Source organism: Gloeocapsopsis crepidinum LEGE 06123 (assembly GCF_015207655.1).
Lineage (GTDB): Bacteria > Cyanobacteriota > Cyanobacteriia > Cyanobacteriales > Chroococcidiopsidaceae > Gloeocapsopsis > Gloeocapsopsis crepidinum.
Window position 1 is genome coordinate 1 of the sequence record NZ_JADEWN010000027.1, and the last position, 57,671, is coordinate 57,671.

Consider the following 57,671-nt stretch of genomic DNA (forward strand, 5'->3'; position numbering starts at 1 on the left):
ACGGGTTCAACTTCAACCAGTCAGTGATTGACTCGCAAGGTCGCGTGATTGGAACATGGGCAGACGTGCTCAACCGCGCTAACTTGGGCATGGAAGTGATGCACGAGCGCAACGCTCACAACTTCCCGCTTGACTTGGCTTCCGGTGAAGTGACTCCAGTTGCTCTTACCGCTCCTAGCATCAACGGTTAATCCTTCATTTGAAGCTTAACTAAAATTAAAGCGCCTCTTTCATCGGGGCGCTTTTTCAGCATTTGGTATTTGATCTGATTAACCTGTGACAACGGTCGACATAAGTTAAGATGCTATAGAAAATCAGAACCAGCTTTTGATCCTGATCTCTGAATCGTAGGTCTGCGCGATCGCGTGTCTTTTGATCCTTGACCCCTGCTATATTTGAGCAATAGCTTTTAATTCTTCTTGCAGCATTTTCTGATAGACCTGAGGTAAATGCTGTGTCATGACATTGTCTTCAATACCGTAGCCTAAGCTTGTCCAAGTAGGAGAAAGTAGCCTGAGTACGCGATCTATGTTTCCTTGGCGAAGTAATGCTGCAATGTCAGTTCCCCAAGCTTGGCGATCGCTTAACCAAGCGTAAACAACAGCATCTTGAAATTCTGGCTGGAAACTATACGATCGCCAAAACATCAAGCCTGGTGGTTGAGGATGATATTGCTGTGCCTTTTCTTTCCAGGTTGTATTGAGCATTTGATAGCGTCCAGCTGCAGTAGAACAGTTGCCTTGATTTGGACCTGTAACAATCGTGATACACTTCTCTGGATGACTGCTCAAATCTTCAACGTGCTGACCGCCATAAAGAATTGTGTAGGGCTGGGGATGATTAGATTCGCTTGCTGATATTGTACGCATCAAAGCACGAAGGTAAGGATCGCCGCCATCCATGACTAATGGCGGAAGATAGCCTGTGGTGAAATCAATTTTAGGCGATCGCCTCACTTCTGGCTGTCGATGATGTACTAAATAACCTAGTGCCAAAACAGCAGTACTGCTTGCAATCAAACGTTTCCAAGACTTACGCATTTGCACAAAAAATCAACGACAAAAAATGAGAGGGCAGTAAAAACTGCCCTTATATTAAAGTCAGAGGAAGATCGCTTGCTGTATGTTCCTCTTTGACAAAATCGCTTTAACCAACACTCGCAAAGAGTTCTTGAAAGCTTTTTGCTGAGGCTTCTGGCTTAGCGACAACTTCCACAACTTTATTTTTTGATTCAGGATTAAACAGCGCCTCAACGCATACCTGTGCTACTTTGGTGCGTGGAATACTACCATCAAACAACGTATCCGCAGCAGACATGACAATTGGATTAGAGTTATCGTCATTTTTCAAACCGCCTGGTCGGACGATAGTATAGGTAAGACCACTTTTTTGTAGATACTCCTCCGCCTGCTTTTTCCACACTAAGATTAGCCAGAACAGATTTAGAGGATGAAACAGTTGAGAAGTACACAAGGAAGAAACAAAAACAAAATGCTCTATGCCATTAGCCTTAGCAATATCTACTAAATTCTTTGTTCCTTCGTAGTCTACTTTGTAAGGTCCAGTGGGGTCAAAACTAGGTTTAGCGCCCGTTGCACATAGTAATACAGTGCTGTCTCCTACCGCAGCACGAAGACTATCTGGCTGCAAGACATCACCGACTACTAACTCAGCCTCAGCCGGTAAAATCGCTTTAGCTGACTCTACATTCCGAACCAAGGCGCGCACAGGAATGTTTCTTTTGACTAATTCTTGGACAATTCTGCGACCTGTCTCGCCTGTTGCCCCTGCTACAAATGCTTTCATTTTAAAGCTTATGCTGAATAAACGAACAATTTTTCGAGGAGTTTAACTAACTCTCGATCTCAATTGTAGTTTTGATGAACCTTGAGATAAGCTGCACAATGGCAGAGAAACTCTAAGCCCGACTTGGGAATCCTAAATACATAAGTCAAATTACAAAGGATGCGTTTATGCTGTCGAGCAATGGTGAATATAAATCTACTAGAAATGGGCAAGTGCATTGGGATGCACAATCAACGCTAGCAGAAAGTGACTATTCACATACTGATTCACCAACACGCTTTCATGGAAAGTTTACTGACTGCATGGAAATGTATGCCTCTGCTGATGCAGTCGCAAACTACCTCAATGCTCACCAAGGCTGGTTTTGCCGCTGCGCTCAGCCAATGAAGGTAGATTTTGTCAAGGAAAATGCATATGCATTGACGATTGGTCGTATTGGCTCGTTTGGCTATGAAGTAGAACCTAAGGTTGGCTTAGAACTTTTGCCCCCAAATGAAGGCATTTATCGCATTCAGACAATTCCAGTTCCGAACTACACTGCCCCTGGTTATGATGTAGACTTCCAAGCAATGATGGAACTTGTAGAAGCAGCCCCCGCACCCAATACAAAAACAATGACACGCGTTGAATGGGAGCTAGATTTGGCAGTTGCAGTTCATTTCCCGAAATTTGTTCAACGTTTACCAAAATCGCTCGTTCAAAATACAGGCGATCGCCTACTAAACAACATCGTCAAACAAGTGTCGCGTCGTCTAACCTATAAGGTTCAAGAAGACTTTCATAAGTCGCTGGGTTTACCTGTGCCAACAAAATCAAAAAGGGCAACTTGAAGTGAAACATAAATTGTTTTGGTTGGTAATTGGCGAAGCCGCCGCACGCCACCCGTGGTTTCCTAAGCAGAACGGCGGTAAAGGGTAAACGCTGTATATTACCCTTCACCATGTACGATTAGTTACATCAGCTCTATTTAATTTATGTTTAGAACTAAGGATTTGAGACTTTCACATCGAAGGCAGCAAGTTTCTACTTATCGCTTGCTGAGGATGTTTTGGATGATTTGTATGCCACTGACTGCTTGCCAACTAAATAAAGCGAGTAAAGCAGAATTTAAGACAATGTGGGTGTAACGTGCCCAGTTCTGACCTTTTTGCATAAATGGTGAGAGGCTGGCAGAAACTGCAATCATCCCTGTCATGCCTAATCCTACTAATAAGTGAGGTCCAAGAAATAGCTTTTGATTGTTGATGTAGGTAACACCCATCGCTGCTAGCGTACCTATCACCATGAGTGCTAAGATGACCGAACCAATTTGGTAGTGTTTAACGTTGTATCTACCTTTAATCAACTCTTTTTTAACTTCACCCTCGGCGTAGCGTGTCCGTCTTACTTGTACACCTAAATACAGCGCATAAAATGAAGCCGCAAGTAAGCCCCACATCAAAACAGGGTGGATGAAATTTAGCCAGAATTTAACTTCTTGTGAAAGTTCCATTGCGTTCTCATCTGTTAATAAACTTGATAAAACTTAGCATAAGTTGTTTTAGAAATTTGACCAATGAGTAATTTATCCCAATGCAGTAGTGAGAACTGGTAATCGGTACTTAGATAGAGTATTTTGCTACTACCTGGTCTGCAATCTAGTGGTGTTTCATCGCTCATCTATTCAAAAGTTGCATTTAGCGATACACTAACAATGCCTTCGATGAGATGATGCTTGAACATGACTGCAACAAAAGACATCTCATTAATCAAGGCGGCTAAAAGTGGTGACATTCAACAAGTCCATGCACTCCTGAGTGCGGGTGCAAGTGTGAATGCTAGTGATGCCGATGGTACAACCGCCTTGATGTTTGCTGCTCAGCGCGGCTATAACGAAATTGTACGACTGCTACTCGTTAATGGGGCTGATGTAAATCGCCCAAGAAAGCTTTACAGTTTAACGCCACTGATGTTAGCTGCAGCGGCAAATCAACTGGATATTGTGAAAACGTTGCTAGCGCATGGTGCGGATGTCAATGCGATTAATGAAGATGGTAGCACTGCATTGATGATCGCTGCGCTCAAAGGTTATGCAAACATAGTACGTGTATTACTAAATGCTGGCGCTAAGGCTGTTATCCGCGATCAAGATGATGATACTGCCCTCAAGCTTGCTGTGCAGCAACAGCACGTTGATGTAGTTCAAGTGCTACTAGCTTCTAGAACACTCGATGTTAATCTCCAAGACGAGCAAGGTGAGACAATATTAATACAAGCTGTCGATCTGGGTGCAACTGAGGTAGTACAAGTACTGCTAGACGCAGGAGCAGATCCAAATTTGAATATTGAGGGAGGTAGTCCGTTAGCAGCCGCAGCCGCAGGAGGTTATATGGCGATCGCTTCAGCGTTACTTAATGCTGGCGCTGAAATTAATGCTCAAGATCAAGACGGAGAAACGCCACTCCATTTAGCAGCTGTTGAAGGACATACAGAAGTTGTCCAGCTTTTGCTGAGTCGGGGTGCTGATGTAGAAGCTAGAAATTGTCTAGGTGATACGCCTTTAATGGTTGCAGTGTTACACGGACATAGCTCAATTGTTCGTGAATTGTTACAAATATGCACATCAGATAAAGCTCTACTCAATATCACAACCTTAGGTGAAACGCCGCTAACACTTGCTGCGACTCAAGGACATACCGAGACAGTACAGCTATTACTCAACCACGGTGCTGATCCCAATTTACCTGCTGATGATGGAAAAACCGCATTGATGAAAGCCGCTGATCGAAATCACATTGAGGTCATTGAGTGTTTACTGAAATCTGGAGCGCAAGTCAATCTCCAAGACAAATATCATGCAACTGCCTTGATGTGGGCAGCCCACCGAGGTTTTACTGATGCAGTAGCAATACTGCTCAAAGCAGGCGCAGATGTCACATTAAAAAATACCGCAGGCTACACTGCTTTAATGCTTGCAGAATTTAATGGATATAAAAATGTTGTGCGATCGCTTAAAACAGCAGGTGCTCAAGAATAGCGATCGCCTTTGTTGTAGGACTAACAACAAGAGAGTTTGGCACGGTTTTTGCACTAATGATATTTAGATAACGAAAATCGCAAATATCATAGAAAATCAAAAATGAGTACGCACACAAAAATTCTATCTTCTCAAAAAACGGGAGTGTTTATTATTCTTACAGGCTTAATCGCAGGTGGCTTAACTTTAGGAACGAAAACTACAACAATTGCTAAGCCTCGGCAAAGTGAAACAGGATGACAGCAATTCCAAAAATCACAATTCGGCGAGCGCGTAACAACTGCGATATACCTAAATCTTGATGATGTTCGCCTAAAAATTTAGGTAATTGAATATACAGGACAACATTGTCTTGTTGCTTCAATAAAGAGAAACTTTAGCGTTAATAGCGCTTATTAGGTATAAAGATAAAAGCTTGCATAGCTATTAGTTAGAGATAATGCGTTTTGTACAAACACTTATTTATACTTTAACTATTTACCATAACTTTTCAAGACCTTATTTACCTATTCTTAACTTAAGAGCAATCTAATATAGCAGTAAAAATATCTATAATTTCTGTAAAAACTCAGTGACAGACTATAATGCGTTACTTTAAAAAACAGCCTATAATCTTAGCATTTATCATAATTATTTTTGTAGTATTAACTACACTTAAATCTTTAGCTGCAACTGAAATTAAATGGACTACGGTTGCACCTTCTCCGGTGGGAACTGGAGAGGCAATGAGTGCAGTAGTCGGTGGTAAATTATATCAATTGGGCGGATATACTTCTAATTGGAGACCAACAAATCGCGCGGATGCATACGATCCAGCAACAAATACCTGGAAGCGACTTGCAGATATACCAGTAAGAATTACGCACGCAGGAGTTGCAGCTGACCCAGGAAATATTTACTTAGCAGGTGGGTATGTTGGTAAGCCTGAAGGTGGACAATTATTTGCGACAAGAAAAGTTTTACGCTACAACATTGCAACGAATACTTGGTCTGAAATGCCACCATTACCACAAGCTAGAGGAAGCGGTGGATTTAGTAATTTGAAAGGGGAATTGCACTTCTTCGGTGGAGCAGATCTTAATAGAATTGACCGTGGCAATCATTGGGTACTAAAGCTTAACAATCTCGCTGCTAATTGGCAACCAGCAGCGCCTTTACCCAATCCACGATCGCACTTAGGAGATGCAATTGTCAACGGCAAGATTTATGCGATCGGCGGGCAGCATAGTTATGATGACTACTTAACGACACAAAATACCGTCCATGCTTGGAATCCTGCAACTCAGCAGTGGACGAAAGTTGCTAATCTACCGCAAGGTCGTAGTCATATTGGGGCTGCAACTTTTGTCGTTAATGGAGAAATATATTTAGTTGGTGGCGAAGTTAAACACGAGATGGCAGTTAATAAGGTAACAGTGTACAATCCTAAAACTAATTCATGGCGTGAGTTAACGCCATTACCTACTAAACGCCACTCAGGAGTTAGTGGTTTTATTAACGGTAATATTTACTATTCTTCAGGCGCTCCAGCTTTCAACAAAACAGTGTACCGAGGTAGATTTCAGCTTGTAAATTAGGAAAATTCCTTCAAGAATGTTGCATTTGCACAAAAGCATCTAATAACACGTCAGGAATTGGTCTAGGGCGCATTGTCATTGAGTCTACCCATACCCATAAGGCTTCAGCTGTTACTAATAAGTGATCGTTGCCATGTTTGCGAATTTCATAGCGTCGAATCGCACGCGTACCGCGCATTTCTTGCAACCAAGTACGAACTTCTAGAGTGTCACCAGCGATCGCCGGACGAAGGTAATCAATCTCAATCCGGCGCATCACAAACACACCACCGAGTTGACGATAAACATCTAAAGAAAAACCAAGATGTTCTAAATGTTCAATCGCGGATTGTTCAAGGTAATGTTGATAGACTGAGTTATTGACATGACCCAGAGCATCCATTTCATAATGGCGTACCCGTAATTGTGTTGTAAATGGTTGCATACTTTATTACTCTTCACTATACGCTTCCATTGGTAAACACGAGCAGACGAAATTGCGATCGCCATAAGCATTATCAATGCGTCCAACGGTAGTCCAGAATTTGTGTTCGCGAGTTTGTGGTGTAGGATAAGCGGCTTGTTCGCGTGAATAAGGATGTTGCCAATCGGAAGCGATCAAAGTATCGGCAGTATGCGGGGCATTTTTCAAAACATTATCATGCATATCTACCTTACCTGCCTCAATTTCCGCGATTTCTTGGCGAATTTGAATCATTGCCTCACAAAAACGATCCAATTCTGCTTTTGATTCACTTTCTGTTGGTTCTACCATCATTGTGCCAGCAACAGGCCAAGAAACTGTTGGTGCGTGGAAGCCGTAATCCATCAAACGCTTGGCAATGTCGTCTACCTCAATTCCGGCAGATTTCTTGAGCGATCGCAAATCTAAAATACACTCGTGCGCAACTAATCCTGATTTGCCCTTATATAACACTGGGTAGTAAGGTTCTAAGCGATGGGCAATGTAATTAGCATTGAGAATCGCGACCTTAGTTGCTTGCGTTAATCCTGCTGCACCCATCAGCGTAATATACATCCAGGAAATCGGTAAAATACTGGCACTACCCCAAGGCGCAGCAGCAATCGCCCCGATACTTTGTTCGTCACCAATCTCCACCACCGCATGACCTGGTAAAAACGCAACAAGATGCGCTGCGACACCAATTGGTCCCATTCCTGGACCACCACCACCATGCGGAATGCAGAAAGTTTTGTGTAAGTTCAAGTGACACACATCCGCACCATAATCGCCAGGACGACAAATTCCGACTTGGGCGTTCATATTTGCCCCATCCATGTAAACTTGTCCGCCGTGGGCGTGGATAATCGCGCAAATATCCTTAATTTGTGCTTCAAAAACACCATGTGTTGAAGGATATGTCACCATTAAAGCCGCAAGTTCGTGACTGTGTTTTTCAGCTTTTGCTTGCAGATCGTTAATGTCAATATTGCCTTGTTTGTCACAAGCGATCGCCACGACTTTCATCCCCGCCATCACTGCACTTGCGGGATTTGTCCCGTGGGCTGATTCTGGAATCAGACAAACATTTCGATGGGCTTCACCGCGACTTTCGTGATATTGACGGATGACAAGTAACCCCGCATATTCTCCTTGCGCGCCCGCATTTGGTTGTAGGGAAATTCCGGCAAAACCTGTGATTTCAGCTAAAGCTTGTTCGAGTTGTGCAAATAAGATTTGATACCCTCTGGTTTGGGACAATGGTGCGAATGGATGAATTTTGCAAAATTCCCACCACGAGATTGGTAACATTTCGGTAGTCGCATTCAACTTCATCGTGCATGATCCTAAAGGAATCATCGATGTTGTCAGCGATAGATCCTTAGCTTGCAATCGGTAAATATACCGCAGCATCTCGGTTTCAGCATGGTAGCTGTTAAATACAGGATGCGTTAGATAGCGACTAGTGCGACTAAACGGTTTGATACTCTCAAATGCCGATTGAGGAGTTGCTAATTCTTCTAGCGTAAAAGACACTTCACTTCCAGCAAAAATTTGCCATAAATCATAGAGTTCAGCTTCTGTTGTTGTTTCATCTAAGCTAATCGCGACCGCACTTTCATTAATAGTTCGTAGATTGATTTGCTGAGCTAAAGCTGCTTCAATGATTTCTGCGACACGTTCTGGTTCAAGGTTTACCCGCAGTGTATCAAAGTAGTGTTCTGAACTAACGGTATAGCCTAAATGCTTCAGACCTTCAGCCAAAAGGGCTGTTAGCTGATGAACTCGTTGGGCGATATTTTTCAAGCCTTGCGATCCGTGATAAACCGCGTACATTGATGCCATAACCGCTAATAACACTTGGGCGGTACAAATGTTACTAGTTGCTTTTTCCCGACGAATATGCTGTTCTCTAGTTTGTAGTGCAAGACGTAGCGCTGGCTTACCATGAATATCTTTTGAAACACCAACAATTCGTCCTGGTACTTGTCGCTTGTATTGCTCTTTTGTTGCAAAATAAGCTGCATGAGGACCGCCGTAGCCAAGGGGAACGCCAAAACGCTGAGTACTCCCAATCGCGATATCAGCCCCAAATTCTCCAGGCGGCGTCAGTAAACACAGGCTTAAAAGATCGGCTGCAACTGTGATTAAAGCCCCTACTGTATGGGCTTGTTCGACAAAACTACGATAATCGTAAATTATCCCGTCACTCGCTGGATATTGTAGCAACGCACCAAAGACAGAATCATCCCAAGTAAACGTTTGATGGTCGCCGACAACAATTTTAATTCCTAGCGGTACAGCGCGAGTTTCAACAACTGCGATCGTTTGCGGATGGCAATCTTGGGAAACGAAAAAGGTATTTGCTTTTTGCTTACACAGCCCATAACTCATCGCCATCGCTTCGGCTGCTGCTGTTGCTTCATCAAGGAGTGAGGCATTGGCAATTTCCAAACTTGTTAGATCAATAATCATTGTCTGGAAATTCAGTAGTGCTTCTAGTCGTCCTTGCGAAATCTCTGGTTGATAGGGAGTATAGGCAGTGTACCAGCCTGGATTTTCTAGAATATTGCGTTGAATGACAGGTGGGGTAATGCAGTCGTGATACCCCATGCCAATAAATGAGCGAAATACTTGATTTTTCGAGGCGATTTCTTTTAGTTTAGCTAAGGCTGCGTATTCACTCTGCGCTGGTTCTAGCTGAAGCGATCTATTGAGTCGAATTGCCTGCGGTACAGTTTGGTCGATTAAAGCATCAAGCGTTGCCAAACCCAATTCGTCAAGCATTTGTTGAATTTCTTCCGGCTTAGAACCAATGTGCCTTTGTGCGAAAGAAAAAGATTCTTGTGCTTCTTCTACCAGCTGCTGACGAATTGAACCAGTACTAGAGCTATAAGCTACCACAGACTGCTCTCCAGACACGACTTCTTCTTCATATTCTGCAACATTATTTTAAATAACGAGAACTAGGGACAGGATAATTATGCAATTTCATGACTTTTTCATACCTCAATCTTTCAATCCCTAGCCTGATTTAATCTCTAACTACTCACCCTCTACTTGTGCCTGATACTCATCCGCAGACATCGTATCATCAAGTTCACTAGGGTCAGTTATTTTTACTTTTAACAACCAACTTTCGCCATAGGGGTCATCGGCTAACTGTTCAGGTGCCTCTACTATGGCATCGTTACACTCTACTACTGTACCGCTTACTGCGGCGTACAAGTTCTCCACAGCCTTCACCGACTCAATTGTGCCAAAGCTTTCTCCTTTCGTGATGGCATCACCAACTTCTGGCAATTCTAGAAACACAATGTCACCTAGTTGATCTACAGCAAAGGCGCTAATCCCAATTGTGGCGATATCGCCATCTAACCGTACGTACTCGTGAGAATCTTGATATTTTAAATCGCTGGGATATTCCAGTGCCATATGTAACCTCAACAATAAAAAGTTTTGATACTTAGTACTTTCTACAGCATGCATCATCAAGCTGTAGAGTGAGCATTTTAGTGCTAGCGCTCATTATTTCATAAAAATCTGGGACGATTTTAAGTTAATAGCCGCGTTTTTGAACGATAGAATGGACGTTTAACAACGATCGCTGGATATAGTTTCCCGCGAATCTCAACGTCTAGCTGCTGTCCTAATTGACTCAAAGAAGTAGGAACATACGCCAAAGCAACTGGATAACCCAATGTAGGCGAGAGTGTACCGCTTGTGATTTCGCCCACAACTTTCGAGTGCGATAGCACTTGATAGCCATGACGCGCTATGTTTCTACCTTCAAGACACAACCCGACTAGTTTGCGTTGAACTCCATGTGCTTTTTGTTGGGCAAGAACTTCACGCCCAATAAAGTCCTCTTTCGTGTCTAAATGAACTAGCCAGCCCATGCCAGCTTCTAGAGGTGTGGTTGTTTCATCAATATCTTGTCCGTAAAGCGCCATTGCAGCTTCGAGTCGCAGCGTATCACGCGCACCAAGCCCGCAGGGAATGACACCAGCATCGTAGAGCGATCGCCACAATTTTATCCCTATCTCTGAATCAACCATCACTTCAAATCCATCTTCTCCAGTGTACCCAGTTCGCGCCATAAACCCAGGTTGACCGAGAACTGTTGCTTCAAGATGACCAAAAGCTCTAATCTCAGATAAGTCTTCTTGAACAAATTGTTGTAGAGTGGCAGCAGTTTGAGGTCCTTGCACAGCAATTAAAACTTTTTCTGAAGAGACATCGTGCAACTGTACTTGCTCTGAATCAACGTTTTGCCAAATCCATGCTTTGTCTTTATTGGTAGTTGCAGCATTGACAATCATCACGCCCCGCTGTTCTCCTGCATCTTCCCCTTGGTAGTAAAAAATAATATCGTCAATAATTCCAGCTTGGGAGTTTAACAAGACAGTGTATTGCGCTTGACCTGGTTGCAGGCGTTTCAAATCCGAAGGGACTAAACGCTGTAATTGAGAAATTAACTGCTTCCCGCGCAAGATGAATTTACCCATATGGGAAATATCAAACATTCCTGCTGCAGTTCTCACCGCTTGATGTTCTTTACTAATACCAACAAACTGCACCGGCATTTCCCAACCACCAAAGCTAGTTAGTCGGGCTTTAAGTTCGAGTGCAAGTTGATACAGAGGCGTTTGAGCTAACGGTAGCACTTCTGAAATTAACTCTTCTTGACTAGCCACAGACAACCCATTAAGTTACTAAATATCTTATTATCTCGAACTTGGCAGGCAAGACGCCTACCTCCCAGCTAATCATATTAATTTAGTGAACTCCTTAAGCACCAGACGACTTCTTAATTGATACACCAGTATTTAGCCAAACGCCACATAAAATCATTGCCCCACCCAATACAGCTAGCGGCGAAAGTAATTGCCCAACCAGGAAAATAGCAAAAATTGCCCCACATACTGGTTCAATCATGGCGACTAGGGTTGCCACACGTGCCGGAATCTTACGTACTCCCCATAAAAATAAACCAAAGGGAACAACAGTTCCTAGTAAAACAATATATGCAACTGCAGCTAAATCCATAGCACTCAACTCAAGAATTTTTTGCCAGGGAGTGAACGGTACACTCAGAAAACTACCGACTCCCATCCCCAGTCCTAATACTGTTAACGGGTGTGCGTGCATTCCCATTCCGAGATAGGAAAAAGTAGCGAATAAAAAAGCCGAAGCTATGCCATAAGCTATTCCCAATCCTCCTGCAAGCCCTTGGGGACCTACTACTAAAAAATACGCTCCCACAACTGCAAATCCCAATCCAAATAATTTCGGTCGAGACAAACTCTCTCCACGAACCAAAGCGTATAAAGTTAGTAATACTGGAGCCATATACTGTAAAAATAGCCCAGTTGCCACACTTGATAAATGAATTGCTAAATAATAGCTAACTTGAGTCAGGGTTAATGCTAATCCGATCGCAAAAAGGCGCGGTAACTCTTTATGACTTGGCGGCAAGCGCCATATGAAGGGCAAAAGAACTAAAAAACTCCCGAAAAAGCGTAACGGAACCAGAATTGCAGGTTCTAGTGTTCCTCCCATTAAACGCCCAGCTAACGCCCCAGCAAAGCCCCATAGCAGTGCAGCACACAATACTTGAATCATTTAATTGCAGATACCCTTATTGCCATTGATGCGATTGAGGTAAAGCGATTCCTACTGTAACGTATGAGAGATAGACTTATTTTCTCGTTGCAACCCCTTAATTTACATGAAGTAGCAGCTAGACAACTATCAGCACAATTAGCAATGAGCTACTATCTGTTAGCTCTTAACTTTAATTAAGTTAATCTTTATTTATTTTTCTTAAAATAGAAGTATTGGTTTGAAAATAACTTGAGATCTACTTCATGTCTGCATCAAACATCCAATCACGCGAATTGACAGCAAATCAACAGGTATCTGATTCAACATCTTGGAAGATTAAGTTACTGTATGATGGCGAGTGCCCATTGTGTTTGCGCGAAGTCAACTTTTTGAGGAAACAAGATGCTGGTCGCGGGCTTGTAGCATTTGTAGATATTGCAGATGAAAATTATACCCCTGAAGCACATGGCGGTGTAGATTTTGAAACTGCGATGGGGCGGATTCATGCAGTAATGCCTGATGGCAAAGCTATCCAGAATGTAGAAGTTTTTCGCCGAGTTTACGAAACTTTAGGGATGGGATGGGTTTACGCTATTACCAAGTTACCCATCATTGGTGCTTTTGCCGATATGCTCTATGGCATTTGGGCTGACTGGCGGTTGCGACTTACTGGAAGACCAGACTTAGCAACAATTGTTGCCGATCGCCAAAAGCAGTTAGAATGCAAAACACAAGGGCGCTGCCAGATTAAATGAATTATTTTGATGCCCGACAATACGCGCCTGCAACTCTTCGCAATCGAGAACCAATTCTCAAGGTTCTACTCGAAGTTTTGCCACCGACAGGCACAGTGTTAGAAGTCTCTAGTGGAACCGGAGAACACGCTGTTTTTTTTGCACCGCAAATTTATCCACGTAAGTGGCTGCCGTCCGATCCTAATCCAGTAGCACGAGCTAGTATCATGGCATGGAGCAAACATGCTCCTGCCGAAAATTTATATCCAGCGATCGCTCTCGATGCTTGCGATCCAGTTTGGACGGTTGAACAACAATCACGAGAAATTGTTGCGATCGTCAACATTAATATGATCCACATTGCGCCTTGGTCGGCTTGCTTAGGATTACTTGCAGGTGCAAAGCGAATTCTTTCCTCTGGTGGTATTTTGTATCTCTACGGACCTTTTAAACAAGGCGGTCAACATACAGCAGAGAGTAATGTTGCCTTTGATGCAAGTTTGCGCGTTCAAAATCCAGAGTGGGGCGTCCGGAATTTAGAAGATGTCGTAGAAGTAGCCGCAGCAGAAAATCTTTCGTTGATCAAAACTGTCTCTATGCCAGCCAATAATCTTTCCATAATTTTTCGGAAGATGTAATGTAAAATTGCGATCGCTCTGAGTGAGACTAACGCTTTAGCAATGAGAAATCCTATCATAACCATGTTAGATTTCTATGGCACTAAGACTCGTCAGAATGGACGGGATCAAGTATTATCAAATTAATTTCAACTTCATATTTACTTAATCATTTGCGATTTGCCTACACACCATCAGGTTTAGTTAGTGCGATCGTCATTTGAGATGAAACACGATCGCTGCGAGCGATCGCGGTTAAATCCGCTGTGTTACCCAATCAAGTATCGATGAGGTGCTGTTAAAGGAGCGCTACTATGCTGCATTTGAAGAGATTTTTAGATCAGCAAGTGGTGTTTTTGTGTCTTAATCTCAGCTTGATAGGATATCAATGCAGCAACCCAAAATAATCTCTTGTTTAGCAAAAACATTCAAAAATAATTACAACCACCCCTTACCCAAACAACAATTCCCGTGTTAGAAGCATGTATACTCGCAACAATATTATGTGGATTTTTCGGCATTATTTTTAAAAAGAACATAATGATGAAGATCATCTCAATGGATGTTATGAGCACAGGAGTCATTGCCTATTATGTGCTAATCGCATCGCGAGATGGCTTGTTTACACCTATTTTGGCAAATACTCAAAAAGGTGCTTACGCCGATCCAGTTCCTCAGGCAGTGATATTAACAGCGATCGTTATCGGCTTTTCGATTCAAGCTTTAATGCTAGTCGGTGTCATGAAACTAGCACAAGACAACCCGACTTTAGAAAGCAACGAGATCGAGAAGAACAATATGCCATGAATACTCTGACAATTGCCTGGATCGCTTTATCACTGTTTATGGGGTTCGTCATTTATTTACTCCCCAAAGTTGACCGATACCTTGCACTGAGTGTGGCTGTTGTTTCGCTGGGATATGCATTGCAGATATTTGGAGAACAGTCGCCCTTAACACTGCAATTGTTAGATAACTTCGGTGTCACTTTAGTAGTCGATCAGTTAAGTGGCTACTTTATACTAACCAATGCACTAGTAACAGCAGCAGTCATTATCTACTGTTGGCAGGACAAAACGGCGTTTTTTTATATGCAGACCATCATTCTGCATGGTAGCCTGAATGCCGTATTTATTTGTGCAGATTTCATGAGCCTTTATGTGGCATTAGAGGTGATTGGAATTGCTGCATTTCTTTTGATTGCCTATCCGCGAACGGAACGCTCAATCTGGGTTGCTTTACGTTATTTATTCGTCAGCAACACGGCAATGCTGTTTTATTTAGTAGGCGCAATCTTAGTTTACAAGGCAAATCACTCGTTTGCTTTTGCTGGTTTAAGTGAGGCACCAACTGAAGCAGTTGCCTTAATTGTTTTAGGATTATTAACAAAAGGAGGAGTCTTTATCTCAGGTTTGTGGCTGCCGTTGACTCATTCAGAATCAGAAACACCAGTATCGGCATTATTGTCAGGAATTGTCGTCAAAGCAGGAGTATTTCCTCTCTTACGTTGTTCGCTGCTTGTTGATGATGTATATGCGATCGCCCGAATTTTTGGAGTTGCCGCAGCATTATTTGGTGTATTCTATGCAATTTTAGAAAAAGATACTAAGCGCACGCTGGCATTAAGTACACTTTCACAGTTGGGCTGGATTCTCGCTTCACCAGAAGCAGGAGGCTTGTATGCGCTGGCACATGGCACAGCAAAATCAACGCTATTTTTGATTGCGGGGAATTTACCAAGTCGCAACTTCCAGCAACTGCAACAACACAAAGCGATTAATCCTGTGCTGTGGATTGCTTTAACTATAGCTGGTCTTTCGATCTCAGGTTTTCCTTTGTTTGTTGGTTTTGGCGCAAAGATACTAACACTGAGTTATTTACCTACTGCTTATGCAACCGCCATGAACATCGGGGCTGTAGGAACAGCGATCGTGTATGCTAAATTCATCTTTCTCCCGCGTGGAGGACAAGAGAAAACCCGCTTTGGTTTATCGCTAGCGGCAATTCTGACGATTAGTGCGTTGCTGTTGGCAAACATTGCCTACTATCAAGCTTATACCGTTGCAAATATTGCAAAAGTACTTGCCATTATTGCTACTGGTTGGGTGGCATATCTCCTAGTTTTACGTCGTGCCGAGCTTAAACTACCACGTGTGCTTGAGCAATTTGAGCATCTGATTGGTGGTATGAGTTTGATGTTGATATTGCTGTTTTGGATGGTATTTGCATGACTGGATATCTCAATTTGATATTGCGACTCGTTATCTGGTTTCTCCTCACTGCCAACTTCAGTGTAGTTAACATCATCATTGGTGTGAGTGTGGCATTGCTTTTGCCCCATAACCATAGATCCCGTGCGGCATTAAAAGATTGGCTCCGGGCGCTAGGTGAGATTGTCGTGGCGATTCCACAGGCATATATTGAAGCTTTTGAAATCATGCTCCGTCCGCACACTCAAGAGGAAGTCACTATGGAACGCGTGCCACCGCGACGGACACCTGGACTCATCTTTCTCGATATATTCCTGATTACCTTTACTCCCAAAACGATTGTTTTGAAATATCACGAACACGGCTGGTACGAAGTCCACCGAGTGCGGCGGAGGAAAGCATGAATCTGGTAATAATGGCAATGATTTTAGCGCTGCTCATACCAATTTACGAAGCGTGGAAGAACGATGAAGTCTGGCAACGGATGTTGGCATTTGCCAGTATCGCAACCAAAACAGCAATTATGGCACTCGTGATTTCTGTCTTGCGCGACGATTGGATGATCGGAATTGTCGCCGTGATTATCCTCAGTGTCGGAAATGCTGCATTAATGCTGCTGGCTCACGTCATCAAAAGAATAAATGATGTCTCAAATTAGTAATCTATGCTTAACGTATTAAGTTATACCTGTATAGGTTTAGGAATTATTTTTTGGTTTTGGGGAACCTCGCATTTACTTGGCAACCGCTCAATTTTATTTAAACTACATAGTCTTTCAGTTTCAGATACTCTTGGATCGATGAGTATCATCATCGGACTACTTATAAAAATACCCAGTGAATGGCCTTTGCTGATTCTCGCGATTATCTCTTTAGCAATTTGGAACACTGTGCTGGGATATGTCTTAGCCTACTGTTCTAGTAGTGGAGATAACTATGAACGAGAATGATCTTTCTGTCTATGTCATTACAGCACTGCTGCCATTGACTGCATTTATGTTGATATTTCAGGTCAATCCCTACCATGCCTTAGTTATGCGTGGCATTTTGGGAGCAATAGCAGCGTTAGTGTATGCGGTTTTGGGAGCTGCAGATGTGGCTTTAACTGAAGCATTGGTAGGTACAATGCTGGCAATTACACTTTATGCAGTTGCAGTACGTTCATCACTTGTGATGCGGCTTGGTATCCTTAAAGATTTGAGTACACAGGGCGAACGCCAATTTGAACAACTATTAGACGATTTACGCATAATCTTGGGCAAACGTCATATGCGACTTGAGGTATTTCCTTACACAGATATGCAGTCATTAGATCAAGCACTGATTGAGAAAGAAGTACACGCAGTATGCAGCCAGCGATCGCAACCACAGTCTGACTTTGAACAAGACTATGCAGCCTGTGAAAATGACAAACTATGCTTTCATACTGCCGTCAGGGTGCAACGCCTCTACGAAATTATGCAAGCTGAACTTACATCGCCAGGCAATATTCTTACCTATGTCAAGCCATCAGGCTCAAAGGAGGAGCATTCATGAAATGGGTCTATATTGCGGCGGGAATTGCACTATTTATCAAAATGCTGCTGATACCCAATCCAGCACTGAATTTATTAGATACTTCAATTGTAGAATTGGTTGTTCGAGATAGTGGTGTACCCAATGCAGTGTCGGGTATTATCTTCCGAAATCGCTTGTATGACACGATCTTTGAGGTTGTAGTATTTACAATTTCTATCTTGGGTGCTTATTTTCTACTGGCTAATGAAAAGCCATCCACCAAAATTTATCAGTTTACCGATCAACCATCGATTGTGTTAGCACGTTTAGGTGCAACCATTGCTGCATTAGTCAGTATTGAACTGGCAATTCGGGGACATTTAAGCCCAGGTGGTGGTTTTGCCGCTGGAGTAGCAGGTGGAACAGCGATCGGTCTAGTTGCAATTACCTCATCATCAGAGTGGATGCAGGCACTCTACAAGCGCTGGCACTTTGCTACATGGGAAAAAATTTCGATTTTGATTTTTATTGGGCTAGCGGTGATTACTTTGTCTGGTCTAGAATTACCACACGGAGAATTAGGCGCACTTGTGAGCGGAGGAGTTATTCCTATTCTCAACATTCTAGTTGCTGCGAAAGTTGCGTTAGGTTCGTGGGCTGTAATTTTGCTGTTTATTCGTTATCGTGGGTTGTTGTAAAAAGGGGAAGATAGAATCAAAGTTTTAAATTTTGACTTTTGAGTTAACTCCATTCATCATCTATAACTCCACACAGCAGTAAATCTATTCCTTAACAATTTACTTCTACAAGCTTGGAGAAATCTTGAACTGCATAACTGTCTTGAATTACCCAACACTTGAGGTAACTTAATGGGAATTATGTCTTAGCAATATGAGTGGTTTGATTATTACAAGTCTCAATCCAGGCTATCTGATGCTTTTTGAGTTCCATATTTAAGTTTGGTGGTAATTTTGCTTTGCCAGAAAGTGCTACTAAGTAAATGAGATCCAGGCAAAACTTTCCACGAAAGTAGCCACCATGAGAGTCAATTTGACCAATTCCTAGAAAATGACAGATCGAGGTTGCTGTGTAATTGAGTAAATTTGTGATGGAATTATTTGCTGTCAGTACACTTAAGCGCCGTCCCTGCAAACCCGAATTAGTAACTAACTTATCTTGATAATCAGTACAATCAACGACTGTAAAAAACTGGTATACATCACTTGTAGAATAGAAAGGCTTCTCTGTAAGATTAATGTTACGGGTGAATGCACGAACACCAAGATCTTTATCGCTAACATTTATCATGCCATAAGAGCGGTTTTTAGTGAGTGTAAGATTCCCAAGTCGATAGCCACCGATCCGAGAAGCCGAGGGAAAAACGAAGTAGTTCGCCACAGTTGAAGCTAGACGCAGCACCATGTCTGCATCATTAGTAAACAGGTAAGCTTCCTTAAAGCGCGGCAAGCAACTTTTTAGAAAGTTGGAGTGACCTGTAGTAATTGCCCAAATGGGAATATCTGGCGATGCCAGAATCAGCGACTTCAAAGTAAAGAAATGTCCAATTTTGCTGAGTTCTACGATTTCCTCAGCAGTTAAAGATCTTTTAGTGTCTGTACCGCCAAAAGGACCATCAGTCGTCTTCCACCGCATAATTGCAGACGGATCAAAAATATCGGAGAGAATGCGAATCATCTGAGTTGTCACAAAGCAACCCATACTATGTGCAACAAAGCTGAGATTGACAACTCCAAAAAACTCAGGATCTGACTTTAAGTGTTCCGCTGCTTCAGGAGAATGAAGTGCCTTTTCCTGAAGAATCTCTTGTAATATCACATGTAACCAACGTACTAACTCAACAGCATCAAAAACACCATGATTGGCAGCGCGATCGCGATCTCGAAAATAGACAACGAGGCGTAGAGCAACTAAACACAATACTAAACCTCCTAAAATCAAACCTAATGAATACAGTAGAGTTGCTCTAAACACAAATATTAGGGCTACTGCCCCAATAAGAAGTAGCTGTAGCATTAGTGGCATTGCTCGTAACCAATCAATCCATTGAGACTTAAGAACTGATTCTGATGGCCAAGAGAAGTTAATAAAAATCACAAAATCATCAAAATATTTACCAGAAGTATCTGCTTGAAACTTGCGTTCTAAAGGTTCGTAAGTATTCTTTTCAAAATTTTCAAGTGGAACGTTATATCCATGAATATCTAAAATGATACTGATTTTTTCGAGGATATTTTGTCCCGAGTTCTCCCATTTAGATTCAATAAATTTTTTTAGAGTTTCTTTAAGTTGAGCTAGAGCATTTAGAGAATAAGAATAATCTGAAAACAGATCTTCACGGTATTGGCTCTCAGCATTATTAGGAACTGTACTACAAATTAAACAATGAGCAAATGTTGTACCATTTTGGTTGTAGCGCTTAATAATTAGCTGAGGATGTTCTGTTGGTTGATTCATCTTGCTTTACTACTCTTCAAAGTACCTCTTTGAGCTGAGATTTAAGTCCGTCTGAGTAGTAGAGTACATTGCACAATGACACTGAGATATTTTTTACTGATTACCAAAGCAAACGGTGAGTGTTGCTAGCTATAGGTACACAGTACTTAGCGTTAGCTTATTTGTTAATCTAGTTCAGTAATTATTATGCAGCTCTACGATAATACTTCTATACCTACGTCATAAATAGACTTAGAAATATATTGACTTGTTGTCTCACAGTAAATCAAATACCAAATACTTCAATATAATTCTTGCTCTTTTTAGAAAATGAAAATGAAATTGTTGTCCTAATTAGATAAGAAAGCTTGTAAAGTACAGTGAAACTTTTCAATCTAGATAGTTTTATCTCTTTCTTTCTCTATAGCTTAGTGACGTTTGATTACACTAGCTGATGCTATTAGTGTGCTTTTGCCGTTTAATATGGTGGGCTGCTCATGTGAATATTGCTCTAGCTACTAGTCAGTTCGACAGCAAATTTACCATCTAGTATTTTCCATCACGAGATAATCCGACTTTTTCGGAATTGGAATACAAAACTTTACAGTACAGTTATATTATTTGAGTACCGTTTAAAATCACTTTTGTTGTAGTCATCTTTCTTAAAAAGATGAGAATGTAGGGCAATTAAGCGATCGCAAATTAAAAATTAAGTGAATTATTTTAGGAGTAGTGAGTAAGTTAGCAGTAAATCACGAATGCTTCTTTTCACTACTTGATGGAATTGCACCATGTTTTAGTCATGCAATGCTCAGTAGCATCCCTGTCCTCATAAACATTGCAAATATCTATATTGCACTAACTTTAATAATGGAGCTAAGCGGATTCGAACCGCTGACCCCCTCAATGCCATTGAGGTGCTCTACCAACTGAGCTATAACCCCTTGAGCGTTTTGTATTATGGCTGAATTATCGATAAATTGTCAAGTTTTGCTTGCTGTGGTTGATTTGGTATGATTACCCTGACGCACTCATGAGGTAGGTTATACAGTTACCCATGAGAAAATAAACAACTAGCATTGCTGCGGCTGCAAGTGCTACTAGCGTTCCTGCTAGCATCAAAGAAAACTCTTTACGATAAAAGGCTTCTTCCATTAAGTGCAGTGACCAAGCCACTAGCGCTACATCAAATATGAGAATTGGTATCAGCATTCTTAAAAAGTTAATTCTTATTCATATATCTTAACAAGAAAATTTACAATACGCTTGCAACCAAATATGAGTTAATTCTTAAGCTGTGACTCTGACTGGACACCCGCGATCGCGCAAGTAATCTTTGATTTCTTTAACGCTCAATTGTCCATAATGTAACAGTGAGGCAAGTAAGGCGGCTTCGGCTTTACCTTCGGTGAGTGCGGTATGAATATGTTCGCAGTTACCAGCCCCTCCAGAAGCAATCACAGGAATCTCAACTACCGAAGCGATCGCCCGCGTTAACTCCAAGTCATATCCAGCTTGCGTGCCATCAGCATCCATACTCGTGACTAGTAATTCGCCTGCGCCTCTTTGTGCGACTTCTTTTGCCCAAGAAAGCGCATCAATGCCAGTGTTTTCGCGTCCACCCCGTACATAAACATCCCATCCAGGGTTAGCTGCGTCTTGCCTCCGTCGTGCGTCTATAGCAATGACTATACACTGATTACCAAAGCGATCGCTAGCACGGTCAACGAGTTCAGGTTGCCTTACAGCAGCAGAATTGATACTTACTTTATCTGCGCCGGCTCTTAACAAACTTTTAATTTGTTCTAAGGATTGAATACCACCACCAACAGTGAGGGGAATGAACACCTGTTCTGCTGTGCGATACACCACATCAATAATGATGTCGCGGTCTTCATGAGTTGCTGTAATATCAAGAAACACGAGTTCATCTGCTCCAGCAGCATTGTAAACTTTGGCAAGTTCAACAGGATCGCCCGCATCTTGTAAATTAACAAAGTTAATTCCTTTTACTACTCGCCCCGCGTTGACATCCAAACACGGCAAAATTCTTTTTGCTAACATTGCCTGCTCCTGAGTTAGTCGTGTAACGATCAAAGCACAATTAATTTGTGTATTTAAATTAAATTTTTAATCATGGCGATAATTTCTTCTAAGCAATCTCACTCTGAACCCGAACGCCGTAACACGACAACTACTCGTCGTCCCACTCCCCAGCGTGAAGAACTTTTACAGCCGAAAGCGACAGTTGATGAGCGTAGTAAGCAAGAAGAAAGCATTCGCCCCCAAAAATTTGCTGATTACATTGGTCAAAAAGATTTAAAAGAAGTTCTTGATATTGCTATTAAAGCGGCAAAAGCTAGAAGTGAAATCCTCGATCACTTACTATTGTATGGTCCACCTGGATTGGGAAAAACCACAATGGCGCTGATTTTAGCTGCAGAAATGGGCGTTAATTGCAAAATCACGAGTGCGCCAGCCTTAGAACGTCCACGAGATATTGTAGGGCTTCTTGTAGGATTACAGCCAGGAGATGTTTTATTTATCGATGAGATTCATCGTCTCTCGCGCATGGCAGAAGAAATTTTGTATCCGGCGATGGAAGATTTTCGGGTTGACATTACAACGGGTAAAGGTTCAAGTGCCAAGTCACGCAGCATACCACTGCAAAGGTTTACTTTAGTAGGAGCAACAACACGCGCTGGTTCGCTATCATCACCGTTACGCGATCGCTTCGGATTAGTACAACGATTGCGGTTTTATCAGCCAGAAGAACTCAGTCAAATTGTTTTACGGACTGCACAGTTACTTCAAACGGCGATAACTGATGATGGGGCGCTAGAAATTGCGCGGCGATCGCGCGGAACACCAAGAATTGCTAATCGCTTACTTAAAAGAGTACGCGACTATGCCGAAGTTAAATCTGCGGGAGCAATCGACCAAAATGTTGCAGCCGAAGCATTAGAACTCTTTCAAGTCGATCCTTGCGGCTTAGATTGGACGGATCGCCAAATGCTAAGTGTGATGATTGAACAGTTTAACGGAGGACCTGTCGGTATTGAGACAATGGCAGCAGCCACAGGCGAAGATACGCAGACAATTGAGGAAGTGTATGAACCATACCTGATGCAAATAGGTTATTTGCAGCGAACACCTCGCGGTCGAGTTGCTAGTCCCGCAGCATATCAACACTTGGGTTTTACTCCGCCCAATGAGCAGCTTTCTTTACTACCATAAGCATGGAACTTGGTAATAGGTAATCGATGCCTTAAATTTAATGATCCATCACTGCTTGTCATTATTCTGGGATTCATTCAGCTTTTGTGGGTTGGGTATCTTGCCTGACCAAAGTTAAAATTTGGCACTTTTGCTAGAGATTTATTAGAGAACGCCTGCGTCAGTCTTGTAGCGGATTATTCAATACCGAAAAATTTAGATGATACGACTAATCATAATTTTCTTAATACTTTTGTTTGGGGTAACACAGCCGGTATTAGCACAATCCCAACCACAAATAACAGCAGAACAGTTTCAACAACTCGACAGTTTAGCCCAACAAGCTTTAGATGCTACCAACAGTGGCGATTTTGCCACTGCAGAAACTTACTGGACGCAAATTATTGACTTGTTTCCTGATAACCCTGCCGCATGGAGTAATCGCGGAAATGCCAGAGTTAGTCAAAATAAACTTGATGAAGCACTAGCCGACTACGATAAATCTGTGGAATTAGCCCCCAATGCCCCTGATCCTTACTTAAATCGCGGTACAGCATATGAGGGGTTAGGACGATGGGAAGAAGCGATCGCTGACTACAATCGCGTTCTCGAAATTGACCCCAATGATGTAATGGCGTATAACAATCGCGGTAATGCTGAGGCTGGGTTAGGACAATGGGAAAATGCCATTGCCGATTATCGTAAATCAACAGAAATTGCCTCTAATTTTGCTTTTGCCCGTGCCAACTATGCTTTAGCACTGTATCAAGTCGGCAAAAAAGACGAAGCGATTCGCAATATGCGTAATATTGTCCGTAAATATCCTAACTTTGCCGATATGCGGGCTGCGTTAACTGCGGCGTATTGGGAACAAGGTAAACAAGGAGAAGCTGAGAGTAACTGGGTATCTGCGATCGGACTCGATCGACGATATCAAGATATCAACTGGGTCGCAAATATACGTCGTTGGCCTCCTGTGATGGTAGCAGCATTAGAGAAGTTTCAGAAATTGAAATCTTAGGAACTCACATAGATAAAGAATTGGTTCATTAAAAGTTTGGCGAATGAATTCACTGCTAGACAAACAAAGTCTACCTGCGTGGACTATGGGTAAGGTATGTCTTACCCTTAAAACTTATATTGAAAGTGTGCGAAGGCACATTTTGTTTAAGTAACCCCGACTTTAGTCGGAAGGCATCTACGATTATTCTTTTAACCCTGACCCCTACTATATGACGCATTTCGGTATTCTTTGCCCTAGTTCTCCTGGACATCTCAATCCGATGATGGCACTGGGTAAGGAGTTAGTAAGACGCGGACATCGTGTTACCCTAATTCAAGTTCCGGAGCTAGAGTCTCAAGCATTAGCAGTAGGGTTGGAGTTTCAGGCAATTGGTGCCAAAGAGTTTCCGCCTGGGGTACTTGCAGAAAAGTTTGCTCGTCTTGGTCAACTCAGTGGCTTGAAGGCGATCGCATTTACACTCGATCTCATTAAACAGGGTGGCACAATTATCCTGCGTGATGCTCCAGAAATTATTACATCAATTGGCATCGAAGCATTATTAGTCGATCAGGTATCTCCAGAAAGTGCAACTGTAGCAAAGCACTTAAAAATTCCTTTTATCACAATCTGCAATGCACTCATTCTCAATCAAGAACCTGGGATTCCTCCTTTTGTAACACCTTGGCAGCGTAACACAGCTTGGTGGGCATTACTCCGTAATGGCATAACATATGCAGTTTTAGAACGCGTAGCACAACCTGTTCGTCAAATATTAGATGAGTACCACCGGAAGTGGAATTTACCACTTTACAAAAAAGTCGCAGACTCTTTATCCAACTTGGCACAAATTAGCCAGCAACCTGCAGAATTTGAGTTTCCTCGAACGCAGTTACCTGAATGTTTTCACTTTGCTGGACCCTTTGTCGATCCTACAGGGCGCAAACCAATACCTTTTCCCTATGAACAGTTGACTGGACAACCACTCATTTATGCTTCAATGGGAACTCTACAAAATCAGCAGCAGAAGATTTTTCAGGCGATCGCTGCTGCGTGTGCGAACTTAGATGTTCAATTAGTGATTTCCCTAGGTGGCGCTAGCAATTTTTGTCTCCCTGAATTACCAGGTAAGCCGCTTGTTGTTCAATATGCACCACAACTCGAACTTTTGCAAAAAGCTACATTAACAATTACTCATGCAGGGCTAAATACCGCACTGGAATCATTAAGTAATGGTGTACCAATGGTAGCAATACCCATTACGAACGATCAACCAGGTGTTGCGGCGCGGATTGCTTGGACAGAAACCGGAGAGTTTGTACCGCTATCGCGCTTAAGTGTTCCTAGGCTGCAAAAGGCGATTCAACAGATCTTGACAAATGAAACTTACAAACAAAATGCAATAAGACTACAGCAAGCAATCCACCATGCAGGAGGAGTGCGTCGTGCAGCAGATATCATTGAACAAGCTGTTCTCACCAAACAACCTGTACTGAATCATACAAGTTTTTGAATTTCAGTAGGAGTTAATTCTTGTACGCTGTCAAAAATAACTTTTGCGCCTGCGATTTTTAGTGTTTCAGCGTAGGCATTACGTCTTTGCAATGATTCTTGAACGTGCGGTGGTAAAACACCAACACCAATCCACATCCGACTCGGATCGAGCGATCGCGCTTTTTTTACCGTATACATATCTGCAACTGTATCTCCCACATACAATACAGGAGTAGAGTTATCAAGGATATCGCTTGTTAATTGCTGTACTGTCGCCATTAGCCCTGTCGGATCAGGTTTGCTGGGTGCATCTTCCATCGCAACTAACACAGGAGATTGCAAACCAAGGCGTTTTTCTAACACGTAATTCGCTGAACCTCGCGTTGCGCCACTAAAAAAGCCCCAAGCGATACCAGCATGACTAAGTTCATTTAAATAACTACTGTTTAGCAACAATGGTTCATTACAGATATAACCTGTCCAATTGTCGGGGTCTGAGCCGCGATAGCGAGATTGAAAGAATGCGACAATTTTTGCATAGTCTAGCGCTAGGGAATTACGCTGTTGTCCCTGTGCTTCAAAATAGCGATAAATCAACTCCTGTGATGCTTCCCAATCGTTATTCCAAACGCCCTCAGATTTGAGTACGTCAATATCTGCTAAAGATGGACGATAAGCATCTTGCGTAAAATATTCCACCGTATCTGCGATCGCCCGCCGATAAGAACCACCAACATCGCGTACTACGCCATCAATATCAAAAACAACGATTGCTGAAACAAGTAATTGAGATTGTTGTGTCATCTTTATCCCGATAAGGGACTTATTACCTTACAAGCCTAATCATTTTACTGGGCGACCAGTCGTGTTGATACACACAAGTAATAAATCGCAAAATGTATCTTTGCACCCTGATGCTTTGTGTAGTATTCGTTTGACACACTACTTCCTAGAGAACAATTTACTTCATTTCAGCAGATGTTATGGCATTGCGTTAATATAAATGGTTGCACAGTTAGTAATTTTGCCTGGTACTGCCTCGGAGGTTTGATTGTCAAAGTTTATTTTAAAAGTTCTCTGGCTAGACGAAAATGTGGCGCTTGCTGTCGATCAAGTGGTTGGTAAAGGGACAAGCCCTTTAACTCGTTACTTTTTCTGGCCTCGTAATGATGCTTGGGAAGAGTTAAAAAACGAATTAGAATCAAAAAACTGGATTACAGATCAAGAGCGTGTCGAGTTGCTCAACAAAGCAACCGAAGTCATCAACTACTGGCAAGAGGAAGGCAGAAATCGCCCAGTTGCTGAAGCGCAGGCAAAATTTCCGGAAGTTGCTTTTACCGGAAGCGCCTAGCATTATCCATGTAACTTGGCTTTCGCTGACATGCAGCCAAAAGCATCAACCACCCTTGATGTTATTAATACGGGGGTGGTTTTTCGATCGCTAATTTGTAAGTATTTTAAGCAACCACAAGATATCATCATTCGTCAGTCCAAAGTTAGGCGAAAGTGCCGCAATTTGAGTTTGACCACTTCCACCTCTACTATTCGCATCGAAGAACAAGTGCCAGTATTTTTGTTGTAGATAAAGCGATCGCAGCGATCGCCTACTGATGAACCAATTATAAATTGAGCTGTAGAAATTGTTCTACCTGCAACAAGTCCACCACCAAAATTAGCCTTAGAAACTTAGATGTATCGTCAATTAATCACAAGGAAAACGATTTATTCACAGGGTTAATGTCAGTTGCATCGTAAGTATCGTTACTGCTACCTCCTATTACAGGATCTTTTCCACGACCGTAAAGAATATCATTTCCTTCGTTCTCTGCTATGTAATTATCTCAGTCATAACCATCGGTAAAGATAGTGTCATTCCCACTTAATCCACAAAGTATCATTATTAGTTAAAATTCATGTATACAGAAATTATTAATAAAAAAGATTTTGCTTATCTATATGTTTTGATAAAACAATTAGTTAAGTTTATTGACAGTAAAAAATATAGCAATATGTATTTTTAGAAAAATTTTTTATCTCTATTCATAATAGTAGTTGGCGTATTATGAACTTTGTTATTACTTAATAGTAAAAAGTTGATCAAGTAGAGTTTATTAAGCAGTAATGTATTAAAAATAACATTTAAATGTTATCTTCATAGCTGTGTAGCTACAACTTTGCTGCAGCATAGCAAATTGCACTGAGTTTTGATATTGAACTGATTAGTCTTTCCGGATACTGAAATTGGCATATTCAGTATGAGTACTTAGAAAAGAGCATTAATTTTGAGTAAAAAAATATTGCAGCAGCGGTAGATTGCTAAGTATAAATATTTAGAATTATCTGTGCATCTAGTGATGGAAGATGCATATTCTTCCCTACTGACACCTATAAACAAAGGAGTTTGGGGATGAGAGTATTACTGTCTAAACAATCGATATACCAGGGGAGCGATCGCCAATGGATGCAGAGGAAGCATTACGCTTGCTAGACAAACTTTTGCCACAGCAACGACTAGTCGATGTACAAGAACTCGTGCTTCGCCTGACATGGCAAGGATTAACTTACGCAGAGATTGCCGAACAAACTAATTATGAAGCTGATTACATCAAGTTTGTTGGTTTTCAATTGTGGCAAATGCTTTCAAAAGCACTAGGAGAAAAAGTCACTAAAAGTAACTTCAAGTCTGTTTTAAGAAGAAAAGTAACAGAATTCAAAAGAAACGACTTTATTGGCGAGCAAGCAAAATTAGCAACTAGTACAATTAATCATCCACACGCGATCGCATCCTCACAGTGCGATTGGAAAGAAGCAATCGATGTATCAGTATTTTACGGACGCGCCTTAGAGCTTGCCAAGCTTCAACAGTGGGTTACAAAAGACTACTGTCGATTAATCGCATTTGTAGGTGTAGGAGGTATCGGTAAAACGGCTTTATCAGTGAAATTAGCACAACGACTGCAAGATCAGTTTGAGTTTGTCATTTGGCGTAGTCTCAGAAATGCGCCACCTTTGTCGGAACTATTGACAACACTCATTGATTTCATTTCGCAACAGCATGAGGTTTTACCCGCAGTAGGCAGTATATCTCAGCTCATCGAATATTTGCAGGCTTTTCGTTGTTTACTCATTCTCGATAACTTTGAAGCAATCCTCAGCAGCAATCAATGTACTAGTCGCTATCGCCCAGGCTACGAGGAATATGGAGAACTGCTACTACAAGTCGGCAAAGTACCACATCAAAGTTGTTTATTAATCACTAGTCGAGAAAAACCTATAGAAGTCGCGGCTTTAGAAGACAAATGTCTTCCTGTAAGAACACTGCAGGTTTCTGGAGTAAGAATAGCTACAGGACAGGAGATTTTAGTGACAAAAGGACTTCCAAGTTCTGTGGATGAAACTGAACAACTCATTGAATGCTACCGAGGGAATCCACTAGCTTTAAAAATTGCGGCAACTGCAATTTTGGATTTGTTTGATGGTAAAGTTGCGGAGTTTTTACAGCAAAGAACCATCGTTTTTAATGAAATTCATAATTTATTAGCTCACCAAATTCAACGGCTGTCACCCTTAGAAGAACAAGTTATGTACTGGCTTGCACTCAACCGCGAACCAGTTTTAGCCGCACACTTACAAGCAGATGGTGTCTTGGCAATATCGCGATCGCACGTTATCGAAACATTAGAGTCATTGAGTTGGCGATCGCTCATCGAAAAAAGTCCTGCTGGATTTATCCAACATCCTATTGTTATGAAATTCACGATCGAGCAATTCATTGAACAGGTCTGTGTGGAAATTTCAACAGGCAAAACTTACTTGTTGAACCGCTACCCTTTGCTCAAAGCTACTGCTCAAGATTACGTCAGAGAAAGCCAAGTTCGGATGATTTTAGAGCCAATGTTGAGTCATTTGCACTCGCACTTTCAATCTACAGCCAAAATAGAGCAGCAACTTCAGAAGATTTTGGCAACAATGCAAACAGATTGTGCTGAATCTCCAGGATACGGTAGCGTTAATATCATGAATCTATTACGTTAGTTGCAAGTCACTTGTAGTGGCGATCGCTTTGCTACTCTCAATCTCACACTAAACCTATAACATCCTACCAACAGGTGCGATCGCAATTACTTATCACTTCCTTAAGGACAGCTAATCACACTTTCACTTGCTGAGTTCTTCACATTTTGTTACAAAGGTAGGAAGACGTTCCGTAAAGCTTAAAACGCTATGATATTTGGCGGACTGAGTGGTTTAACCAATCCTACTGGCACTGACTGGGGAGAGCGTATGCTCAATACAGTTGCCAGCCAAACGATTCGCCATTTATTTAGCCGTAGCGAATCGGTAGAAGTTGCTGTCCGCTGTTATCCCTCTAGCAAATTGTTACAAGGTAGTATCGACAGCTTCAAAATGAGCGGTCGAGGTTTAGTCATCCGTAAAGACTTTTATGTTGATGAGATGTCATTTGAAACCGATGCGGTTGCTATTGACTTTAGCTCAGTTCTAGGCGGCAAGCTTACACTTAAACAATCCACGCAAGCTGTTGCTCAAGTTACCTTAACTGAAGATGGTATCAACAACGCTTTCAGTGCTGAACTCGTCAAAAAACGCCTTCAAAATATTTCTTTGCCAAGCTTAGCCGATATTTCCGGTGGCGAGACAATTTCTTTTAGCGATGTTCAAGTCCAACTGTTACCGGAAAATCAAGTCAAAATTTCAGCTAAAGCAGACATCAGTAACGGCGAACTAGTCCCAATTAGCCTAAAAGCAACTTTAGGAGTAGAACGACGCCGACGTGTCACTTTTCAAAATCCTCAGTTTGAAGCAGAAGACATTCCAGAAGAGCAACGCGAGCTTTCGCACACTTTAACTGATGCCTTAGCCGAAATCTTGAATAATATGGTTGATTTGGATCGCTTTGACTTAGATGGCGTCATGATGCGGATCAACCGTCTAGAAACTCAAGGTCAAAAACTTATCTTCAGCGGCTACGCTCAAATTGACCGTATTCCTGGTAACGCCTAGTTATGCTGTTTTGCCTTAAGTTAGCTATATAAGCAGATAAAGCGAAGCTGGGGAAGCTGAGGGAGTCATGAGTTTTCAGTATTGAGCTTGGAGAGTCGTGAAGTGTTGAGTTACAAGTTAAGAAATTCTAATGCCTCCGGCACACTGTGCGAACAATTCAAAACTCTTTAGGACTCAAAATTCTTCACGAGCAACTATCACTAGCTACTAAACTCTCTTTCTCTCGCTCCTCGCCCCTGTTCCCTCTTCTACCGTCCTACACCGACGTAGTAGAATCCAGCTTGCTGTAGCTTCTCACGGTCGAGGAAGTTACGACCATCGATCATGACAGGATTGTTCATCAAGCTTGCCATTTTCTCGTAATCGAGGTGTTGGAACTGTTTCCAATCGGTCACTAAAACTAAAGCATCACAACCGTCTGCAAGGCGCTCAGGATCGGTTTCAACCATCACGCCAGAAAGACCGTGGCGCATCCCGCTTTGAGAAACAATGGGGTCGTAGGCTTTTACTTTTGTTCCTAAACGATTGAGATGCTCAATTAAGTTAAGCGCAGGAGCATCACGCATATCATCAGTATCAGGTTTGAAGGTTAAGCCGAGTAAGCCAACTGTCTTACCCTTCAAGATTTTAAGAACCTGTTGCAGTTTTTCTACTCCTATTAGGCGCTGACGTTGATTCACGCTTACAGCAGCTTTCAGGAGGTGGGCTTCATAGCCATAGTCATCTGCAGTATGAATTAATGCTGAGACATCTTTAGGAAAGCAGGAACCACCCCAGCCAATCCCAGCTTGTAGGAATTTGTTACCAATCCGCGAGTCAAGCCCAATACCTTTAGCAACTTGCGTGACATCCGCACCAACGCGATCGCAGATATTTGCGACTTCATTAATAAAACTAATCTTAGTTGCCAAGAACGCATTAGCTGCGTACTTAATCATCTCGGCTGAACTTAGATCTGTCACAACGATAGGAACTGGTGGTAAAGTCTTATCTTCAGCAAACTGACGTTCCACAATTGGAGTATATAGTTCCTCCATCATCGCGATCGCTTTAGGGTTATTGCTACCTATGACAATGCGATCGGGGTTGAATGTATCGTAAACTGCCGATCCTTCCCGCAAAAACTCTGGGTTGCTGACAATATCAAACTCGGCGATTTGTGTTAAAGGCAATTCTTCTTTGACGCTACCAGCTGTAACAGGAACTTTTTCGCTTTGACGTTCAGCAATCCCATCAAGCACAAGCATGCGTACCCAGTCGCCTGAACCAATTGGTACTGTCGATTTATTAACGATTACTTTGTAACCACCGTTGAGATGCGCGCCAATTCCGCGAGCGACAGCTTCTACATAGCGAGTGTCACTTTCCCCTGTTGGTAAGGGAGGTGTTCCCACCGCGATAAATAAAATTTCTCCATGATTCACACCTGCACCTAAATCAGTTGTGAACTCAATTTTGCCTGAGGCGATCGCCGCCTGCATAATCTCTGACAGTCCTGGTTCAAAAATCGGTGACTGTCCGGCTTTCATCAACTTAACTTTTTCTTCGTTGTTATCGACGCAAATGACATGATGCCCAATATGAGCCAAGCAAGCACCAGTAACTAAACCAACGTATCCAGTACCAATTACGCAAACACGCATATTTTATCAATCCTCAATTTTATTGTTTTATGGTGGTTAGTTAGTAGAGTATGTAGAAGTTAGAGATCTACAAGATTATAGGTATATGGGTTTTAACAGCACAATTCCCTGAACCCCGATCCTGACCTCTAAACTGCAGGTCTGTGTAGCGTCCTCTCATCTTCTACTTTGCTATTTTGCTAGCTTCAAGTGGTTGCTCACTTTGAATGCGAGCTTGAAAATCTTCTATTGTCAGTGTTAGACCTTCTTGTAAAGGTACTGTAGGTTCCCAATTTAACCAAGTTTTAGCTCGGGTAATATCTGGACGGCGACGGCGAGGATCGTCTGAAGGTAAAGGCTCAAACTTGATCTCTGCGTCTGGATTGACGAGCTGTTGCACGGCAGTAGCTAGCTCTAAAATTGTATATTCGTCCGGATTTCCTAGGTTAACAGGACCAACACGATCGTTATTCATTAACCGCATCAGTCCTTCTACCAAATCGGAAACATAGCAGAAACTACGAGTTTGAGAACCGTCTCCATAGACAGTCAGCGGATTTCCTCGAAGAGCTTGAACGACAAAATTACTGACAACTCGACCATCATTTTCCAACATTCGTGGACCGTAGGTATTAAAGATCCGAGCTACACGAATGTCTACATCATTTTGGCGATGATAGTCAAAAGATAGTGTTTCAGCGATTCGCTTACCTTCGTCGTAGCAAGACCGAATTCCAATTGGATTAACGTTTCCACGGTAATCCTCTGTTTGGGGATGAACTTCAGGATCGCCGTAGATTTCTGATGTTGAAGCTAACAAGAAGCGAGCTTTAACTCGCTTTGCTAATCCCAACATATTCAGCGTACCCATTACACTGGTTTTGACAGTTTTCACTGGGTTGTACTGATAGTGAACTGGAGAGGCAGGACAAGCAAGGTGATAGATTTGGTCTACCTCTAACCGAATCGGTTCGGTGATGTCATGACGAATTAATTCAAAATAAGGATGCTCTAGCCATTTGAGGATGTTCCGCTTGTGACCAGTGTAAAAGTTATCTAGACAGATAACCTCATGTCCTTCTACCATCAATCGATCGATAAGATGGGAACCAACAAAACCAGCACCACCTGTAACCAAGATTCTCATAGTTTGTCAACAACTTAAATTAGGTATATTTAACTAGCGATCGCACTTTTGTATAAGGTAGCTTGCCTTAAGGCAGCGGTAAAGAGGTAATACTAAAATAAAGTCATTACCTCCCCTTGTACCTCAGGCACGATTTAGGCTGTATTCTGAGCGCAAATGATAATGTTTCTCTAGCTTCAATCAACTTTAGAAAAACCAAACTGAGTATTAATTCAACGAGATTCAATAGCAAGCTATCAAATTTGGAAATATTAACTCAGCATAATAGCGTACAATTCACAAAATCTTTAATAAATTCTTATAGATTCTGTCGCAGTCTGCTATTTCTCCAATTTTGTGCGGTTTGAGCGCTGCAGGAATTGCTCTCTAATCACAGCAGCGTTACTTTTTTGTGGTTCTCCTAGCAAGACAATCGACCCTGAAAGTTGCGCGACTAACTGAGACGTCAAATCACTCACCGCTAATCCGCCAGCACTTGTACGACGCTGAATCGAGCGCAGTACGACTAAATCGTATGCTTTAGCTGCAGTAATAATTGCTTGTGCGACATTTTCGTGGGGGACGACTTCAACAACTGGAGCTTGAGGTAAAGCCAGTTTGGATAACAAAAGTTCAATATTTGATTTGTTCCAGGCAATGCTACTCGGTTTAATGCGGCGATCGCAGACGTTCAACAAAGTAACCTGTGCCCCTATTGCCGTAGCCAGCAGTAAAGCAAAACGCAACGGGCGTAAGGCTTCTGGCGTAAAGTTTTGCACAGGGACGAGAATGCGTTGGATTTTTGTCGGAGACTCAAGAAGGCGCGTAACAGCAACTAAACAATGCGACGCCCACAATACACTATCAATCACATTGCCAAACAAGCGGGCACGAAAGCCAGTGCGTTTCCCCCAGCCCATAACAATTAAATTAGCATTTTGTTCGCGGCTAGCACGCGTGATGCCAAGGGCGATCGCATCATCAATGCGTAAGACTGATTCGGCGGTGACACCTAAGTCATGGCTCATCGCAGTAGCTTTATCTAACAGTGCATCAGCTTTGGCGATAGCACTTTCCAACTGTGGTGCATCCATGTGTGCTGGTCCAGTGGCGATCGCAAGTGGTACAAGCCGTCCTTGTGCTTGACGTGCGATTAATGCTGCCATTTCAATCAGATATTGCTCTGTATCAGGATTGTAGACCGGAACGACTACAGTCAAAGGCTGTTCAGTATCTGTAGTATCCAAATAAAGTGGCTTTGCATCTGAAGTCACACTTACAGTAGATGTCATCAACCCAACTGCTACTCGACTCGTCAGCAATGGTCCCAAAGTTGCTGTTACAAGCATTAAAACAATAACGCTATTCAACATACCTTCATTGAGTAGTCCGGCGCGGTATCCTACTAGTGTTGCAGCTAAGGTTGCTCCCACCTGCGGTATCGACAAAGACCACATTGTTAGTGCTTCTAGCCAGTTGTATCGATAAATCAGCTTTGCTAGAAAAGCAGCAATAAATTTGCTACCAATCAAACCAATGACAATCGCCAGCGTCAGCCAAATATTACTAATGCTGGCAACGAAAGCTGGAATATTAATCAGCAACCCTAAATCAACAAAAAAGATCGGAATAAAAAGTACACTGCCAACAAATACAACCTTTTCTTTAACAGGTCCTTCCCCGACAACATCATTAACTGCTAATCCTGCTAAAAACGCACCGACGATTTTTTCTACCCCAATTAACTGTGCACCTACTGCAGCTAAAAATACTGCAAGCAGAACAAATAGAAATTGCTTTCCCTCCTCATCACCTGAACGTCGGAAAAACTCTTTCCCTGCCCAATCAAAGCCAATTAAAACCGCAGCTGAATAAAGAAACAATGAGCCTAGTAGAGTAATCAAGCTCAGAGCGGTAAACTCTCCTGCATGGATTGCTACGCAAATGGCTAATACTAACAGCGCGCCGATATCCGTAAAAATTGTGGCACCAATAGTAACCGTAACAGCTTCGTTGTTAATAACTCCCAAACGACTAATAATCGGATACGCCAGCAGCGTATGTGAAGCAAACAGCGAACCAATTAAAATTGATGCATTCCAGCCGAAGCCAAAAATCCGCCCGACAAGTGTTCCGACAATAAGCGGTATTAAGAATGTAAAAGTACCAAACCCCAAAGATTTATTACGTGTTTGCCGGAACTGTTCCATGTCCACTTCCAATCCAGCAACAAACATGAGATAAACCAAACCAATATTGGATAGTAACCTGATTGTTGACTGTTCAGTTTGGAATAAATTTAAAAAATTAGGTCCAAGTAAAACTCCAGCTAGCAGTAAACCAACTAAGCCTGGTAGCCGCAGTCGTTCAAATACAATTGGTACTACAAGAATGACTATCAGTAAAATCACGAAGGGAACAATTGGTTCTTTCGTGAAAACTTCTGAAGCCGATTCCACCGCAAGGATGTGAAGGAATGACATAGACAGCACTGAGGAGAAAAGCTAGAAGGATTTGTGTAGCCCGCTTGTCAGCATTTACAAGAGCAAGAAAAACAACAAAGGCAACGAAAACTTGATAAATTTCCCTACTTCAAGTTGTTAGACTGCTTCCTGAGATTGTATGTTGAATTGACCCAAAAAGTCAGAGTCGGGGATTGGAGTTGAGGAGAATTAAGATGCCTCCGACTAAAATCGGGGCTATTTAAGCAAAGTGTGCACCTTCGTACCTAGAGCAAGACTTTTAACAGTTAGTCCATAGAGGGAGACAAGGTTTGTGGGGCAGCAGATTCATGCGCGATCGCATTCTTGATTCCTCTAACCTCTGAACCGTAGATCTAAGCGATCGCACGTCCCCTGATCCCTGACCCCTTCTATGGATGAATTTGGCTAAGAACAACTTTTAAGCGGTCATAGTCATCTTTTAATAACACACTTAAAGTTCTCCCTGCTTTAACTAACCATTCTCGGTCAGCTTTGCGTAATTGATATACTTCGCGAATTGCAGCAGCTGTCAGTGCTTCTACAGGCGCGCCATTAACTTGAAGCAAAGTCCTCAAAAAATCGAGTTGTTCCGAGAAAGCAACAATTGTCTCAGAGTCACAGTGATAAACAGCTTGGTGAATTTGTGGTGGTCGGGGTGGTAAATACTGATAAAATCGCTGTGGAGATCTTGCCTCAGGCGGTCGCTCAAAGCCCACGATCGCAGCTCTGAATTCAGTTTTTAGCATCGCGAAGATTTGTGGTTGTTGTTCGCGCAAGTCTTGTAAAGATAGACCTAATGCTCTTGCCCGATGGATCGAATCAATTGGCATCGTCGTTGCGTAGTAAACTACCGCATAAACTTGATTACCAGATTCTTCATCGACAGATTTTACCCAACTGCCGAACGCAGGCATAACAGGAAAGCTTAAATCGTCTGGTTCTAGACACTGAGCCAAGAATTCAGTTGTTGAGGTTTCTATGACTTCAGCGATGTAGTTTGGAGCGCGATCGCCTGTGGCAAATTGTGGTAAGGGAAGACGCATATGAGGGATCAAAGGTCAGGGGGTAGGGATCAGTGTGAAAATACCTCTAAGCTTTTATTTGGCTTTTTTGCGTCCAGTTTCTACTGGTTCTAGTTCTGAGAGGTTGAAAGTAATCAGTTTGTCCCAGTTGCCTCCTTCAAATAGCACAGCGGCTTTACCATCACTCACACGCTGTACTAATCCTTGAAAACGGTAGTAAGTATCGTTGGGATTTGTCACGCACACAGCTGTTCCAGGCAGGATCATCATATCTCTCTCTATGTTTTGCTTTTAATAGCTTACTAAAAACGGTTGTTTCAAGATATCTATTGTCTATATTCGTTTTGGCACAGACTCAAATCACTCTAAAATTATTATGCTACAGTTTCAGCCTCCAGGCTTTGGTCAAGGAGTTATACAAACATCATTAGGCTTAATGGTCTACTATGCCCCTGTCGATCCGATGTGGGCTGCTGCTACCTTCAAGCCAGATGAAAATACACCATCTTTAGTTTTTCTACATAACTTTGGTGGTGGGGCTTCTGCTTATGAATGGTCTAAAGTTTATCCTGCTTTTGCCAATGAATATCAAGTTTTAGCACCAGATTTAATCGGTTGGGGTCAATCAACGCATCCTGTGCGAGATTACCAAATTGATGACTATCTCACAACTATTGCCGAGTTCATCCAAAAAACTTGTCGTCAAGGTGCGATCGCTGTTGCTTCTTCTTTAACTGCTGCATTGGTGATTCGTCTTGCTGTTCAACAGCCTGATTTATTTCAGTCGCTGTTTCTTGTTTGTCCTTCTGGATTTGACGACTTTGGGCAGGGCGCGGGACGTCGCTTACCACTACAACTTATTGGAACACCGCTATTAAACGACTTGATTTACGCTGTAGGCGCACAAAATGAACTTGCAGTCCGTAACTTTCTACAGCAATTTCTCTTTGCTCAACCAAACCGAGTTACAGAGGAAATGGTAGCTGCCTACTTAGCCTCAGCACAACAACTTAATGCCAAATACGCAGCACTGGCGTTCTTGCAAGGAGAGCTTTATTTTGACTTATCGTTATATATCCAACAGCTAAGTGTACCTACAGTCATCCTTTGGGGAGAAGCTGCACAATTTACTCCGCTTGCTTTGGGAAGACGGCTAGCTCAGTTGAACCCGCGAGCAATTCAGCAGTTTCAAGCGATCGCATCCACAGGCGTATTACCTCATCTCGAAACACCTGAAGTTGTTATTGGTTTACTGCAACTCTATCTTCAGACACTGTCCACTTAAATGTGTCTCAAGTTACAAAAGATCTGCAAGCACTAAAGCAACTATTTTGTCAACCGTACGTCAATATGCTTTAGAAATCAAGTAGCAATATTGCTTTAAAAAGAGCAATATTTGCGCTTTTTTACGCTTAAATAAACTACTTTCTGGCATTAGTTAATCATAGGAACCTTTGATTCTTGCTAATGTCTACTCATTCTAGATAGCTACCAAAATTTTCGGAGAGTCCTTGACAATGTCTACTTTCACGCACTGGCAATCGGGAACCGCTGGATTAATGGCTTTGGGGATAACTGTTGGTGCTGTTGCTCCTACGATCGCACCTGCTCCATCTTTTGCACAAGCGTCTGCGTTTGCTGACGTTCCCGCTAACTATTGGGCAAGCCCCTTTATTGCAGAACTAGCAAGCAGAAATATTATTGCAGGTTTTCCTGATGGCGGTTTTCGACCAGAAGAGCCAGTGACACGCGCTCAGTTTGCGGCAATGGTGAGTAGGGCTTTCCCACGCGCAGGACAAAGACCTGCAGTTCAATTCACTGATGTACCTGGAAATTACTGGGGCGCAGCAGCAATTCAGCAAGCCTACACAACGGGATTTCTAGCAGGCTATCCTGGTAATCGTTTTGAACCGAATCAAAATATTCCCCGCGAACAAGTTTTAGTGTCTCTTGCTAATGGTTTAAATTATACTGCAAGTGCCGACGCTAATACTGTTTTGAGTCAATTTTATGGCGACGCTAATGCGATTTCTAGCTACGCACGCGCTCCGATCGCCGCAGCAACCGAGCGACGTATTGTTGTCAATTACCCCAATGTTCAATTTCTCAATCCAACACAAACAGCAACGCGAGCAGATGTGGCAGCATTTATCTATCAAGCGTTAGCGAGTGCTGGACAAGTGGCAGCAGTGAATTCGCCTTATGTTGTCGGACAAGTGCAGCAACCAACAACGCCAGCAACAGTCACTATTCCTAGTGGGACAAGTCTTCCGGTGCGCTATGACCAAGCTGAACGCATTCTCGTCACGCGGGATGAAACGGCACCTTTAACGCTCACTGTTGCACAAAACATCATTACGCAAAACGGCACAGTGTTAATTCCTTCAGGTAGCCAAGTTGTTGGCGAACTGCGTCCTGCGGAGGGTGGTTCTCAATTTGTTGCCCGCGAACTAGTTTTAGCTAATGGGCAGCGTTCTCAGTTTGATGCAACTTCTGAAGTGATTACTCGTACAGAGCGAGTACGTCGAGGCGCAAATGCAGGTCGAATTGTCCGCAATGCTGCTCTAGGTGCTGCTGCTGCTGCTGCTATTTCTGCAGTAACAGGAGATCGGGCGATCGCTACTGAAGAAGTCCTAGGTGGTGCAGGTGTTGGTGCTTTGCTTGGCTTATTCTTAGGTCGAGACAGTGTTGACCTCGTTGCGATTGATCCTGATACTGATTTACAACTCACATTAGGTTCTGATTTAGTACTTACTCCTGGTTCCACACAGCAACAACCACAGTAGTGCAACAAAGTAAAACAAGCACAAGTCATTCAGTCGTTTAACTCAATGAAATCTTAGACGTGGGGTAGGCATCCTGCCTACCTTACTTTTTGCTTTTTTTTGCTAATGGTAGCCAAACAACAAAAGTAGTTCCAGGATTGTTATGAGTTGAGTTAGGAAAATTTTGTGCAGGACTAAAAACTTGAATGTTTCCTTGCATTTGCTCGATTAAATCTTTCGCGATCGCTAACCCTAAACCTGTCCCAGGAATTTGTGATGCTGCTTGTACGCCACGATAGTGTCGCTCAAACATATGATCTAAATCCTGCGCTGGAATTCCTGGACCAGTATCACTAATAGCAATACCCTGAAAATTCTCAGATGTTTGTTCAGCTTGAATATAAATTTGTCCTCCTGGTGGCGTATATTTTAAGGCATTGTCGAGTAAATTACTGAATACTTCTCTTAAAGCAACTGGATTAGCCTTAACTAAGGGCAAATTAGGAGGAATATCTAACTGGATATTTAAATGACGTTCTTGAGCGATCGCACTTGAACTATCTAATAAAGGTGCAAGGATATCAGCTATTGAACATGGCTCAGTGTTTTCTTGAATATTTGGTAGAAGTACCAAAGGCTTTGATGTCTGTTTAATTGATTCTAACAACACAGGATTTTTTGTTTGTGGTGTCAGCTCAATAATACGGTCAAACTGTTTAAGTAATTCTTGGATGCGATCGCTCTCTCGAACAATATTTTCTGCAACTTTGCGATTAGCATCACCTGGAACAAAGCGCTTAATCAGAAGTTTTCCAAACGTGCGTAAAGCTGTTAGAGGATTGCGCAATTGATGCAATAAATTATCAAGCAAATCGCGCTGCGTTTCTAATAAAACTTGCTGTTGAGCAAACTGCTGTTCATACCACTCGCGACGTTGATCAAGTACCCTTGCTAATGCAAGTGTTTGTGCAATACGTTCAATTTCATCACGTTCGCGCTCATCCCAAGGCATATGCTCGCGATTTGTTACTAGTAGTCCCATGAAAACGTTGTCATGCATTAAGGGCAAAATAATTTGCGTACTTGGTAGCAGACTATAGTGAGTTGATGTGTCGTTTATTTGCTCTGTTTCTAGTAAAGATTCTAGAGGTTCAACCTCTAACGAGATGACTTTCTGAGGATCAGATAACAGTGGTAGCAAGGCGTTACTCATTTCGGGTATGAGCGTTACAGGCTGTGAAGCTTGCCAAGCAGCTTCTGGATAGGCAACGACCGGAATTAACTTTGTTTGTGTTTCTCCTTCTTCTAGCAGTTCTTCTGTCAGGTACACGACACTTAAAGTTGCTCCTAAACTTTGCGTCAGTAAGGCAACTTGCGATCGATATAGCGCAACTAACTCAGAACTATTGGACATTAACATTAACAAAGTACTCTTTCAATCTGTGTAAACCAAGCTTTTAATTCTAGTAGTCTGTGAGAGCAGTTGTCAGACAAGACCAAGATAAGTACATATATAACAATAACGGTTTCATCAAGCGTGCCGTAGAAAGTAATAACTGGTACTCTCTATTTAAAAATCGTAAAGTTATTTCTTCACTCAATCTTGAGTTATAAATCTTAAGCAAATTTTCCTAGGCTAAAATAAACGACTTTGTATCAAAACCTTAATAAAAGTTGATTTTTTAATCTCAATCTCATATACTGACGACGGCTTTTGTAACCATGACTACAATCTTCAGCTTGAAAGAGGAGGGAAAGAGGTTGGCAAGGAGACGGAAACGCAAGAGTCGTCGTCGCCAAGAAGGACGCCGAATCCTCGAGCACATTGCCCAATTTAGCATTGAAAGTGGCGAAGATAAACCTGTGACAGCCGCACGAAAATTTATTCAAGCGGAGGGGATTCTGCCACCGGCATTGCTTCTAGTCAAACGGAATGAACATACGACAGACCGTTATTTTTGGGCGGAAAAGGGTCTATTCGGGGCGCAATATGTGGAAGAAAACCATTTTTTGTTTCCTAGTTTAAGAACATTGGAATCTCCAGAACAAGAAAGCCTGGCTGTTCGCAAATGAATGCACCTATTGTCTCGATCGCTGGTCAACCTGTTAAAAATTTTTAAGAAAGTCTTTTTTCTTGAAAAGCTTGCAAGGATTTGCCAGAAAGTAGAGCAATATGTCTTACATCTTTTACCCCACATTTGAGCAAATCTCTAAGTGGGGTATTTTATTTTAGCCTTACGTCTTATTCAGAAGATTTTAACCTGAGAGAGCGCTGTAACTCAATTAGCTCGTCTCTATGAGCCACAACTGTAATTTGGTTTTGTAACTCATGCGGTAGCTCGTTTGATTGATTGGGAAGCTTAAGTAGTACCCGCTCTGGACGACCAGCTTTTTTCCAATAAAATATACCGGCTACAGGAGACAGTAGCACTAAAACAAGGAAGAGCGAACTCAACCCAGGGAAAAGCAAAGACCAGACAAGAGCCAGACACAATATTCCGATAGCTGCTAGCAATGTTAAAAAAATTGCTAAGAAAATGCTCGGTTTGACGAACCCTTCATATGTCACTTGATTTTGCGCTGAGTCAATGGTAGCTACCCGATATGAGCGGTGAGCAAAATACTGTTGTAGCTGATCAAACATAGAAGTTTCCTCTTGCTCAAAGACAAGAGTCACTTCTTGGGTACGGTCTTTAACTGATGCTCGAATAAAGAAAAATAGCCCGACTGCTAGTAGCAAAGTCAGTACCAACGTAGAAGCAAGAGATGTAACACTCATCATTTATCGTTACAGTGTGCAACGCTTTCTTTTAATTATTGATTATTTGTTACACGCATACCACTACCTACATACCCTCGCCATAAGCTTGCTAATTCCTGAGCCTGCGGCAACCAATCAGGATTGATTTGATACATCCTGCGAGGACGACCGCGACCTTCTACCTTGCGCCAGTAACCAGTAATAGCTTTTTCATCTTCAAGAAATTTGAGCGCGCTATACAAAACAGTATCAGAAAGACGGTATAGAGGATACTCAGTCTCCAAGCGTTGAATTAACTCTGTTCCATAAGACTCTGCTTCTAACAATACTGACAAAACATAACATACCGCTAATTCTTGGCATAAATAAGTTGGAGGAGGGTTTTGAAAAAACTCATAAATATCATGAATTTTCATTTCTTTAAATCGCTTAATTTGCCTATGGCTAACTTCAAGCATTGCTACAGGTATTTATCATCAAAACTATATTGTTCGCCTCATTACAAATCTATTGAAAGGCTTACTATTCAATAAGCATTTTGGGCACGCATACCGTTTAGTAATTCTATACTTTTAATTTGCTTTTGTCTGCGAAAGTTTATGAATAAAAAACTAAAATTACCTTAATGCTATGAAATATGTACTTACATTCGATGAGCAAACATAACTAACATGAACAAATCTTAAACTTGCCAATATTTTTTGCTTTCGGAGAAAAATTGGTCGAAAAATAAAGGATATTTTTCTTCTGGCAAGAGTGATAAATAATTAACTTTAATATACTCATAAGTTAAATCAATTACGATAACTATCTTATTAATGAAGGAAAAGTACATGCATAATTAAAAATAGATTATAAATAATTTTAGTTTTAGAGAGTGTAAAGCCTGACATATATAAGATAAAACAATGATAAAGAAAAAAACTTAATCAGAGAAAAGAAGTTTAGTGAGTAAAAACAACTTTTTATTTAATACTTAAGTAGTAACAGATGTAAGTTAACTAGTGATGAATTAATGACAAAATTACTTAATAAATGAAACACCTAACTGAACAAAGTGTAATTAGCTGATCGTCATTTTTGTGAGATTTCCGACTAAATGTGCTGTCAGAGTCACTAATAAATGTGATAAGAATCTAGTTATGGGTACTGCTACTTGAGACTAGAACGATGATTAACAAGTCAGATTCTTCGCTACCTTCGGGGTTGCAACGAATTGCGATCGCATTTCGGATAGCTGGCTGGCTTAGTTTTTGGACTCAGTTAGTTTTAGCGGTAGTCTCGGCTGTAGTATTGTTATCGGCAAGTGTAAGTCGAGATACATCGCCAAATGCTCAACAAAGTCCAGGAACAGGCGTTGGCATCGTTTTAGCCGTCAGTGGATTAGTCACGTTAGGTTTAGGTATTTATTTAGCTTTTCGTTATATCCGCATTGGTAAACGCTTACTTTCGGCAAATGTGACTAATCGCCCGCGCAAGGCAGATACAATTCAAATTCTCCGGCTGGGATTGATTGTTAATTTGGTAGGAATGTTATTAACGATCATGGGAGCGCAAGCGATCGCCGGTACACTGCTACTAAGGTCTTTTGCTTTACCACAAACAGGTTTAGGTGCAGCGATTTACAATCCACAGCAACTCATTCGTCCCTTAGATATATTAGTAGTCCAAGCAAATACAAACACTGTAGCGGCTCATTTTGCAGGACTGGTGGCTTCGCTATTTCTTTTAGGACGCATTACTAAAAACTAGCCCAAGTCGCGGCAGAATAGGCATAAGCGTTGTATTCTGTTGTATTGACAAGAATGGGAATAAGTCTGTGTTGGATATTAAACAGATTCGAGAAAATCCATCATTTGTAGAGGAAAGGTTGCAAAGCCGTGGTAGCTATGATTTGCAACCGCTATTAACATTGGATCAGCAACAAAGAGAACTTGAAGCAAAGAGATCGCATTTACAAGCTCGTAGTAATGAAATTGGTAAACTTGTAGGACAGAAAATTAAAGCAGGTAGCGATCCGCAAAGCACAGAAATTCAAAGTTTGCGTCAAGAAGGCAACGATCTCAAAAACGAGATTGGCGAACTCGAACCCCAAGAAAGAGAAATTAAGTCGCAATTAGCAGATCTATTGTTGACATTACCAAATTTACCGAGTGAATCGACTCCTCTTGGTAACAGTGAAGAAGATAATGTCGAAGTACGGCGCTGGGGTGATGAATATATTCCTCAAAATTCTGATATCCTACCTCATTGGGAAATTGGGGAACATTTGGGAATCTTAAATTTTGAGCGATCGGTAAAAGTTGCCCAAAGTCGATTTGTCACGCTAATAGGATCGGGTGCAGCTTTGGAAAGAGCGTTAATTCAATTCATGCTCGATCGCCAAATTGCAGCGGGTTATACAGAAGTTTTACCGCCAATTTTAATTAATACTCAATCGCTGACAGCATCAGGTCAATTGCCAAAGTTTGCTGAAGAAAGTTTTAAGTGTGCTGCAGATGACTTATGGTTGAGTCCGACAGCAGAAGTTCCCATCACAAACCTTTATCGTGAAGAAATTCTCGCTGCTGAAGATTTACCAATTAATCACTGTGCCTATACCCCATGTTTTAGAAGAGAAGCAGGAAGTTACGGACGAGATACACGCGGTTTAATTCGCCTGCATCAATTTAACAAGGTTGAACTTTACAAGTTAGTTCATCCTGACACTTCAGAACACGAGCATCAAAAGTTAGTTGCAAATGCTGAAGCAATTTTACAAGAGTTGCAACTTCCTTATCGAGTCATAGAACTGTGTACAGGAGATTTAGGGTTCTCAGCAACAAAAACTTACGATTTAGAAGTTTGGCTACCCTCGGCAAACAAATATCGGGAAATCTCTAGCTGTTCTAATTGTCGAGATTTTCAAGCACGACGCGGGGGAATTCGCTTTAAAGAAAGCGGCAAAAAAGGAACTCAGTTTGTCCACACACTTAATGGTTCAGGATTAGCAGTAGGACGCACAATGGCGGCAATTTTAGAGAACTACCAACAGCCTGATAAAACTGTACGCGTTCCCGAAGCACTGCAACCTTATCTCAGGCAAGAGGTGTTAACTTGAACGACGTCTTAAAATAAAGAAATGTGTAAATAATTAATAGAGTATATCTATGTCAGTTTTGGCAGCGATCGCAGTTTTAGCGCTATTGATCGTGGTACACGAACTAGGACACTTCATTGCAGCAAGGTCTCAAGGTATCCACGTTAACCGTTTCTCACTGGGCTTTGGTCCCACTTTGTTGAAGTACCAGGGAAAGGAAACTGAGTATGCTGTCAGGGCATTTCCTTTAGGTGGGTATGTCGGGTTTCCTGATGACGATCCTGATAGTAAAATTCCTCCCAACGATCCCAATTTACTGCGCAATCGCCCTGTTCTCGATCGGGCAATTGTCATTAGTGCTGGTGTTATTGCCAACTTAATCTTTGCCTACTTATTACTCGTAGTACAGATTGGTACTGTTGGTGCGCCACAACTCAATTTTGAACCTGGTGTTTTAGTTCCTGCCGTTGTTAGCGAACAAACGAGTGTCGCTGCACAAGCTGGTATCAAGCCAGGAGACATTATTGTCAGTGTCGATGGTAAAGAATTACCTGCTTCACAAGAAGCATTGCCATATTTGCGTCAGGTGATTCAGGCACACCCCAATCAATCGCTACCACTGACAATTCAACGCAATAGCGAAACAGTTTCTTTAAACGTGACACCAGAAGCTGGTGAAGATGGCAAAGGACGTATCGGCGTACAGCTAGCGCCTAATGGTAAAGTAGAACGCCAACGTGCCAACAATATTCTAGAAGCGTTTACGACAGGTGCCAATGAATTTCAGCGGATTGTTGTTTTGACAGGGCAAGGCTTTGTTCAGTTAATTAGTAACTTTAGTCAAACAGCAGATCAAGTTGCAGGACCTGTAAAAATTGTAGAAATTGGTGCAAGTATTGCACAATCTGATGCAGGTAATCTTTTTCAATTTGCAGCGTTGATTAGCGTTAACCTTGCTTTGATTAATATTCTGCCTCTACCTGCGCTAGACGGCGGACAACTCGCCTTTTTACTCATTGAAGGATTGCGCGGTAAGCCACTACCTACACATATTCAAGACGGAGTCATGCAAACTGGACTCATGTTATTGTTGGGATTAGGTATCTTCTTAATTGTGCGCGATACTGCTAACCTTGAGTGGGTGCAGAAGTTGTTCTAGTGAGTATTGTTCGTAAATTGGCAAGTAAAAAGCAACGGGCGCTGGAAATTTTGATTCGTTTGAAGCGATTGTATCCAGAAGCCCCTTGCACGCTAAACTATGCGACGCCGGTGCAACTTTTGGTAGCTACGATTCTCTCTGCGCAGTGTACAGATGAGCGCGTCAATCAAGTTACTCCAGAGTTGTTTCGGCGGTTTCCTGACGCAGTTGCGATCGCGAATGCAGATAGTGCTGAGTTAGAAACGATTATTCGTCCAACAGGTTTCTATCGTAATAAAGCGAAAAATATTCAAGCGGCTTGTCGCATGTTAGTGCAAGAGTACGGTGGTAAAGTGCCAGCACGGATGGAACACTTGTTAAAGTTGCCAGGAGTTGCACGGAAAACCGCCAACGTTGTTCTCGCTCATGCTTATGATATTCATGTAGGAGTCACAGTAGATACTCATGTGAAGCGATTAACTTACCGCTTAGGATTAACAAAACACACCGATCCGCTTCATATTGAGCGCGACTTAATGCGCTTACTACCTCAAGAAGATTGGGAAAACTGGTCTATACGATTGATTTATCACGGTCGGGCTATTTGTAAAGCTAGAAATCCCGCCTGTGATGCTTGTGTGTTAGCTGACATATGTCCATCTGCCAATCTTAGTAATCCACCGCTGCAAGAATTACCTTCATTATTGCCTACACAAACTCATACTCGTTAATCACAGCTAAAAAACTAGCCGCAGTCAATCATTCATAGTTGATTACAGGCAGAATGTTCAGGTTTTGGTCTAGTAATTTCAATACTGGGTTTTACAACTATGAACTGTATTTAGCTAAATAACCTTTTGCAACAGTTCATATAAGTGAGTTCGTGGCAAGTCAATTCTTTGTCATCAATACAAACTGTGTAGCCATTGTGATGATGGCTACCTATCAATAACTTTTCAACTGCGCCCTGATAGACGATCTGGCTGTTTAGCAAACATTTCAGAATCAGACTAGTACCCTAATATCCTAATTTCTGTTCTTGTCTGTGTCGCTGCGGTTTTAAGCAACTCAGTTTAATCCATCGAAGCTACTCATAACAAACATGCAGATTAGTTTTTGTATCTTATGTAACTGTTTTCTATATTAGAAACATAAAGTAACACTAACAGAGAAAATTAACATGAAAAATTTCAACAAAGCAAATAACAACCAAGGCTGGACAACTGAACAGTTAATCAACCTAAGTCAAAGCTGGGCATACGTTTTTCCTGTCAACGCTAACCGAGTCAAAGCAGAGGATGAGGCATGGACAACTGAACAGTTCATCCGTGTAGGCAACAGATACATTTGTCTGTAATATCCTGGATTGGCAGAAAACCTGCCAGCAAGTAACACTAACAGAGAAAATTAACATGAAAAATTTCAACAAAGCAAATAATAACCAAGGCTGGACAACTGAACAGTTAATCAACTTGAGCCAAAGCTGGGCATATGTTTTGCCTATTCATGTCAACCAAAGAGCTAAAGGTGTAAATGAGGCATGGACAACTGAACAGTTCATCCGTGTAGGCAACAGATTCACTTGTCTGTAGTATTCAAGCGCGGTGTGCCTGCTAATGGGTTGTCAGCGAAAAAGGCTTTTCTAAACCGTGTGCTTCCATTAATAACTGATTGCCCATAACGTCGCAAGGATCGCCATCAGCAATAATTTGACCTTGATCGAGAAGTAGCACGCGATCGCACACTTCTAAAATCAGTTCTAAGTCGTGTGAAGAAATCATCATTGTCTGTTGCGAATCTTGGAGAAACTGAATTAAACGACGCCGAGAACGCATATCTAAGTTAGCAGAAGGCTCATCATATAGAACTAGTTGAGGACGCATCGCGAGAACTCCCGCAATAGCCACCATACACTTCTCACCACCAGAGAGGTTATGCGGAACTCGCTCAACTAAATTCTGCACACCCGTTAGTGAAATAGCTTCTTGTACGCACTCTTCTACTTCAGCTGCAGACAAACCCATATTTTCTGGACCAAACGCAATATCGTCACGAACTAAGGGCAAAAATAATTGGTCGTTGGGATTTTGAAATACTAAACCGATTTCAGGACGAAACTCTCCCACAACAATTGGTTTATTAAATAATAGGATTTCTCCATCTATGGGCTTTAATATGCCACAAGTTAAAAGAAATAATGTCGTCTTACCAGAACCGTTAGGTCCTATCAAACCCACTCTTTCGCCTACGTGGATAGTTGCGTTGATACTTTGTAAAACATTCAACTCTGAATAAGAAAAAGTGAGATTTTGAATTGCGATCGCTGCTGTCGCTTGTTCGGAATATGACACTGGTGCTTGCTGCTTCATGCGTTTGTTAAAATAATTTCTGCTACGACAAACCCTAATGCAACAACACAAGTTACCAGTAGTCCAATTAAATCGCTAGCATGAATTTTGAACAGTTGATGACGGCGGGAAGGAACGCAACCATACCCGCGTAAAATCATTGCTTGATAAACTTGCTGAGACTGTTCGTAACTCCGCACCAATAAGCTACCAGCGAGAGATGCCAAAACCGTCAAGTTACGGCGACTAAATTTGTTAGCACGAAACCCGCGCAAACGCATCGCTGTTTGCATTCTTTTTAAATCTTCCCCAAATTGTTCGATGTAGCGGTAAGACAGCAGCATCATATCAGCTAAAACTGATGGTAGTCCAAGCGATCGCATTGCTTTGATACTCGTCAAAAATGGGGCAGTGCCAAATAAAATCAATCCAACGGTCAAAATACATAAAAATCTAGTAACAATCAATATTAGCGCTAATAATCCTTCTTGTCGCAGTGCTAAAACACCTAGTTGCCAAATGACAATGTTACCAACACTAAAGGGTAGTAAAACCGCGATCGCTGCCAAAAAAAAACCAGGGTAACGCAACCGCTTCAGTAAAAAAGATCCTGGTAGACGCGAGACACCATAATAAACTATCGTCACCCCCACCATTACTGGTAGTAAGATTAATTGTTTTACAAAAGCAAACGCGAAGATCAAAGCTAAAAGCGCGACAAGCTTGCATCGAGGTTCCCAACGGTGAATTGGGGACTTCAGATAAACATAGGCATCTAGTCCATTCATTGTTTTAACAATTCTGGCTTAACTCGCATGAGAAATAGAGTTACTGCGGCTGTAAATGCACCTTCAATGAGCATTAACGGGATATGCGCAAGCACAAGCCCATAAATCACATTTCGTTCCATTGCTGCATCAATATTTGCTGGAATATTTGTAATTACCAACAAGAAAAATATCACTACTGAAAGCCCTAACCCACCTGCACCAGAGAGAAATGCAAACATACCTGTCCATACGCTGTTATTTTTACCAACTTTGTGACACAACCGAAACAAGTGGTAAGCCAAAATTGCTGGAATGCCAAACATTGTGGCATTTACTCCCAGTGTTGATAAGCCACCATGCTGAAACATGACTGCTTGGAAAAATAAGCCAATGAGAATTGCAGGAAAGGCATAGTAGCCCAAAATAGTTCCTAATAGTCCATTCAAAATTAAATGAACACTCACTGGCGGTACAGGAATATGAATCCAAGAAGCTACGAAAAACGCAGCCGTCAGTAAAGATGCTTTAGGAATGTTTGCTTGGGGATTTTTATCGCGCTTAATTTGACGTAAGGAGTACCAAGTTACCCCGCCAGTCGTAGCGTAACCTGCAACAATAATCGAAGCTGGAAGGATACCGTCAGGAATGTGCATTACTTTGTAGCTCAAAGATTAATGTCTAAAGTCTTATAAGTCTTATAATCTTTATCTTTGCGACTCAGAACGTCGGAGTTCAGAATTGCTTTTATTACCCCGCATGAAAAATAATGCTGTCCCAATGAATCCCCAGACACCTGTTGCTCCCATGAGGATAGTTTGCAGTGGGGTGAAGTTAGTTCTAGTATTTGCTACACCAGAAACGCTACTTTCAGCTTCAGTTGTGCCGTTTCCTCCAGCTTGTGCTTGATTACCTTCTACAGGAATATTGACAATACTGCCGTGACCTGCTTGTCGCACCTGGATTGACCAATTGCCCGATTGTGAGGAATCTGGTGCAAAAACAAAATTGCCATTATTGTCGGTTGTCCCTTCTAGCCAAGGAGTAGCAGGGTCATTAGGAGCATAAACTGTAACTTGGGCTTCTGCCATTGGTTCGCCATTATCATATTCAGCATTCACCTCAATGGCTTGAGTCTCTCTAGCTTGCATCCTGACACCATGAGCGATCGCTTTAGTTGATGCGCCAAAAACTGAAATAACAACAAATGGGATGATGGTTTTCCACTGAGAATTCATAATTCTGTTCTAAATTTATCCAACTTGTATTAATAGTTACTTAGGTAATTAGTTAATTTAGTAACGCGGGAGAAGACCTCTCCCTTGTATGCATTACACCATCAGTAACAGAAAGTAGATTCTAACCAACAGTTTGGGTGTTAGCTTCTCGACAATGACCTTCGCCAACGTGTCCGATTGATGGCAGAATTTCTTGAAGCTGCTGGTAAGTTTGCGGAGATTGTGACTGCAACTGACTCGTACTTATTTGTAAGTTTCCATTTTGTGCCAAAGTAGCTAGAGGTTCAAAACCCAGTGCCCCTTGATTAATCGGATCGTCTGCACTTGTTTCGCCATCACCAAACAAGTGATCTAAGTGAAAAGTTGCTTCTAAATCTGCAGTGTCGCCTACTTGGACAATTCCTTTACGTTCGTCACCGACGTACTCTCCACAAACGTATTCAAACTCTCGATCAATATTAAGAACAAAGTTAATTGTCCGCCCTTCTTTCTCGGCTGTACCACTCATCACCATCGTTTGTCCTTGCGCTGGACCTTCAGTTGCTGGAACCATGCGCCATGAAAGCGCATTATATTGACCAGCAGGGACATTTGATGCTTCAGCAACTAAAACTGAGTCTTGTCCGTCACCCGATTGTGCTAAATCTACAGTTTGAACTTCGTCAAGCACCACTACTTTTTCTTGCGCTTGAATTTCTCCTCCCTGTTCGGGATCAAATGCAGGCTCACTTTGATAAGCAGTAACATCGGCTAAGTTGGCATACAAATTATCAAAAGTTATTCTCCAACCATCTTTGCTCACCAAGCCTTCTCTAGCTCTTTCTTCTCCATTCGCGCGAACTTGAAGCGTTCCTGCTGCTTCTTGCGGTTGTGACTGTTGTTGTGCTTGAGGTTCGCCTGGAGTTTGATCCGGAGAGCAACCAATGATTATTCCTGGGGCTAAAAAAATCAACCCTGCTAAACTCAACAGATGTATCCTCATTGCTATTTCTTGATAAACTTTACACAATTTGACCCTTAATACTTCATCACATAAGTTTTCCAGAAGATTTGCAATGCCCTGTAGGGGCATCCATCAATGAAGCATACTCAGAAAGTACGCCTTTTTAGGTTAGGTAATTGGGTAATAGTTCAAAAATTTTGAGTTTTGAGTTTTGAGTTATTAATAAATATGTTTTCTGATTGCCAACTACCAATTACCAAGCTTTAAGTTACGTTTATTTTCACCTACTTACTTTTCAGAAATTGATGATGGACATAATGGTACAAGCCAAAGGACTGAAAAAGAGCTTTGGCAACATGGTGGCGCTGCGCGGTATTGATTTAGCTGTTCCTGCTGGCTCAGTATTAGGTGTACTTGGTCCGAATGGTGCAGGTAAAACCACAACAATCAACTGTTTAACGACATTACTCAAACCAGATGCAGGATGGGCTGCGATCGCTGGATATGATGTAGTGAAGCAACCGGCTGCAGTTCGCGCCTTGATTGGAGTCACAGGTCAATTTGCAGCTGTGGATGAAGAACTCACCGCACGGGAAAATCTCATTTTATTTGGCAGACTTTTGCGACTTTCAGCAAGACAAGCAGCGCATCGCGCAACTGAACTTTTAGAGCAATTTGACTTAATTGAAGCAAGTAAGCGTCGCGTGAAAGAATTCTCTGGTGGGATGCGTAGACGACTCGATCTCGCTGCGAGTATAGTAGCAGAACCGTTAGTTTTATTTCTAGACGAACCAACAACAGGACTCGATCCCCGCAGTCGTCGTCAGTTGTGGGACATGGTACGCGCCTTACAAGCACGCGGAATTACTATTTTGTTAACAACGCAGTATCTTGAAGAAGCGGATGAATTAGCTGATCGCATTGTTGTGATTGATCGAGGGACAGTCATTGCTGAAGGAACTGCTGACGACTTGAAAGATCGTGTTGGCGGGACGTTTTGCGAGTTGGAATTAGCAGATCCTAAAGATGAAATGCAAGTGAGACAATTACTTGCAGATCTTGGAGATCTTCAAGGTAGAGGGTCAACTTTAACGCTTCCCGCACCCGATGGAGTAGCAACATTATCAGAAGTTGTGCAACGAGTCAGTGCTACTGGAATTGTGTTAGCCGACATTTCACTGCGTCGTCCGAGTTTAGATGATGTCTTTTTTGCCTTAACAGGTCATGCAACAGGAGATGAAGCATCGTGAATAGTGCTGATTTACACTCCAAAGCACAATCATTGGTAAAACTGCGGCATGAATCGGGCATAAATCGGGCAATTAGTGATAGTTTACTCATTGCTTGGCGTAACCTAATTCGTCTCAGTCGTACCCCTGCGGTAATTGTTTCAGTATTACTTTTTCCTATTTTATTTTTTAGCGGTTTTTTGCTTGCGTTTGAGCGATTGATGAGTTTCCAAGGAATTGATTACGTCCAGTATCTTGTCCCGATTATTACGTTGCAAGCCATGTTTTTTACGGCTATGGGTTCAGCAGTGACTTTAGCTAAAGATATCAAAACAGGAATGCTTCAGCGCTGTCGGGCGATGCCAATTTCACGGGCTGCAGTACTTGGAGGGTTGATTCTGGCATATTTGGTGCGGGCGATCGCCGCCACGATCATTTTATTAACTTTCGCACATCTCTATGGCTTTCGCTTTCAAACAAGTTTTATCGCTATTCTTTGCTATTTAGTGTTAACGTTACTCTTTACGACAACTGCTGTTGCAGGTTATGCAGTTTTTGCTTTAGTTTTACGTCAACCAGACTTAGTAAACTCGCTGCTGATTGTTCCCTATGCCCCATTACTGCTATTAAGTACAGGTTTTAGTCCTGTCGAAAATTTCCCCCAATGGCTGCAACCAATTGTGCAAGTACAACCTGTCAGCCACACTGCGGCTGCACTACGTGCCTTAGTAAATGGTACTGAATTACTTGTTCCCTTATTTTGGTCACTTGTGTGGCTAATTGGGCTACTCATAGCTTTTAGTTTAATTGCAGTTCGACTTTACCAACGGGTGTCATGACAATTCCTCCTGCATCTAACTTAGTCGCCAAGCGTCGTGAGGGTGGAATTACCCGTACACTCAACGATATTGCCCTGATTACGCAACGCAACTTGTTACTTGATATCAGAAACCCCGCAGTCATAGTAGGTGCAACAGGGTTTCCAGTCTTTTTAATGCTCATTTTCACAGCTAGCTTTGCTAGAGTTGTCGTCCCACAGGGAAGTTATGTTGACTATGCCCAGTTTCTTGTCCCACTGAGTATCGTTCAAGGATTATTATTTAGTACCACTAGTATTGGCACTGCACTATACAACGATCTTGATAGTGGTATGGATACAAGGCTACGAACCCTCCCGATCGCCCGTTCTGCCTTACTCGCTGGGAGAATTTCAGCTGGTGCAGGGCGCTTATTAGCCCAAGTCATCATTATTACTCTTGTTGGTTACTTCATTGGATTTCGTTTTCAAACTGGTATCTTTTCTATCATCACGTTTTTACTCTTGCCAGTAGTCTTTGCCTCAGCATTTTCTTGGATAGCAGTCTTTTTTGCTGTGAAAGCCAAAGCTGCTGAATCGGTACAAGTTTCAATGACACCGTGGTTACTACCACTGACTTTTCTTAGTATTGGCTTAGTACCGCTAGAAGGATTTCCTGAATGGTTGCAAGGTTTTGTAGCTATCAACCCTGTCTCTGCTGCTGCACAAGCGCTACGAGGCTTAGCAACAGGTGGATCTGCAATAGGTTTTGTCCTTGAAACTTTGCTATGGAGTGTCGCGATAACCGTAATATTTAGCACCTTAGCAATCCGTGCCTATCAACGCCGCAGCGCGTGAAATTACAACTAGCCACTAACCACTACTCCCTCACTTCTAAAATAGACTTACATCGATATATCTTGCTGGGAGTGTCTCAATGGTACCTTACGAACTGCACCAAAACCTACCCACGAGCGATGAACTACCTTGTTCTGACGATACTCCGGTGGATAACGAAGATCAAAACTTTATCCCAAATTTTTTATTGTTCTTACTAGAAAGCATCTGGAAAAACCGCAACGATTGGTTTTTTGGTGTTGATATGGGAATTTACCATACTACTGGAGCCAACGTCCGCATCCCAGTTGTCCCCAATGCCTTTTTAAATTTAGGTGTCGAAAGACGCAAGCAAGGGAAGTCGCGCAAAAGTTATGTTACCTGGGAAGAAAATGATGTTGTCCCCAAGCTTGTTTTAGAAATTGTCTCTTGGACTCCTGGAGGCGAATACGACGCTAAGAGAGAGACTTGCATCAGCCTTTTGAGGTTTATCAGCTAGTTAACGGCGAGTATCAGCTGCAAACTGAAGAGCCATTTTGGATACCAGAAATTGGTTTGGGTATTGGGCGAGGCCAATATGTATCTGGTAATGTGCAACGCGAGATTTTATATTGGTATAACGCGCAAGGTATACGCTACCAAACTCCTGAAGAAATAGCAACCGCAGAACGTCAACAGGCTGAACGTTTAGCCGCAAGGTTACGCGAATTAGGAGAAAGTATTGATTAGATAATTCCGATTATTTTTATGAGGTTTTAGGTGAATAGAAATAATTAATGCAAAAGCGATCGCACCTCAAACTGCAACTTAAAACTCTTAATCAGGATGTTATTATGCAGCTTTTTTATTAATAGGACAGTAGCTTAGAAATTATTTATTAGTATTTAAGTTAGAGAAAAATATTATTAGCCTAGTCAAGATTATGGGTCAGCTAAAACTAATAATATAGCTAAACCAGTAATATAAGAAACATTTTGTTTATACGAGGGACAAGTAAACTGTGAAAGCCATACGTTTTTTCTTGTTAGTGGTATTTTTAGTATTAATATTTACACTTATCAATACAAGTCAGGCTAGCAATACACCTTCAAAAGCTAACTTAAGTGAAGTCGCATTTTTCAAAGGTACTTGGGAATGTAGAATTCAAGGCTCTCCAAATAATGTTTTTCGTTGGTCAGTTGCAGAGGGTCTGAACAGCTTATGGCTAGTTGGTTTTGTTCAAGTAGGGCAAAACAAAGTTTCCAACGATTTTTGGCGATTGGTCAATAACAAAATTGAACGATACGCCTTTACAGGAGATGGAACTTTTGTAAAAGTTGAAAGTAGTGGATGGGAATCAAACAAGTTAAGGTTTTTCGGTTCCGCCAACCAACTGACTGGAGAGTTAAAAGTTAGACAAACCATCACTAGAGACAATGACACAGAGTTTCGCGCTTTGTGGGAAAAAATGGGAAAGGATCGGAGTTGGTCTGCTTTTTCAGATGAACGATGTACCAAGTTGAAATCAACAAGTCAGGTATTCACCTTTCAGTTACCTGCTCCCAGCGGTCAGTACCAGGTAGGCACAACAACTTACTACTGGGTTGACAACTCTCGTCGAGAAACTTATCGTGCTGAGATTTACGATTTGCAAACTCAATCTTTAGCTACAACTCCAAGACCAACCAATCTCCGTGAATTAGTCGTCTATGTTTGGTATCCTGCCAGAACGGATCGAGAAGCAACAACAGCCCCATATATCGATGAAGGCTTTGCATTAGCTACGGCTGAGGAAATGGGATCTAGCTTTGGTGTATCACCTGACCAATTTATTCAGGTTGTTACTCGAACCATTCAGACAAATGCTATACCAAAATTAGAGTTTGCTGGTGCTTCGCGCTATCCTGTTATAGTTTTCTTGCCTGGTTTTGGAGCAACGCCTAAATTCTACACAAGGCAGCTTGAGGAGCTTGCCAGTCATGGTTATGTTGTTGTAGCGATCAATCCTACTTATGAAGCACCAGTCTTGTTTCCAGATGGACAAGTCATTACTCAATCCTCTACGTTTGATTTTTCATCTGCTAACAGTGAAACCGAACAACAAGTTTTTAATCAGGCGGTTAAAATTCGAGCAGAAGATGTCAGCTTTGTGCTGAATCAATTAGAACGCATCAATACTAAAGATCCTCAAGGTCTTCTAACTGGACGTTTAGATCTAAGTCGGGTTGCTATTTTTGGGCATTCGCTAGGTGGAGATACTGCAATCGAAGCAATGAAACGCGATCGCCGCTTAAAAGCAGGAATTAATATGGATGGGGGTAGTTATGGTAGTTTCTTCAGTAGTGGAAATAAAGACAGTTTGAATTGTCCTTTGATGGTGATGTCTCACGATGGAGCAGATGAGGCGTTGCAGACATTTTATCAACGCCTAGGAGCGAACGCTTACAGATTAATGATAGAAGGCACTAAACACACGACGTTTATGGATTTTGGATCAATTTTGCCTGCTTTCTCAGCACATTCAACCACTCAAGAAAAATCCCAGATAACTCAAGCAATTGGTTCAATTGAACCTAAACGAGCAACTCAGATTATCAATGCATACACACTAGTATTTTTCAACAAGTATCTTTTGGGTAAAGATGAACCTCTGCTCGAAAGGATTTCGCCTGATTATCCGGAGGTGCTAATTGAATCTCATTTGTAACGGTAGCATAACAAACAGGCTGCAACGGAACGCCTCAATATACGGGTTGAAATGCAAAGGTTATCTGCGTCCAGCGATCGCGATTGCTTAGGCAGAATATGATTATAGTAATTATGTCGAGTATAAAAACTCTATTACAT

Annotated in this window: 59 protein-coding genes, 1 tRNA gene and 1 pseudogene; 34 read left to right on the forward strand and 27 right to left on the reverse strand. The window is 42.0% G+C overall.

The genetic code is table 11. From position 1 onward, the window contains the following. Positions 1–191 (forward strand): annotated as a pseudogene (locus IQ230_RS12225) (photosystem II q(b) protein); the annotation flags it as partial. A gap of 198 nt (positions 192–389) precedes the next feature. Here the strand turns inward: IQ230_RS12225 and IQ230_RS12230 are convergent. Both IQ230_RS12230 and IQ230_RS12235 read right to left on the reverse strand, forming a co-directional pair. Continuing rightward, positions 390–1,040, reverse strand: a complete 651-nt coding sequence (locus IQ230_RS12230) for a glycoside hydrolase family 24 protein (protein WP_193932271.1) — start codon at positions 1,038–1,040, stop codon at positions 390–392. A 106-nt stretch (positions 1,041–1,146) separates the two neighbouring features. Further along, positions 1,147–1,806 (reverse strand): SDR family oxidoreductase, encoded by a 660-nt coding sequence (locus IQ230_RS12235; RefSeq protein ID WP_193932272.1) that lies wholly within the window; start codon positions 1,804–1,806, stop codon positions 1,147–1,149. 167 nt (positions 1,807–1,973) lie between these two features. Between IQ230_RS12235 and IQ230_RS12240 the strand changes: the two genes are divergently transcribed. Then, complete coding sequence (locus IQ230_RS12240) at positions 1,974–2,636, forward strand: DUF1997 domain-containing protein (RefSeq protein ID WP_193932273.1); 663 nt, start codon at positions 1,974–1,976, stop codon at positions 2,634–2,636. Positions 2,637–2,833: 197 nt separating this feature from the next. Here IQ230_RS12240 and IQ230_RS12245 read toward each other — a convergent pair whose 3' ends face one another. Continuing rightward, complete coding sequence (locus IQ230_RS12245) at positions 2,834–3,298, reverse strand: DUF4079 domain-containing protein (protein ID WP_193932274.1); 465 nt, start codon at positions 3,296–3,298, stop codon at positions 2,834–2,836. 228 nt (positions 3,299–3,526) lie between these two features. Between IQ230_RS12245 and IQ230_RS12250 the strand changes: the two genes are divergently transcribed. Continuing rightward, entirely contained in the window at positions 3,527–4,822 is a 1,296-nt protein-coding gene (locus IQ230_RS12250; protein ID WP_193932275.1) for an ankyrin repeat domain-containing protein, read from the forward strand. 211 nt (positions 4,823–5,033) lie between these two features. On the opposite strand, the gene IQ230_RS12255 is transcribed toward IQ230_RS12250, so the two are convergent. Then, positions 5,034–5,186 (reverse strand): hypothetical protein, encoded by a 153-nt coding sequence (locus IQ230_RS12255; RefSeq protein ID WP_193932276.1) that lies wholly within the window; start codon positions 5,184–5,186, stop codon positions 5,034–5,036. Between the two features lie 361 nt (positions 5,187–5,547). On the opposite strand from IQ230_RS12255, the gene IQ230_RS12260 reads away from it, so the two are divergent. Further along, positions 5,548–6,399 carry a Kelch repeat-containing protein gene (locus IQ230_RS12260; protein ID WP_193932277.1) on the forward strand — a complete coding sequence of 284 codons (852 nt, stop codon included), beginning with the start codon at positions 5,548–5,550 and terminating at the stop codon, positions 6,397–6,399. 10 nt (positions 6,400–6,409) lie between these two features. On the opposite strand, the gene IQ230_RS12265 is transcribed toward IQ230_RS12260, so the two are convergent. From IQ230_RS12265 to IQ230_RS12285, 5 genes are all read right to left on the reverse strand, one after another. After that, entirely contained in the window at positions 6,410–6,823 is a 414-nt protein-coding gene (locus IQ230_RS12265) for an acyl-CoA thioesterase (RefSeq protein WP_193932278.1), read from the reverse strand. A 6-nt stretch (positions 6,824–6,829) separates the two neighbouring features. Then, positions 6,830–9,715 carry an aminomethyl-transferring glycine dehydrogenase gene (gene gcvP, locus IQ230_RS12270; RefSeq protein WP_407646646.1) on the reverse strand — a complete coding sequence of 962 codons (2,886 nt, stop codon included), beginning with the start codon at positions 9,713–9,715 and terminating at the stop codon, positions 6,830–6,832. Between the two features lie 171 nt (positions 9,716–9,886). Continuing rightward, the gene (gene gcvH, locus IQ230_RS12275) at positions 9,887–10,276 is read right to left on the reverse strand and encodes a glycine cleavage system protein GcvH (RefSeq protein WP_193932280.1); all 390 of its coding nucleotides are present in this window, start codon (positions 10,274–10,276) and stop codon (positions 9,887–9,889) included. A gap of 119 nt (positions 10,277–10,395) precedes the next feature. Beyond that, on the reverse strand, positions 10,396–11,538 hold the full coding sequence (gene gcvT / locus IQ230_RS12280; protein ID WP_193932281.1) for a glycine cleavage system aminomethyltransferase GcvT: 1,143 nt from the start codon (positions 11,536–11,538) through the stop codon (positions 10,396–10,398). A gap of 94 nt (positions 11,539–11,632) precedes the next feature. Next, on the reverse strand, positions 11,633–12,466 hold the full coding sequence (locus IQ230_RS12285; RefSeq protein WP_193932282.1) for an EamA family transporter: 834 nt from the start codon (positions 12,464–12,466) through the stop codon (positions 11,633–11,635). A gap of 245 nt (positions 12,467–12,711) precedes the next feature. Here IQ230_RS12285 and IQ230_RS12290 point away from each other — a divergent pair, with 245 nt between their 5' ends. From IQ230_RS12290 to IQ230_RS12330, 9 genes are all read left to right on the forward strand, one after another. Further along, complete coding sequence (locus IQ230_RS12290; protein ID WP_193932283.1) at positions 12,712–13,203, forward strand: thiol-disulfide oxidoreductase DCC family protein; 492 nt, start codon at positions 12,712–12,714, stop codon at positions 13,201–13,203. Further along, positions 13,200–13,820, forward strand: a complete 621-nt coding sequence (locus IQ230_RS12295; RefSeq protein WP_193932284.1) for a DUF938 domain-containing protein — start codon at positions 13,200–13,202, stop codon at positions 13,818–13,820. Before IQ230_RS12290 ends, IQ230_RS12295 begins: the two co-directional genes overlap by 4 nt. Positions 13,821–14,270: 450 nt before the next feature. Then, on the forward strand, positions 14,271–14,606 hold the full coding sequence (locus IQ230_RS12300) for a cation:proton antiporter subunit C (protein WP_193932285.1): 336 nt from the start codon (positions 14,271–14,273) through the stop codon (positions 14,604–14,606). Then, on the forward strand, positions 14,603–16,030 hold the full coding sequence (locus IQ230_RS12305; RefSeq protein WP_193932286.1) for a cation:proton antiporter: 1,428 nt from the start codon (positions 14,603–14,605) through the stop codon (positions 16,028–16,030). Before IQ230_RS12300 ends, IQ230_RS12305 begins: the two co-directional genes overlap by 4 nt. Then, on the forward strand, positions 16,027–16,413 hold the full coding sequence (locus tag IQ230_RS12310) for a Na+/H+ antiporter subunit E (RefSeq protein WP_193932287.1): 387 nt from the start codon (positions 16,027–16,029) through the stop codon (positions 16,411–16,413). The genes IQ230_RS12305 and IQ230_RS12310 overlap by 4 nt, the downstream gene beginning before the upstream one ends. Continuing rightward, positions 16,410–16,667: a hypothetical protein gene (locus IQ230_RS12315; RefSeq protein ID WP_193932288.1), complete on the forward strand. Its 258-nt coding sequence runs from the start codon at positions 16,410–16,412 to the stop codon at positions 16,665–16,667. Before IQ230_RS12310 ends, IQ230_RS12315 begins: the two co-directional genes overlap by 4 nt. Positions 16,668–16,673: 6 nt before the next feature. After that, on the forward strand, positions 16,674–16,958 hold the full coding sequence (locus IQ230_RS12320; protein ID WP_193932289.1) for a monovalent cation/H(+) antiporter subunit G: 285 nt from the start codon (positions 16,674–16,676) through the stop codon (positions 16,956–16,958). Next, positions 16,945–17,544 carry a DUF4040 domain-containing protein gene (locus IQ230_RS12325; protein WP_193932290.1) on the forward strand — a complete coding sequence of 200 codons (600 nt, stop codon included), beginning with the start codon at positions 16,945–16,947 and terminating at the stop codon, positions 17,542–17,544. Before IQ230_RS12320 ends, IQ230_RS12325 begins: the two co-directional genes overlap by 14 nt. Then, on the forward strand, positions 17,541–18,203 hold the full coding sequence (locus IQ230_RS12330; protein WP_193932291.1) for a Na(+)/H(+) antiporter subunit B: 663 nt from the start codon (positions 17,541–17,543) through the stop codon (positions 18,201–18,203). The genes IQ230_RS12325 and IQ230_RS12330 overlap by 4 nt, the downstream gene beginning before the upstream one ends. 178 nt (positions 18,204–18,381) lie before the next feature. Here IQ230_RS12330 and IQ230_RS12335 read toward each other — a convergent pair whose 3' ends face one another. From IQ230_RS12335 to hisF, 4 genes are all read right to left on the reverse strand, one after another. Continuing rightward, positions 18,382–19,980: an alpha/beta hydrolase gene (locus tag IQ230_RS12335; protein WP_193932292.1), complete on the reverse strand. Its 1,599-nt coding sequence runs from the start codon at positions 19,978–19,980 to the stop codon at positions 18,382–18,384. Between the two features lie 850 nt (positions 19,981–20,830). Beyond that, positions 20,831–20,903: transfer RNA gene (locus tag IQ230_RS12340), tRNA-Ala, on the reverse strand. A gap of 73 nt (positions 20,904–20,976) precedes the next feature. Beyond that, the gene (locus tag IQ230_RS12345) at positions 20,977–21,171 is read right to left on the reverse strand and encodes a hypothetical protein (RefSeq protein ID WP_105220622.1); all 195 of its coding nucleotides are present in this window, start codon (positions 21,169–21,171) and stop codon (positions 20,977–20,979) included. A 78-nt stretch (positions 21,172–21,249) separates the two neighbouring features. After that, entirely contained in the window at positions 21,250–22,023 is a 774-nt protein-coding gene (gene hisF, locus IQ230_RS12350) for an imidazole glycerol phosphate synthase subunit HisF (protein WP_193932293.1), read from the reverse strand. Positions 22,024–22,095: 72 nt separating this feature from the next. Between hisF and ruvB the strand changes: the two genes are divergently transcribed. From ruvB to IQ230_RS12365, 3 genes are all read left to right on the forward strand, one after another. Beyond that, a complete protein-coding gene (ruvB, locus tag IQ230_RS12355; protein ID WP_193932294.1) occupies positions 22,096–23,196 on the forward strand; it encodes a Holliday junction branch migration DNA helicase RuvB in 1,101 nt (366 codons plus the stop codon). Positions 23,197–23,395: 199 nt separating this feature from the next. Then, positions 23,396–24,196: a tetratricopeptide repeat protein gene (locus IQ230_RS12360; protein ID WP_193932295.1), complete on the forward strand. Its 801-nt coding sequence runs from the start codon at positions 23,396–23,398 to the stop codon at positions 24,194–24,196. Between the two features lie 211 nt (positions 24,197–24,407). Continuing rightward, a complete protein-coding gene (locus IQ230_RS12365) occupies positions 24,408–25,688 on the forward strand; it encodes a glycosyltransferase (protein WP_193932296.1) in 1,281 nt (426 codons plus the stop codon). Here IQ230_RS12365 and IQ230_RS12370 read toward each other — a convergent pair. Beyond that, complete coding sequence (locus IQ230_RS12370) at positions 25,673–26,473, reverse strand: TIGR01548 family HAD-type hydrolase (protein ID WP_193932297.1); 801 nt, start codon at positions 26,471–26,473, stop codon at positions 25,673–25,675. The two genes, IQ230_RS12365 and IQ230_RS12370, sit on opposite strands and share 16 nt — an antisense overlap. Positions 26,474–26,720: 247 nt before the next feature. Between IQ230_RS12370 and IQ230_RS12375 the strand changes: the two genes are divergently transcribed. The 3 genes from IQ230_RS12375 to IQ230_RS12385 all read left to right on the forward strand — a co-directional run bounded on the left by IQ230_RS12375 (position 26,721) and on the right by IQ230_RS12385 (position 30,691). Beyond that, positions 26,721–27,020 carry a 30S ribosomal protein PSRP-3 gene (locus tag IQ230_RS12375; RefSeq protein ID WP_099703084.1) on the forward strand — a complete coding sequence of 100 codons (300 nt, stop codon included), beginning with the start codon at positions 26,721–26,723 and terminating at the stop codon, positions 27,018–27,020. 1,106 nt (positions 27,021–28,126) lie between these two features. Next, positions 28,127–29,704, forward strand: coding sequence for an NACHT domain-containing protein (locus IQ230_RS12380; RefSeq protein WP_193932298.1), 1,578 nt, complete (start codon positions 28,127–28,129; stop codon positions 29,702–29,704). 189 nt (positions 29,705–29,893) lie between these two features. Then, positions 29,894–30,691 carry an LmeA family phospholipid-binding protein gene (locus tag IQ230_RS12385; RefSeq protein ID WP_228054818.1) on the forward strand — a complete coding sequence of 266 codons (798 nt, stop codon included), beginning with the start codon at positions 29,894–29,896 and terminating at the stop codon, positions 30,689–30,691. 248 nt (positions 30,692–30,939) lie between these two features. Here IQ230_RS12385 and IQ230_RS12390 read toward each other — a convergent pair whose 3' ends face one another. The 5 genes from IQ230_RS12390 to IQ230_RS12410 all read right to left on the reverse strand — a co-directional run bounded on the left by IQ230_RS12390 (position 30,940) and on the right by IQ230_RS12410 (position 37,211). After that, positions 30,940–32,334: a UDP-glucose dehydrogenase family protein gene (locus IQ230_RS12390; protein ID WP_193932299.1), complete on the reverse strand. Its 1,395-nt coding sequence runs from the start codon at positions 32,332–32,334 to the stop codon at positions 30,940–30,942. Positions 32,335–32,497: 163 nt separating this feature from the next. Beyond that, a complete protein-coding gene (locus IQ230_RS12395) occupies positions 32,498–33,460 on the reverse strand; it encodes a UDP-glucuronic acid decarboxylase family protein (protein WP_193932300.1) in 963 nt (320 codons plus the stop codon). Positions 33,461–33,780: 320 nt separating this feature from the next. Further along, entirely contained in the window at positions 33,781–35,922 is a 2,142-nt protein-coding gene (locus IQ230_RS12400) for a cation:proton antiporter domain-containing protein (protein ID WP_193932301.1), read from the reverse strand. A gap of 389 nt (positions 35,923–36,311) precedes the next feature. After that, positions 36,312–36,965, reverse strand: a complete 654-nt coding sequence (locus IQ230_RS12405) for an HAS-barrel domain-containing protein (RefSeq protein ID WP_193932302.1) — start codon at positions 36,963–36,965, stop codon at positions 36,312–36,314. A gap of 54 nt (positions 36,966–37,019) precedes the next feature. Continuing rightward, positions 37,020–37,211, reverse strand: a complete 192-nt coding sequence (locus IQ230_RS12410) for an NAD(P)H dehydrogenase subunit NdhS (protein ID WP_099703185.1) — start codon at positions 37,209–37,211, stop codon at positions 37,020–37,022. Positions 37,212–37,320: 109 nt separating this feature from the next. Here IQ230_RS12410 and IQ230_RS12415 point away from each other — a divergent pair, with 109 nt between their 5' ends. Beyond that, positions 37,321–38,229 carry an alpha/beta fold hydrolase gene (locus IQ230_RS12415; protein WP_193932303.1) on the forward strand — a complete coding sequence of 303 codons (909 nt, stop codon included), beginning with the start codon at positions 37,321–37,323 and terminating at the stop codon, positions 38,227–38,229. 232 nt (positions 38,230–38,461) lie between these two features. Continuing rightward, positions 38,462–39,730, forward strand: coding sequence for an S-layer homology domain-containing protein (locus IQ230_RS12420; RefSeq protein ID WP_193932304.1), 1,269 nt, complete (start codon positions 38,462–38,464; stop codon positions 39,728–39,730). 82 nt (positions 39,731–39,812) lie between these two features. On the opposite strand, the gene IQ230_RS12425 is transcribed toward IQ230_RS12420, so the two are convergent. Continuing rightward, the gene (locus IQ230_RS12425) at positions 39,813–41,123 is read right to left on the reverse strand and encodes a sensor histidine kinase (RefSeq protein ID WP_228054820.1); all 1,311 of its coding nucleotides are present in this window, start codon (positions 41,121–41,123) and stop codon (positions 39,813–39,815) included. Positions 41,124–41,470: 347 nt separating this feature from the next. Between IQ230_RS12425 and IQ230_RS12430 the strand changes: the two genes are divergently transcribed. Next, positions 41,471–41,782: a DUF3155 domain-containing protein gene (locus tag IQ230_RS12430; protein ID WP_099703186.1), complete on the forward strand. Its 312-nt coding sequence runs from the start codon at positions 41,471–41,473 to the stop codon at positions 41,780–41,782. Between the two features lie 169 nt (positions 41,783–41,951). Here the strand turns inward: IQ230_RS12430 and IQ230_RS12435 are convergent, their stop codons facing one another. Both IQ230_RS12435 and IQ230_RS12440 read right to left on the reverse strand, forming a co-directional pair. Beyond that, positions 41,952–42,491, reverse strand: a complete 540-nt coding sequence (locus IQ230_RS12435; protein ID WP_228054822.1) for a cofactor assembly of complex C subunit B — start codon at positions 42,489–42,491, stop codon at positions 41,952–41,954. A gap of 32 nt (positions 42,492–42,523) precedes the next feature. Beyond that, positions 42,524–42,886 carry a PadR family transcriptional regulator gene (locus tag IQ230_RS12440; RefSeq protein WP_193932307.1) on the reverse strand — a complete coding sequence of 121 codons (363 nt, stop codon included), beginning with the start codon at positions 42,884–42,886 and terminating at the stop codon, positions 42,524–42,526. Between the two features lie 754 nt (positions 42,887–43,640). On the opposite strand from IQ230_RS12440, the gene IQ230_RS12445 reads away from it, so the two are divergent. The 6 genes from IQ230_RS12445 to IQ230_RS12470 all read left to right on the forward strand — a co-directional run bounded on the left by IQ230_RS12445 (position 43,641) and on the right by IQ230_RS12470 (position 48,279). Beyond that, positions 43,641–44,222, forward strand: a complete 582-nt coding sequence (locus tag IQ230_RS12445) for a DUF3611 family protein (protein WP_193932308.1) — start codon at positions 43,641–43,643, stop codon at positions 44,220–44,222. A gap of 67 nt (positions 44,223–44,289) precedes the next feature. Next, entirely contained in the window at positions 44,290–45,570 is a 1,281-nt protein-coding gene (gene serS, locus IQ230_RS12450) for a serine--tRNA ligase (RefSeq protein ID WP_193932309.1), read from the forward strand. 49 nt (positions 45,571–45,619) lie between these two features. Beyond that, a complete protein-coding gene (gene rseP, locus IQ230_RS12455) occupies positions 45,620–46,708 on the forward strand; it encodes an RIP metalloprotease RseP (RefSeq protein ID WP_193932310.1) in 1,089 nt (362 codons plus the stop codon). Further along, positions 46,708–47,418 (forward strand): endonuclease III, encoded by a 711-nt coding sequence (gene nth / locus IQ230_RS12460; RefSeq protein ID WP_193932311.1) that lies wholly within the window; start codon positions 46,708–46,710, stop codon positions 47,416–47,418. The genes rseP and nth overlap by 1 nt, the downstream gene beginning before the upstream one ends. A 449-nt stretch (positions 47,419–47,867) precedes the next feature. After that, on the forward strand, positions 47,868–48,044 hold the full coding sequence (locus IQ230_RS12465; RefSeq protein WP_193932312.1) for a hypothetical protein: 177 nt from the start codon (positions 47,868–47,870) through the stop codon (positions 48,042–48,044). Between the two features lie 55 nt (positions 48,045–48,099). Next, positions 48,100–48,279, forward strand: a complete 180-nt coding sequence (locus IQ230_RS12470; RefSeq protein WP_193932313.1) for a hypothetical protein — start codon at positions 48,100–48,102, stop codon at positions 48,277–48,279. Positions 48,280–48,300: 21 nt separating this feature from the next. On the opposite strand, the gene IQ230_RS12475 is transcribed toward IQ230_RS12470, so the two are convergent. The 5 genes from IQ230_RS12475 to IQ230_RS12495 form a co-directional block, all read right to left on the reverse strand. Beyond that, positions 48,301–49,056 (reverse strand): energy-coupling factor ABC transporter ATP-binding protein, encoded by a 756-nt coding sequence (locus tag IQ230_RS12475; protein ID WP_193932314.1) that lies wholly within the window; start codon positions 49,054–49,056, stop codon positions 48,301–48,303. Next, complete coding sequence (gene cbiQ / locus IQ230_RS12480) at positions 49,053–49,823, reverse strand: cobalt ECF transporter T component CbiQ (RefSeq protein WP_193932315.1); 771 nt, start codon at positions 49,821–49,823, stop codon at positions 49,053–49,055. The genes IQ230_RS12475 and cbiQ overlap by 4 nt, the downstream gene beginning before the upstream one ends. Beyond that, positions 49,820–50,458 (reverse strand): cobalt transporter CbiM, encoded by a 639-nt coding sequence (gene cbiM, locus IQ230_RS12485; RefSeq protein ID WP_193932316.1) that lies wholly within the window; start codon positions 50,456–50,458, stop codon positions 49,820–49,822. The genes cbiQ and cbiM overlap by 4 nt, the downstream gene beginning before the upstream one ends. Positions 50,459–50,509: 51 nt before the next feature. Then, on the reverse strand, positions 50,510–51,040 hold the full coding sequence (locus tag IQ230_RS12490; RefSeq protein ID WP_193932317.1) for a carboxypeptidase-like regulatory domain-containing protein: 531 nt from the start codon (positions 51,038–51,040) through the stop codon (positions 50,510–50,512). Between the two features lie 121 nt (positions 51,041–51,161). Further along, a complete protein-coding gene (locus IQ230_RS12495) occupies positions 51,162–52,022 on the reverse strand; it encodes a DUF4382 domain-containing protein (protein ID WP_193932318.1) in 861 nt (286 codons plus the stop codon). Between the two features lie 266 nt (positions 52,023–52,288). Here IQ230_RS12495 and IQ230_RS12500 point away from each other — a divergent pair, with 266 nt between their 5' ends. The 6 genes from IQ230_RS12500 (at position 52,289) to IQ230_RS12520 (ending at position 57,531) form a co-directional block, all read left to right on the forward strand. Next, entirely contained in the window at positions 52,289–53,233 is a 945-nt protein-coding gene (locus tag IQ230_RS12500; protein WP_228054824.1) for an ATP-binding cassette domain-containing protein, read from the forward strand. After that, on the forward strand, positions 53,230–54,051 hold the full coding sequence (locus tag IQ230_RS12505) for an ABC transporter permease (RefSeq protein ID WP_193932319.1): 822 nt from the start codon (positions 53,230–53,232) through the stop codon (positions 54,049–54,051). The genes IQ230_RS12500 and IQ230_RS12505 overlap by 4 nt, the downstream gene beginning before the upstream one ends. After that, positions 54,048–54,866: an ABC transporter permease gene (locus tag IQ230_RS12510; RefSeq protein WP_193932320.1), complete on the forward strand. Its 819-nt coding sequence runs from the start codon at positions 54,048–54,050 to the stop codon at positions 54,864–54,866. The genes IQ230_RS12505 and IQ230_RS12510 overlap by 4 nt, the downstream gene beginning before the upstream one ends. A 79-nt stretch (positions 54,867–54,945) precedes the next feature. Continuing rightward, the gene (locus IQ230_RS27675; RefSeq protein ID WP_322742395.1) at positions 54,946–55,344 is read left to right on the forward strand and encodes a Uma2 family endonuclease; all 399 of its coding nucleotides are present in this window, start codon (positions 54,946–54,948) and stop codon (positions 55,342–55,344) included. After that, positions 55,314–55,574: a hypothetical protein gene (locus IQ230_RS27680; protein WP_322742396.1), complete on the forward strand. Its 261-nt coding sequence runs from the start codon at positions 55,314–55,316 to the stop codon at positions 55,572–55,574. The genes IQ230_RS27675 and IQ230_RS27680 overlap by 31 nt, the downstream gene beginning before the upstream one ends. 271 nt (positions 55,575–55,845) lie before the next feature. After that, positions 55,846–57,531 (forward strand): alpha/beta hydrolase family protein, encoded by a 1,686-nt coding sequence (locus tag IQ230_RS12520; RefSeq protein ID WP_322742397.1) that lies wholly within the window; start codon positions 55,846–55,848, stop codon positions 57,529–57,531. Positions 57,532–57,671 lie beyond the last annotated feature (140 nt).

Bases quoted from the DNA above. Each gene is read 5' to 3' on its own strand.
- IQ230_RS12425 (WP_228054820.1), bottom strand. From the start codon at position 41,123: ATGTCCAATAGTTCTGAGTTAGTTGCGCTATATCGATCGCAAGTTGCC.
- IQ230_RS12370 (WP_193932297.1), bottom strand. From the start codon at position 26,473: ATGACACAACAATCTCAATTACTTGTTTCAGCAATCGTTGTTTTTGAT.
- IQ230_RS12325 (WP_193932290.1), top strand. From the start codon at position 16,945: ATGAACGAGAATGATCTTTCTGTCTATGTCATTACAGCACTGCTGCCA.
- IQ230_RS12385 (WP_228054818.1), top strand. From the start codon at position 29,894: ATGATATTTGGCGGACTGAGTGGTTTAACCAATCCTACTGGCACTGAC.
- IQ230_RS12265 (WP_193932278.1), bottom strand. From the start codon at position 6,823: ATGCAACCATTTACAACACAATTACGGGTACGCCATTATGAAATGGAT.
- IQ230_RS12290 (WP_193932283.1), top strand. From the start codon at position 12,712: ATGTCTGCATCAAACATCCAATCACGCGAATTGACAGCAAATCAACAG.
- IQ230_RS12335 (WP_193932292.1), bottom strand. From the start codon at position 19,980: ATGAATCAACCAACAGAACATCCTCAGCTAATTATTAAGCGCTACAAC.
- IQ230_RS12320 (WP_193932289.1), top strand. From the start codon at position 16,674: ATGCTTAACGTATTAAGTTATACCTGTATAGGTTTAGGAATTATTTTT.
- cbiM (WP_193932316.1), bottom strand. From the start codon at position 50,458: ATGCACATTCCTGACGGTATCCTTCCAGCTTCGATTATTGTTGCAGGT.
- IQ230_RS12285 (WP_193932282.1), bottom strand. From the start codon at position 12,466: ATGATTCAAGTATTGTGTGCTGCACTGCTATGGGGCTTTGCTGGGGCG.
- IQ230_RS12445 (WP_193932308.1), top strand. From the start codon at position 43,641: ATGATTAACAAGTCAGATTCTTCGCTACCTTCGGGGTTGCAACGAATT.
- IQ230_RS12410 (WP_099703185.1), bottom strand. From the start codon at position 37,211: ATGATCCTGCCTGGAACAGCTGTGTGCGTGACAAATCCCAACGATACT.
- IQ230_RS12420 (WP_193932304.1), top strand. From the start codon at position 38,462: ATGTCTACTTTCACGCACTGGCAATCGGGAACCGCTGGATTAATGGCT.
- IQ230_RS12395 (WP_193932300.1), bottom strand. From the start codon at position 33,460: ATGAGAATCTTGGTTACAGGTGGTGCTGGTTTTGTTGGTTCCCATCTT.
- IQ230_RS12305 (WP_193932286.1), top strand. From the start codon at position 14,603: ATGAATACTCTGACAATTGCCTGGATCGCTTTATCACTGTTTATGGGG.
- IQ230_RS12330 (WP_193932291.1), top strand. From the start codon at position 17,541: ATGAAATGGGTCTATATTGCGGCGGGAATTGCACTATTTATCAAAATG.
- IQ230_RS12415 (WP_193932303.1), top strand. From the start codon at position 37,321: ATGCTACAGTTTCAGCCTCCAGGCTTTGGTCAAGGAGTTATACAAACA.
- IQ230_RS12310 (WP_193932287.1), top strand. From the start codon at position 16,027: ATGACTGGATATCTCAATTTGATATTGCGACTCGTTATCTGGTTTCTC.
- IQ230_RS27675 (WP_322742395.1), top strand. From the start codon at position 54,946: ATGGTACCTTACGAACTGCACCAAAACCTACCCACGAGCGATGAACTA.
- IQ230_RS12390 (WP_193932299.1), bottom strand. From the start codon at position 32,334: ATGCGTGTTTGCGTAATTGGTACTGGATACGTTGGTTTAGTTACTGGT.
- IQ230_RS12380 (WP_193932298.1), top strand. From the start codon at position 28,127: ATGGATGCAGAGGAAGCATTACGCTTGCTAGACAAACTTTTGCCACAG.
- IQ230_RS12500 (WP_228054824.1), top strand. From the start codon at position 52,289: ATGATGGACATAATGGTACAAGCCAAAGGACTGAAAAAGAGCTTTGGC.
- rseP (WP_193932310.1), top strand. From the start codon at position 45,620: ATGTCAGTTTTGGCAGCGATCGCAGTTTTAGCGCTATTGATCGTGGTA.
- IQ230_RS12345 (WP_105220622.1), bottom strand. From the start codon at position 21,171: ATGCTGATACCAATTCTCATATTTGATGTAGCGCTAGTGGCTTGGTCA.
- IQ230_RS12475 (WP_193932314.1), bottom strand. From the start codon at position 49,056: ATGAAGCAGCAAGCACCAGTGTCATATTCCGAACAAGCGACAGCAGCG.
- IQ230_RS12465 (WP_193932312.1), top strand. From the start codon at position 47,868: ATGAAAAATTTCAACAAAGCAAATAACAACCAAGGCTGGACAACTGAA.
- IQ230_RS12435 (WP_228054822.1), bottom strand. From the start codon at position 42,491: ATGATGAGTGTTACATCTCTTGCTTCTACGTTGGTACTGACTTTGCTA.
- IQ230_RS12440 (WP_193932307.1), bottom strand. From the start codon at position 42,886: ATGAAAATTCATGATATTTATGAGTTTTTTCAAAACCCTCCTCCAACT.
- IQ230_RS12250 (WP_193932275.1), top strand. From the start codon at position 3,527: ATGACTGCAACAAAAGACATCTCATTAATCAAGGCGGCTAAAAGTGGT.
- IQ230_RS12470 (WP_193932313.1), top strand. From the start codon at position 48,100: ATGAAAAATTTCAACAAAGCAAATAATAACCAAGGCTGGACAACTGAA.
- IQ230_RS12315 (WP_193932288.1), top strand. From the start codon at position 16,410: ATGAATCTGGTAATAATGGCAATGATTTTAGCGCTGCTCATACCAATT.
- IQ230_RS12400 (WP_193932301.1), bottom strand. From the start codon at position 35,922: ATGTCATTCCTTCACATCCTTGCGGTGGAATCGGCTTCAGAAGTTTTC.
- IQ230_RS12295 (WP_193932284.1), top strand. From the start codon at position 13,200: ATGAATTATTTTGATGCCCGACAATACGCGCCTGCAACTCTTCGCAAT.
- IQ230_RS12510 (WP_193932320.1), top strand. From the start codon at position 54,048: ATGACAATTCCTCCTGCATCTAACTTAGTCGCCAAGCGTCGTGAGGGT.
- IQ230_RS12360 (WP_193932295.1), top strand. From the start codon at position 23,396: ATGATACGACTAATCATAATTTTCTTAATACTTTTGTTTGGGGTAACA.
- IQ230_RS12365 (WP_193932296.1), top strand. From the start codon at position 24,408: ATGACGCATTTCGGTATTCTTTGCCCTAGTTCTCCTGGACATCTCAAT.
- gcvH (WP_193932280.1), bottom strand. From the start codon at position 10,276: ATGGCACTGGAATATCCCAGCGATTTAAAATATCAAGATTCTCACGAG.
- IQ230_RS12235 (WP_193932272.1), bottom strand. From the start codon at position 1,806: ATGAAAGCATTTGTAGCAGGGGCAACAGGCGAGACAGGTCGCAGAATT.
- IQ230_RS12240 (WP_193932273.1), top strand. From the start codon at position 1,974: ATGCTGTCGAGCAATGGTGAATATAAATCTACTAGAAATGGGCAAGTG.
- ruvB (WP_193932294.1), top strand. From the start codon at position 22,096: ATGGCGATAATTTCTTCTAAGCAATCTCACTCTGAACCCGAACGCCGT.
- IQ230_RS12230 (WP_193932271.1), bottom strand. From the start codon at position 1,040: ATGCGTAAGTCTTGGAAACGTTTGATTGCAAGCAGTACTGCTGTTTTG.
- hisF (WP_193932293.1), bottom strand. From the start codon at position 22,023: ATGTTAGCAAAAAGAATTTTGCCGTGTTTGGATGTCAACGCGGGGCGA.
- IQ230_RS12405 (WP_193932302.1), bottom strand. From the start codon at position 36,965: ATGCGTCTTCCCTTACCACAATTTGCCACAGGCGATCGCGCTCCAAAC.
- IQ230_RS12260 (WP_193932277.1), top strand. From the start codon at position 5,548: ATGAGTGCAGTAGTCGGTGGTAAATTATATCAATTGGGCGGATATACT.
- IQ230_RS12495 (WP_193932318.1), bottom strand. From the start codon at position 52,022: ATGAGGATACATCTGTTGAGTTTAGCAGGGTTGATTTTTTTAGCCCCA.
- IQ230_RS12245 (WP_193932274.1), bottom strand. From the start codon at position 3,298: ATGGAACTTTCACAAGAAGTTAAATTCTGGCTAAATTTCATCCACCCT.
- cbiQ (WP_193932315.1), bottom strand. From the start codon at position 49,823: ATGAATGGACTAGATGCCTATGTTTATCTGAAGTCCCCAATTCACCGT.
- IQ230_RS12490 (WP_193932317.1), bottom strand. From the start codon at position 51,040: ATGAATTCTCAGTGGAAAACCATCATCCCATTTGTTGTTATTTCAGTT.